At 60.3% G+C, this 57,283-nt stretch carries 52 protein-coding genes and 1 pseudogene (1 of these 53 cut by a window edge); 20 read left to right on the top strand and 33 right to left on the bottom strand.

Annotated elements, in window-relative coordinates; all coding sequences use genetic code 11:
- Window positions 1-375: the 5' portion of an orotidine-5'-phosphate decarboxylase gene (pyrF, locus tag EJD88_RS06765; RefSeq protein ID WP_099586720.1), read on the bottom strand. Its footprint begins 324 nt before the window's first position; 375 of the gene's 699 nt are visible here — the first part of the coding sequence; it begins with the start codon at window positions 373-375; the stop codon falls past the left edge of the window.
- 259 nt (window positions 376-634) lie between these two features.
- On the opposite strand from pyrF, the gene EJD88_RS06760 reads away from it, so the two are divergent.
- Both EJD88_RS06760 and EJD88_RS06755 read left to right on the top strand, forming a co-directional pair.
- Window positions 635-1,399, top strand: coding sequence for a response regulator (locus tag EJD88_RS06760; protein ID WP_112196932.1), 765 nt, complete (start codon window positions 635-637; stop codon window positions 1,397-1,399).
- Window positions 1,399-2,436, top strand: a complete 1,038-nt coding sequence (locus EJD88_RS06755) for a HAMP domain-containing sensor histidine kinase (RefSeq protein ID WP_112194346.1) — start codon at window positions 1,399-1,401, stop codon at window positions 2,434-2,436. Before EJD88_RS06760 ends, EJD88_RS06755 begins: the two co-directional genes overlap by 1 nt.
- Here the strand turns inward: EJD88_RS06755 and EJD88_RS06750 are convergent.
- The 8 genes from EJD88_RS06750 to EJD88_RS06715 all read right to left on the bottom strand — a co-directional run bounded on the left by EJD88_RS06750 (window position 2,433) and on the right by EJD88_RS06715 (window position 8,636).
- Window positions 2,433-3,494 carry an AI-2E family transporter gene (locus EJD88_RS06750; RefSeq protein ID WP_099586722.1) on the bottom strand — a complete coding sequence of 354 codons (1,062 nt, stop codon included), beginning with the start codon at window positions 3,492-3,494 and terminating at the stop codon, window positions 2,433-2,435. The genes EJD88_RS06755 and EJD88_RS06750 overlap by 4 nt on opposite strands.
- Before the next feature lie 73 nt (window positions 3,495-3,567).
- Window positions 3,568-4,386, bottom strand: coding sequence for a DUF4892 domain-containing protein (locus EJD88_RS06745; RefSeq protein WP_158877352.1), 819 nt, complete (start codon window positions 4,384-4,386; stop codon window positions 3,568-3,570).
- Between the two features lie 102 nt (window positions 4,387-4,488).
- Complete coding sequence (locus EJD88_RS06740; protein ID WP_099586724.1) at window positions 4,489-5,343, bottom strand: alpha/beta hydrolase; 855 nt, start codon at window positions 5,341-5,343, stop codon at window positions 4,489-4,491.
- Complete coding sequence (locus EJD88_RS06735; RefSeq protein WP_099586725.1) at window positions 5,340-6,143, bottom strand: alpha/beta fold hydrolase; 804 nt, start codon at window positions 6,141-6,143, stop codon at window positions 5,340-5,342. Before EJD88_RS06735 ends, EJD88_RS06740 begins: the two co-directional genes overlap by 4 nt.
- 96 nt (window positions 6,144-6,239) lie before the next feature.
- On the bottom strand, window positions 6,240-6,683 hold the full coding sequence (locus tag EJD88_RS06730; RefSeq protein ID WP_158877350.1) for a hotdog fold thioesterase: 444 nt from the start codon (window positions 6,681-6,683) through the stop codon (window positions 6,240-6,242).
- A gap of 123 nt (window positions 6,684-6,806) precedes the next feature.
- Window positions 6,807-7,256 carry a phosphohistidine phosphatase SixA gene (sixA, locus tag EJD88_RS06725; RefSeq protein WP_158877348.1) on the bottom strand — a complete coding sequence of 150 codons (450 nt, stop codon included), beginning with the start codon at window positions 7,254-7,256 and terminating at the stop codon, window positions 6,807-6,809.
- On the bottom strand, window positions 7,253-7,600 hold the full coding sequence (locus EJD88_RS06720; protein ID WP_029292722.1) for a DUF4389 domain-containing protein: 348 nt from the start codon (window positions 7,598-7,600) through the stop codon (window positions 7,253-7,255). Before EJD88_RS06720 ends, sixA begins: the two co-directional genes overlap by 4 nt.
- A gap of 10 nt (window positions 7,601-7,610) precedes the next feature.
- The gene (locus EJD88_RS06715; protein WP_158877346.1) at window positions 7,611-8,636 is read right to left on the bottom strand and encodes an NAD(P)H-dependent glycerol-3-phosphate dehydrogenase; all 1,026 of its coding nucleotides are present in this window, start codon (window positions 8,634-8,636) and stop codon (window positions 7,611-7,613) included.
- Window positions 8,637-8,831: 195 nt separating this feature from the next.
- On the opposite strand from EJD88_RS06715, the gene EJD88_RS06710 reads away from it, so the two are divergent.
- The 5 genes from EJD88_RS06710 (at window position 8,832) to fabB (ending at window position 15,778) form a co-directional block, all read left to right on the top strand.
- Entirely contained in the window at window positions 8,832-10,952 is a 2,121-nt protein-coding gene (locus tag EJD88_RS06710; protein WP_112194338.1) for a TonB-dependent siderophore receptor, read from the top strand.
- Window position 10,953: 1 nt separating this feature from the next.
- Entirely contained in the window at window positions 10,954-11,883 is a 930-nt protein-coding gene (locus tag EJD88_RS06705) for an ABC transporter substrate-binding protein (RefSeq protein WP_158877344.1), read from the top strand.
- A complete protein-coding gene (locus tag EJD88_RS06700; protein WP_158877342.1) occupies window positions 11,880-13,781 on the top strand; it encodes an ATP-binding protein in 1,902 nt (633 codons plus the stop codon). Before EJD88_RS06705 ends, EJD88_RS06700 begins: the two co-directional genes overlap by 4 nt.
- Window positions 13,782-14,030: 249 nt before the next feature.
- A complete protein-coding gene (gene fabA, locus EJD88_RS06695; RefSeq protein WP_010211704.1) occupies window positions 14,031-14,546 on the top strand; it encodes a 3-hydroxyacyl-[acyl-carrier-protein] dehydratase FabA in 516 nt (171 codons plus the stop codon).
- Window positions 14,547-14,557: 11 nt separating this feature from the next.
- A complete protein-coding gene (gene fabB / locus EJD88_RS06690) occupies window positions 14,558-15,778 on the top strand; it encodes a beta-ketoacyl-ACP synthase I (RefSeq protein WP_158877340.1) in 1,221 nt (406 codons plus the stop codon).
- 174 nt (window positions 15,779-15,952) lie between these two features.
- On the opposite strand, the gene EJD88_RS27490 is transcribed toward fabB, so the two are convergent.
- The 3 genes and pseudogenes from EJD88_RS27490 to EJD88_RS06680 all read right to left on the bottom strand — a co-directional run bounded on the left by EJD88_RS27490 (window position 15,953) and on the right by EJD88_RS06680 (window position 18,698).
- On the bottom strand, window positions 15,953-16,816 hold the full coding sequence (locus tag EJD88_RS27490) for a methyl-accepting chemotaxis protein (RefSeq protein WP_371926547.1): 864 nt from the start codon (window positions 16,814-16,816) through the stop codon (window positions 15,953-15,955).
- Window positions 16,808-17,578, bottom strand: a pseudogene (locus tag EJD88_RS27485) (MCP four helix bundle domain-containing protein); the annotation flags it as partial. The pseudogene EJD88_RS27485 and the gene EJD88_RS27490, both read right to left, overlap by 9 nt.
- A 97-nt stretch (window positions 17,579-17,675) precedes the next feature.
- Window positions 17,676-18,698: an amidohydrolase family protein gene (locus EJD88_RS06680; protein WP_158877336.1), complete on the bottom strand. Its 1,023-nt coding sequence runs from the start codon at window positions 18,696-18,698 to the stop codon at window positions 17,676-17,678.
- Window positions 18,699-18,837: 139 nt separating this feature from the next.
- On the opposite strand from EJD88_RS06680, the gene EJD88_RS06675 reads away from it, so the two are divergent.
- Window positions 18,838-19,254, top strand: a complete 417-nt coding sequence (locus EJD88_RS06675; protein ID WP_099586734.1) for an OsmC family protein — start codon at window positions 18,838-18,840, stop codon at window positions 19,252-19,254.
- Window positions 19,255-19,318: 64 nt separating this feature from the next.
- Window positions 19,319-20,185, top strand: coding sequence for a pirin family protein (locus tag EJD88_RS06670; RefSeq protein ID WP_112194327.1), 867 nt, complete (start codon window positions 19,319-19,321; stop codon window positions 20,183-20,185).
- Window positions 20,186-20,282: 97 nt separating this feature from the next.
- Here EJD88_RS06670 and EJD88_RS06665 read toward each other — a convergent pair whose 3' ends face one another.
- From EJD88_RS06665 to EJD88_RS06650, 4 genes are all read right to left on the bottom strand, one after another.
- A complete protein-coding gene (locus EJD88_RS06665; RefSeq protein WP_099586736.1) occupies window positions 20,283-21,011 on the bottom strand; it encodes a dienelactone hydrolase family protein in 729 nt (242 codons plus the stop codon).
- A 66-nt stretch (window positions 21,012-21,077) separates the two neighbouring features.
- A complete protein-coding gene (gene htpG, locus EJD88_RS06660; RefSeq protein ID WP_099586833.1) occupies window positions 21,078-22,982 on the bottom strand; it encodes a molecular chaperone HtpG in 1,905 nt (634 codons plus the stop codon).
- Between the two features lie 89 nt (window positions 22,983-23,071).
- On the bottom strand, window positions 23,072-23,524 hold the full coding sequence (locus EJD88_RS06655; RefSeq protein WP_112194324.1) for a PaaI family thioesterase: 453 nt from the start codon (window positions 23,522-23,524) through the stop codon (window positions 23,072-23,074).
- Window positions 23,521-23,997, bottom strand: coding sequence for a PaaI family thioesterase (locus tag EJD88_RS06650; protein WP_158877334.1), 477 nt, complete (start codon window positions 23,995-23,997; stop codon window positions 23,521-23,523). Before EJD88_RS06650 ends, EJD88_RS06655 begins: the two co-directional genes overlap by 4 nt.
- Window positions 23,998-24,155: 158 nt before the next feature.
- Here EJD88_RS06650 and EJD88_RS06645 point away from each other — a divergent pair, with 158 nt between their 5' ends.
- Window positions 24,156-24,407 carry a hypothetical protein gene (locus EJD88_RS06645; RefSeq protein WP_010211724.1) on the top strand — a complete coding sequence of 84 codons (252 nt, stop codon included), beginning with the start codon at window positions 24,156-24,158 and terminating at the stop codon, window positions 24,405-24,407.
- 103 nt (window positions 24,408-24,510) lie between these two features.
- On the opposite strand, the gene EJD88_RS06640 is transcribed toward EJD88_RS06645, so the two are convergent.
- The 11 genes from EJD88_RS06640 to sdhC form a co-directional block, all read right to left on the bottom strand.
- Window positions 24,511-25,248, bottom strand: coding sequence for a DUF599 domain-containing protein (locus tag EJD88_RS06640; protein WP_099586739.1), 738 nt, complete (start codon window positions 25,246-25,248; stop codon window positions 24,511-24,513).
- A 171-nt stretch (window positions 25,249-25,419) separates the two neighbouring features.
- Window positions 25,420-26,733 (bottom strand): branched-chain amino acid transport system II carrier protein, encoded by a 1,314-nt coding sequence (gene brnQ / locus EJD88_RS06635; RefSeq protein ID WP_158877332.1) that lies wholly within the window; start codon window positions 26,731-26,733, stop codon window positions 25,420-25,422.
- Window positions 26,734-27,151: 418 nt separating this feature from the next.
- Window positions 27,152-28,033 carry a succinate--CoA ligase subunit alpha gene (gene sucD / locus EJD88_RS06630; protein ID WP_010166265.1) on the bottom strand — a complete coding sequence of 294 codons (882 nt, stop codon included), beginning with the start codon at window positions 28,031-28,033 and terminating at the stop codon, window positions 27,152-27,154.
- Window positions 28,033-29,199, bottom strand: coding sequence for an ADP-forming succinate--CoA ligase subunit beta (sucC, locus tag EJD88_RS06625; protein ID WP_003210567.1), 1,167 nt, complete (start codon window positions 29,197-29,199; stop codon window positions 28,033-28,035). Before sucC ends, sucD begins: the two co-directional genes overlap by 1 nt.
- Before the next feature lie 204 nt (window positions 29,200-29,403).
- Complete coding sequence (gene lpdA / locus EJD88_RS06620) at window positions 29,404-30,840, bottom strand: dihydrolipoyl dehydrogenase (RefSeq protein ID WP_099586741.1); 1,437 nt, start codon at window positions 30,838-30,840, stop codon at window positions 29,404-29,406.
- Window positions 30,841-30,939: 99 nt separating this feature from the next.
- Window positions 30,940-32,157, bottom strand: a complete 1,218-nt coding sequence (gene odhB / locus EJD88_RS06615) for a 2-oxoglutarate dehydrogenase complex dihydrolipoyllysine-residue succinyltransferase (RefSeq protein WP_099586742.1) — start codon at window positions 32,155-32,157, stop codon at window positions 30,940-30,942.
- A 44-nt stretch (window positions 32,158-32,201) separates the two neighbouring features.
- Complete coding sequence (locus tag EJD88_RS06610) at window positions 32,202-35,033, bottom strand: 2-oxoglutarate dehydrogenase E1 component (protein ID WP_099586743.1); 2,832 nt, start codon at window positions 35,031-35,033, stop codon at window positions 32,202-32,204.
- A gap of 261 nt (window positions 35,034-35,294) precedes the next feature.
- Entirely contained in the window at window positions 35,295-35,999 is a 705-nt protein-coding gene (locus EJD88_RS06605) for a succinate dehydrogenase iron-sulfur subunit (protein ID WP_003172807.1), read from the bottom strand.
- Between the two features lie 11 nt (window positions 36,000-36,010).
- Complete coding sequence (gene sdhA / locus EJD88_RS06600; RefSeq protein ID WP_099586744.1) at window positions 36,011-37,783, bottom strand: succinate dehydrogenase flavoprotein subunit; 1,773 nt, start codon at window positions 37,781-37,783, stop codon at window positions 36,011-36,013.
- A gap of 3 nt (window positions 37,784-37,786) precedes the next feature.
- Window positions 37,787-38,155, bottom strand: coding sequence for a succinate dehydrogenase, hydrophobic membrane anchor protein (gene sdhD, locus EJD88_RS06595; protein ID WP_003233245.1), 369 nt, complete (start codon window positions 38,153-38,155; stop codon window positions 37,787-37,789).
- Window positions 38,149-38,523, bottom strand: coding sequence for a succinate dehydrogenase, cytochrome b556 subunit (gene sdhC / locus EJD88_RS06590; protein ID WP_016979564.1), 375 nt, complete (start codon window positions 38,521-38,523; stop codon window positions 38,149-38,151). Before sdhC ends, sdhD begins: the two co-directional genes overlap by 7 nt.
- Window positions 38,524-38,887: 364 nt before the next feature.
- On the opposite strand from sdhC, the gene gltA reads away from it, so the two are divergent.
- The gene (gene gltA, locus EJD88_RS06585; RefSeq protein WP_099586745.1) at window positions 38,888-40,177 is read left to right on the top strand and encodes a citrate synthase; all 1,290 of its coding nucleotides are present in this window, start codon (window positions 38,888-38,890) and stop codon (window positions 40,175-40,177) included.
- A gap of 240 nt (window positions 40,178-40,417) precedes the next feature.
- Here the strand turns inward: gltA and EJD88_RS06580 are convergent, their stop codons facing one another.
- The 3 genes from EJD88_RS06580 to EJD88_RS06570 all read right to left on the bottom strand — a co-directional run bounded on the left by EJD88_RS06580 (window position 40,418) and on the right by EJD88_RS06570 (window position 43,430).
- A complete protein-coding gene (locus EJD88_RS06580; protein WP_099586746.1) occupies window positions 40,418-42,076 on the bottom strand; it encodes a cation acetate symporter in 1,659 nt (552 codons plus the stop codon).
- Window positions 42,073-42,384 (bottom strand): DUF485 domain-containing protein, encoded by a 312-nt coding sequence (locus EJD88_RS06575; RefSeq protein WP_016972153.1) that lies wholly within the window; start codon window positions 42,382-42,384, stop codon window positions 42,073-42,075. Before EJD88_RS06575 ends, EJD88_RS06580 begins: the two co-directional genes overlap by 4 nt.
- Before the next feature lie 194 nt (window positions 42,385-42,578).
- Window positions 42,579-43,430, bottom strand: coding sequence for a glycine betaine ABC transporter substrate-binding protein (locus EJD88_RS06570; RefSeq protein WP_099586747.1), 852 nt, complete (start codon window positions 43,428-43,430; stop codon window positions 42,579-42,581).
- A 332-nt stretch (window positions 43,431-43,762) separates the two neighbouring features.
- Between EJD88_RS06570 and EJD88_RS06565 the strand changes: the two genes are divergently transcribed.
- On the top strand, window positions 43,763-45,316 hold the full coding sequence (locus tag EJD88_RS06565) for a glycosyl hydrolase family 17 protein (RefSeq protein ID WP_158877330.1): 1,554 nt from the start codon (window positions 43,763-43,765) through the stop codon (window positions 45,314-45,316).
- An 80-nt stretch (window positions 45,317-45,396) separates the two neighbouring features.
- Here the strand turns inward: EJD88_RS06565 and EJD88_RS06560 are convergent, their stop codons facing one another.
- Window positions 45,397-45,765, bottom strand: a complete 369-nt coding sequence (locus EJD88_RS06560) for a hypothetical protein (RefSeq protein ID WP_112194315.1) — start codon at window positions 45,763-45,765, stop codon at window positions 45,397-45,399.
- Window positions 45,766-46,001: 236 nt separating this feature from the next.
- Here EJD88_RS06560 and EJD88_RS06555 point away from each other — a divergent pair, with 236 nt between their 5' ends.
- Window positions 46,002-47,300 (top strand): serine/threonine protein kinase, encoded by a 1,299-nt coding sequence (locus EJD88_RS06555; protein WP_099586750.1) that lies wholly within the window; start codon window positions 46,002-46,004, stop codon window positions 47,298-47,300.
- Window positions 47,293-48,081, top strand: a complete 789-nt coding sequence (locus EJD88_RS06550) for a VacJ family lipoprotein (protein ID WP_099586751.1) — start codon at window positions 47,293-47,295, stop codon at window positions 48,079-48,081. The genes EJD88_RS06555 and EJD88_RS06550 overlap by 8 nt, the downstream gene beginning before the upstream one ends.
- Window positions 48,082-48,135: 54 nt before the next feature.
- On the opposite strand, the gene EJD88_RS06545 is transcribed toward EJD88_RS06550, so the two are convergent.
- On the bottom strand, window positions 48,136-49,050 hold the full coding sequence (locus EJD88_RS06545; RefSeq protein ID WP_158877328.1) for a DUF808 domain-containing protein: 915 nt from the start codon (window positions 49,048-49,050) through the stop codon (window positions 48,136-48,138).
- A gap of 133 nt (window positions 49,051-49,183) precedes the next feature.
- On the opposite strand from EJD88_RS06545, the gene EJD88_RS06540 reads away from it, so the two are divergent.
- The gene (locus EJD88_RS06540) at window positions 49,184-49,789 is read left to right on the top strand and encodes a TetR/AcrR family transcriptional regulator (protein ID WP_099586753.1); all 606 of its coding nucleotides are present in this window, start codon (window positions 49,184-49,186) and stop codon (window positions 49,787-49,789) included.
- Between the two features lie 97 nt (window positions 49,790-49,886).
- Here EJD88_RS06540 and EJD88_RS06535 read toward each other — a convergent pair whose 3' ends face one another.
- A complete protein-coding gene (locus EJD88_RS06535; RefSeq protein ID WP_112194311.1) occupies window positions 49,887-50,327 on the bottom strand; it encodes a heme-binding protein in 441 nt (146 codons plus the stop codon).
- A 266-nt stretch (window positions 50,328-50,593) separates the two neighbouring features.
- Here EJD88_RS06535 and gcl point away from each other — a divergent pair, with 266 nt between their 5' ends.
- The 5 genes from gcl to pyk all read left to right on the top strand — a co-directional run bounded on the left by gcl (window position 50,594) and on the right by pyk (window position 57,009).
- Complete coding sequence (gene gcl / locus EJD88_RS06530; protein WP_032889133.1) at window positions 50,594-52,369, top strand: glyoxylate carboligase; 1,776 nt, start codon at window positions 50,594-50,596, stop codon at window positions 52,367-52,369.
- Between the two features lie 10 nt (window positions 52,370-52,379).
- Window positions 52,380-53,162: a hydroxypyruvate isomerase gene (gene hyi, locus EJD88_RS06525; protein WP_158877326.1), complete on the top strand. Its 783-nt coding sequence runs from the start codon at window positions 52,380-52,382 to the stop codon at window positions 53,160-53,162.
- 142 nt (window positions 53,163-53,304) lie between these two features.
- On the top strand, window positions 53,305-54,195 hold the full coding sequence (locus EJD88_RS06520) for a 2-hydroxy-3-oxopropionate reductase (protein WP_099586757.1): 891 nt from the start codon (window positions 53,305-53,307) through the stop codon (window positions 54,193-54,195).
- Window positions 54,196-54,323: 128 nt separating this feature from the next.
- Window positions 54,324-55,604: a glycerate kinase gene (locus EJD88_RS06515; RefSeq protein ID WP_158877324.1), complete on the top strand. Its 1,281-nt coding sequence runs from the start codon at window positions 54,324-54,326 to the stop codon at window positions 55,602-55,604.
- Window positions 55,594-57,009: a pyruvate kinase gene (gene pyk, locus EJD88_RS06510; RefSeq protein ID WP_099586759.1), complete on the top strand. Its 1,416-nt coding sequence runs from the start codon at window positions 55,594-55,596 to the stop codon at window positions 57,007-57,009. Before EJD88_RS06515 ends, pyk begins: the two co-directional genes overlap by 11 nt.
- The last annotated feature ends 274 nt before the right edge of the window (window positions 57,010-57,283 follow it).

Genomic DNA, 57,283 nt, shown 5'->3' with positions numbered 1-57,283 from the left:
CTCCATGCTGGTCAGCACGGTCACGCCGATCAGCAGCGGTTTAGGGCCGCTGCGCTGTTCCAGCACTTCGCGGCAGGCCGTCATCATGCGCAGGCCGCCGGAACAGTGCACGTTCACCATCCACACGCCCATTTCGGCGGCGGCCTTGACCGCCATGGCGGTGGTATTCGGAATATCGTGGAATTTCAGGTCGAGGAACACTTCGAAGCCTTTGTCACGCAGGGTGCCGACGATTTCTGCGGCGCAACTGGTGAACAGTTCCTTGCCGACCTTGACCCGGCAAAGCGCGGGGTCCAACTGGTCAGCCAGCTTCAGTGCGGCGTCACGGGTGGGGTAATCCAGGGCGACGATGATAGGAGTCTGGCAGACGGACATTGGAATGGGCTCTCAGGCAAGTCGAAATCGGCGCGGATTGTAGCGCAAGCAGCGGCGTTGCGGGATCCGATGATCGGTAAATACTGACCAACCGCCATTTCACGGGCCTTTCGGGCAAATGTTTCAAAGCTGATACATTCACGACATGCCCCCAACACGCCTCGCCGCTAGCCTCGCCCGCACTACCCTCCGACCAGCACTTCCAGCCATGGGGCTGGGCGCCTATGCTGACCGCAACAACCAGGCAGATGATCGCATTATGCATACCCCTTTTGTCCCAGTGAACGACGAGCAAAAAGGCGCGGTGGCCGCCGATGACAAGCGCTGGAACACCCGTGCGCTGATCGTCGACGACGATGTGCCGATTCGCGAACTGCTGATCGACTACCTGGCACGCTTCAATATTCTCGCCACTGGCGTCACCGACGGCGCCGCAATGCGCCAGGCGATGCAAGCCGAAACCTTTGACGTGGTGGTGCTCGACCTGATGCTGCCGGGCGAAGACGGCCTGTCGCTGTGCCGCTGGCTGCGCTCGGATTCGGATATTCCGATCCTGATGCTCACCGCCCGCTGCGAGCCCACCGACCGCATCATCGGCCTGGAGCTGGGCGCCGACGACTACATGTCCAAGCCGTTCGAACCACGCGAACTGGTGGCACGTATCCAGACCATCCTGCGCCGCGTACGCGATGACCGCACCGAGCAGCGCGCCAATATCCGCTTCGACAACTGGCGCCTCAACAGCGTGCTGCGCCAACTGGTGGCGGACGATGGCCTCGTAGTGCCGCTGTCCAACGCCGAGTTCCGTCTGTTATGGGTGTTTATCGAGCGCCCGCGCCGGGTGTTGAGCCGCGAGCAGTTGCTGGATGCAGCCCGTGGTCGGTCCATTGAAGCGTTTGATCGCAGCATCGACTTGCTGGTCTCGCGCCTGCGCCAGAAACTGGGGGATGATCCCAAGGCGCCGCAGTTGATCAAGACCGTGCGCGGCGAAGGCTACCTGTTTGACGCGCGGGATATCGGCTGATGCGTACCCCCTTCAATACGCTGTTCGGTCGACTGTTCGGCGTGTTGCTGGTGGCGATTGTGCTGGCACATGTACTGGCGATTTCTTGGTTCCGTTATTACGGCCCTCCCCCGCCGCCGCCTCAGGAAACGTTTGTCGAGGAACCGGACGGTACTTTGATGCCGGTGCATAAGGAACATCGTCGCCCGTGGTTTGGCGGCCCGGTAGTCCCACTGACGTTCCAGTTCATCTGCCTGATCATCGCCGCCTGGTATGGCGCCAAGCTGCTGAGCCGACCGATCCAGCGCCTGAGCGAAGCCGCCGAACGCCTGAGCCTGGACCTCGACAGCCCACCGCTGGATGAGTCCGGGCCGCAGGAAGCGCGCAAAGCGGCATCGACTTTCAACCTGATGCAACGCCGTATCCGCGAACAAGTCAGCCAACGTGCACGCATGCTCGGCGCCGTCTCCCACGACCTGCGCACACCGCTGTCACGCCTCAAGCTACGCCTTGAGCAGATCGACGACACCAGGCTGCAGGGCCAGATGCGCCAGGACCTGGACGACATGATCGGCATGCTTGATGCCACCCTGAGCTACCTGCACGAGCAGCGCACCAGCGAAACCCGACATTGGCTGGATGTGCAGGCGCTGGTGGAGTCACTGAGTGAAAACGCCCAGGACCAGGGCTGCGACGTGCAGTTCGCCGGCACTTGCGTGCCGTTACAGGTGCAACCGATGGCCCTGCGCTCGTGCTTGAACAACTTGATCGACAACGCCTTGCGCTATGCCGGCACGGCGCGGGTTGAACTGGAGGATAGCCGTGAAGCCCTGATCATCCGCGTGATCGACCACGGCCCGGGAATCGCGGCCGATCAGCGCGAAGCCGTATTCGAGCCCTTCTTCCGCCTGGAAGGCTCACGCAACCGCAATTCCGGTGGCGTCGGCCTGGGCATGACGATTTCCAAGGACGCCGCTGAGCGCCTCGGCGGTCGCCTGAGCCTGGAGGAAACCCCAGGCGGCGGTTTGACCGCCGTGATGTGGCTGCCCCGGGCTTAGAGAGGTTTGTCTTCGCGTCGCCCTTGAGCCTGGGTTGCGCTCCAATCCATCAACAGGCTGTACGCCACGGCCAACAGGGTCGGGCCGATAAACAGACCGATAAAACCAAACGCGATCAAGCCGCCGAACACCCCGAGCAACACAATCACCAGCGGCAGATTGCCGCCACGGCTGATCAGGTACGGCTTGAGCACGTTGTCCACGCCACTGATGATGAACGTCCCCCACACACCCAGAAACACCGCGTAGGTGTAATCGCCCTTCCAGGCCAGCCACGCCGTGGCCGGGATCCACACCAACGGCGGCCCCATGGGAATCAGGCTGAGCAGGAAGGTCACGATGCCGAGCACCAGCGCGCCAGGCACTCCGGCAATCCAGAAGCCGATCAGCGCCAGCACGGCCTGGGCAGCGGCGGTGCCGATCACGCCGTTGACGACCCGTTGCACGGTCCCCGCGACCAATTCTATGTAATAACCGGCACGCTCACCGATCAAGCGTTCGAGCAGCCGATGGACGAACATCGCCAACCGTGGCCCGTCGCGATAGAAAAAGAACACGAACACCAGGCTCAGGGTCAGCTCAAGGATACCGCCGCCGATCTGCGCGCTGCGCGCCAACAGCCAGTTGCCCACCTGGCCCAGGTACGGCTTGATGCTGACCATCAGCGCGGCGCCCTGCTCGTCGATGCTGTTCCACATCCCGACCAGGCGCTCCCCCAAAAAGGGGATTGAGCCCAGCCAGGTTGGCGCCTCGGGCAGCCCGTCGACCTGGATATCCTTGATCAACGCCACCGCATCGCGTACATGGTCCGCCAGGTTGAACCCCAGCCACACCAGCGGCACCGCCACCAACAGCATCCAGCCCAGGGTCAGGATGCCAGCGGCCAGGGATTCACGGCCACCCAGCCAGCGCGTCAGCAGCACCATCAACGGCCAACTGGCAAACGCCAGCACCGCGCCCCAGAACAGCGCCGACCAGAACGGCGCCATCACCCAGAAACTGGCACCAAACAGCACCAGCAGCAGGATTTGCACCAGCAGGCGATCGTTATTGAGCATGGGGTATCTCGGAAAAAAGGCTGTAGGAAGTAAGCTTAGGCGAACGGCTCGGGTCCGTTCGCCTTATAGGCGGTCAGCGTATCAGATGCAGGTGCAGGCCTTTGGTTTCACCGGTACCGGTTTCCAGGCGCGCAGCGCGCACGCCTTTGTCGACTAGGGCCTGGCGCCAGGCTTCGGCAGTGGGCCCGGACAGGCTGACGCGCAAGGTAGTGTCGAGGTTCAAGCCACGGGAGATCAGCGTCAGCCAGGTGTCACCGGGCTCGGCGCCCAGCGCTGGAAGGTCCAGTTCGCCGGTGCTCTTCAACTCGCGCAACAGGGTGGCCGAGGTGGGCAACAGGTCGCCCAGCGGCGCGCTGGCGTCCAGTTGCTCTACGTGCAGATAGGCACGGCGGTTGCCTCGGGTGATGCCGTACAGCGCCACCAGGGAATTGTCCTGCGGGGCCGCCAGACGCAGCAGCAGGTATTCCTGCTGGCCATCGGCGCCGACCAGCTTGGCGTTGCCGAAGATCTCGTTGGCCCACAGGCTGCTTTCACCACAGTCGCGGGCCTTGCACCAGAACAACAGTTGCGCGCCCTTGGCCTGCAAGGCTTCGCGGGTAGAGGTAAATGCAGCGTCGGAGCTGTGTTCGGCGGGCAGTTCGTAGGTAATCGCCGTGGCTTGGCCTCGGGCGATGGCCTGGCCTTCATAGCGCAGTTGGCCGCTGATCTTGCGGATCGCGCCCATGGGGTAGATGCGTTCTTTTTCTTCAGCGGGGCGGTAATCGACGATTTGTGCGTCGACCTGCCGGGCCACGGCGGGCAGGTCCTGGCTGCCCGGTACGTCGGCGGCGAACACCAGTGGGCTGAGCAGGCTCAGCCCGAGGATACGGATACAGCCGTTACGCACGCTCATAAGCTCAACGAGCCCTGGCCATTGGAGGTCACAGCGGTGTTGAAAACATTCATGGTTGACTCCCTTTCAATCCGCCCAGCCTCGGCAGTTGACCGCCCCAAGTCAAGGCGCGGAGAAGAACCGATTGAAACAGTCTGCAACAAGGACCGCACCCGGCTCATCATTCAAGTGCAAATGATGGCCGCCTGGCAGTGTGGTTACCGTAAAGGGTAGCTGGGAAAGCAATTCAGGATGTTTCGCCAACATGCCGTCAGCGGCGACCACCAACTGCGTAGGGCATCCCACACGCCGCACGAAGGCCATCGCCTGCTCATCGGTCAGACGAATCGGTGAGGCCAGTGTCAGGCGACTGTCCGAACGCCAGGTGTAACCACCCGGCACCGGCATCAAACCGCGCTGGGCCAGCAGCTCGGCCGCTTCACGGCTGACGGCCACCAAGCCTTTCATGCGCGCTTCGACCGCTCGGTCCAAGGTGCTGTAGACCGGCTTACGCTTGTCCTGCAGGTTCAATTGCGCCTGCAAGGCCATGCCCAGGCGCTCGGCAGCGTTCTCGCCACTGGCGGTGGGTGGGATCACGCCGTCGATCAATCCCAGGTGAGTCACCCGCTCCGGCATGGCGCCGGCCAGCACCAGAGAAACGATGGCACCGAGGGAGTGGCCAAGTAATGCAAAACGTTTCCAGCCCAGTTGCTCAGCGACTTGCAGTACATCGTGGACGTAATCCCACAACGCATAACCGGCACCCGTAGGACGGTGCGCCGAATGCCCATGGCCGGCCATGTCCAGCGCCACGATACGCAAGCCCGTGAGCTTGGGCGCCAGGCGCGCAAAACTGTTGGCGTTGTCCAGCCAGCCATGCAGGGCAATCACCGGCAAACCGTCTTCGGGACCAAACAGGTGGGCCGCCAATTCGATATGGGGCAGGCTCAGGCGCACTTCTTCGACCGGCGCGCTCATGCGCAACTGCGCTCACGGGCTTCCCAGCGGGCAAACAGGGTCTTGATCAAGGTCGCAGTGTCCTGGGGGCGTTCGAGGGGGAACATGTGGCCGCCGGGCATGGTGAGCATTTCGCCCATGGGCAGACGGTCGACCCCGCTGGCATGGTGACGCATCACCACCCGGCTCTGGCGACCGCGCACCACCGCCAGCGGCACCTTCAACTGGCGCACCTGACCGGGGCTGGTGTGGGGCACGCCACGGTAGATGCTGATTTCGGTGGCCGGGTCGAAGCGCAGGCGCAGTCGGTCGCCCGCTTGATACAGACCATGTTGCAGGTAAGCGTCGAAGCACTCCGGGTCGAAGCCACGGAACAGGGTCTTACCGGCAAAATAGCTGCGCGCTGCGTCGAGGTCAGTGAACTCTTCACGACGGCCCAGGGTGCGGCCGGCCGGGGTCAGGCGGTCGATAAAACCGAAGCGCTTGGCGGCGCGAATCACCCAGCGGTCCGCACGCGTCAATACCGGAGAGTCGAGCATCACCACACCGCGATACAGCTGCGGGCAACGCATGGCCGCGTGCAAATGCAACACGCCGCCCAGGGAGTGGCCCACACCCCACACCGGTTCCGGCTGCTGTTCCAGGTGGTGGATCAACTCGTCGACCAGGTTCTGCCAGTTATCATCCACCGGAAACCTGGGGTCGTGACCGTGCTGTGGCAGGTGAGCCACTGTGTATTCCGGGGCCAGGGCGGCAAACAGCTTGCCGTAGGTGGCCGAAGGAAAGCCATTGGCGTGGGCAAAAAACACGTGCTGCGACATACCGGCCCCTCTATAAAAACAGAGATTGATTGTCACCATGCCCGGGCAGCACAGCAATGACTGTAACTGCCAGGAATGGTGACACTCACGCCACGCCTATCGCGGCGGCGGGTTCTCGCCCAGCGGCACCACGGCCATGGTCAAGCGGGAAACGCAGTTGACCTTGCCATCTTCGGTGGTCAGACGGATGTCCCACACCTGCGTGGTGCGCCCGATATGGATCGCCTTGGCCACCGCCGTCACTCGCCCGCTGCGCACACCGCGCAGGTGATTGGCGTTGATCTCCAGGCCTACGCAATAGAACTTGCTCCCGTCGATGCACAGGTAAGCCGCCATGGAGCCAACGCTTTCTGCCAGCACCACCGAAGCGCCGCCGTGCAGCAGCCCGTAAGGCTGATGGGTACGGTGATCGACCACCATGCTGGCGGTCAGGGATTCGTCGTCGAAGCTTTCAAAGCGGATATCCAGCAGTTCACCGATGGTGTTTTTCTGGCTGGCGTTGAGTTGTTCTATATTCGGTGGGTTGCGCCACAGGCTCATGCGATTGTCCTTGTTGGTTTTATTACGACCCTAATCCTGCCACACAACCGCATCGGAACGCTCGTTTCAAAATCGACGCCGCACAGCCGTTTACACCCCGCAGGGATAAAGCAGCGATATAGCCTACGGGTTCTTCACACTCACCAGGCTCATCAGCCCCGCTAGCGGGAAGTCGCCCTCCAGTTCCGCCAGGCTGGCGGTGTGCATCGGTTCTGGCTGGCGTGGGTGGCCGTGCTGCAAGAAGCTGATCAAGCTGCCGACCAAGGGTTGATGACTGACCAGCAGCACGTTGTCATCCGTGTCGAGCTTTTCCAGCACCTGCAGTGGATTGCCCTCCGGCGTCAGCCACGGCACCGTGCGGATTTCTGGTTCAAACCCCAACGCCTCGCGTACCAGTTGCGCGGTTTGCTGCGCCCGCACGTAGGGGCTGGCGATAATGGCGCTGAGCGGCTGGCCAATCAGATGCTCAGCACTGCGAAACACTTCGCCACGGCCATGTTCAGTGAGGTTGCGTTCGGCATCCGTACGCGCATGCCCTTGGGCCTCGCCGTGGCGCAGAATCCACAACTTCACAGTTTTGGCTCTTCATCGCGCACTGGGTGCGGCGCCGGGGGCACGCTATGGGCGGCTTCGCCCTCGGGCGCGCGCGGGGTTGGCCAGTCGGCGAAGGGCCAAGGCTTCTGCTCGCTATGGAAGCTGCCGAAGCGGCCGATCTGGGCGAGGAACTGGCTGAGACTGTCGCCAAAATTCATCAGGCCCAGGTTCGGTGCGCCGTAGATCAAGCGATAGATCAATTGCACCACGACCAGCGCGCCGAGAATAAACTGCGCGACTTGCCACACCAGGGCAAACACCAGCATCCACAGGATGCGCAGGACAATGGATTCGTACTTGGGAGCTGCTTTCGGATCGTTCATGACGCGTTCCTCAGTTGAAACCACTGGTGGAAATAAAGTCGACATCGGTTTTCGGCTCGGCGCGCATCAGCAACTCGATGACCTGGTTCAAGGTGCGCCCTTCGAACAGGATCGCGTGCAGCCCCGCGACCAGCGGCATGTATACGCCCACCTCCTGGGCCTTCGCCTTGAGCACCTTGAGGGTGTTGACGCCTTCGGCCACTTCGCCCAGGCGCGTCACCGCGTCTTCCAGGCTCAAGCCTTGGCCCAGGGCGAAACCTACTTGGTAGTTGCGGCTTTTCGGCGAAGAACACGTGACGATCAGGTCGCCCACGCCTGCGAGGCCGAGGAAGGTCATCGGGTTGGCGCCCTGATTCACCGCAAAGCGCGTCATCTCGGCCAAGGCGCGGGTGATCAGCATGCTCTTGGTGTTTTCGCCCATGCCCAGGGCCACCGCCATGCCGGCGATGATCGCGTAGACGTTCTTGAGCGCACCGCCCAATTCGACGCCGAAACGATCGCTACTGGCATACACACGAAAAGTACGACCATGCAGCACCGCCTGGACGCGCTCGCACAGGGCTTCGTCTTCGCTGGCGACCACAGTCGCGGTCAGCGCGTGCTCGGCGACTTCCCGCGCCAGGTTCGGCCCGGACAACACGCCGATGCGTGCCTGAGGGGCAATTTCTTCAAGGATTTCGCTCATCAACTTGAAGGTCTGCGCCTCGATGCCCTTGGTCAGGCTGACCAGCATCTTGCCCGCCAGACGTTCGGCATGGGGCGCCAACACAGAGCGCAAGGCGCTGGAGGGCAGCGCGACAAAACACAGGTCGCAGTCCGTCAGGGTGGCCAGCAGATCGGTGACCGGCTCGACCGCCGGATGAATCTTGATGCCTTTGAGGTAACGAGGGTTCTCCCGATGCACGCGAATGGCCTCGGCCTGCTCGGGATCGCGCATCCACTGGCGCACCGCGTGACCGTTCTCGGCCAGCAGGTTTGCCACGGCGGTACCAAAACTTCCGCCTCCCAGGACCGCAATAGGGTGCTGTTCAGTCATATGCAATCCGTTAATCCATACCAGTGGCGATGGCGGCATTATACGGGGCGACCTGCTTGCGACCAGCCCCCGAATCAAATCGTGCGCCTGTCGGAAAATGCCATGGACGAGTGACGTAATTGCAAGTGTGGCGAATGGCAAATGGCCCCGCCTCAGTTAACATGGTCGGCTATCCGTCATTATCAAGGCCGTGTCGTGTCTTTGGGCCCTCCTTCCCACTCATCTCTATTGCTGCTGCTGTTGTGCAGTACCTCGGTACTGGCTGACGATCTGTTCCTTGACAGCCAGCCGCTGCCGCAGGTCTTGACCGCCACGCGCCTCAAGCAATCGGCCGCCGCCGTGCCCGGCAGCATGACCGTGATCGACAGCGAACTGATCAAAGCCAGCGGCGCACGGGACATCAGCGAACTGCTGCGCCTGGTGCCGGGAATGATGGTCGGCTACACCACCGGCAACCAGGCGGCGGTGAACTACCACGGCACCAGCGCCAACGATGCGCGACGCATGCAGGTCTTGATCGACGGGCGCTCGGTGTACCGCGCCGGCCTGGCCACGGTGGACTGGAGTGACATTCCGGTGGCCATGGAGGATATCGAGCGCATCGAAGTGTTCCGCGGCCCCAATACCGTCAGCTACGGCGCCAATGCGCTGATGGCGGTGGTGAATATTCTTACGCGTTCACCGGCCAACAGCCACGGATCAAGAGTCAAGGTGATTCGCGGCGAACGCGGGATCAACGATTTCTATGCCAGCCAGGGCGTAGGCTGGGAAACCGGTGATTTGCGCCTGTCGCTGTCCGGACAACAGGACGATGGCTTCGACAGCGATGCTGCCGGTGCCGACCGCCGTGACAGCCGCCGACTCAATCGCTTCAGCCTGGCAGTGAGTCAGACGCTGAACGCCCAGCAAAGCATCGACTGGCAACTGGACGCCAAGGAAGGCACCAATCAGCGTCCGTATACCTACACACCAGTTTTCGCCGGGATTACCGAAGGCGGTAATAACTCCGACGTCACGGCCAAGGACTACGCCGGCTCCCTTCGCTGGAACATCGACTTCAACCCCGAACACAGCCTGTACGTCCAAGGTTCGGCGCAGCAGTGGGACCGCCAGCAAATCTGGAAGGCTTGCGACGCCAAGGTTTCGTTCAGCCCCGAGCTGACCCAGTTGTGGCAACTCAACCCCAACTACGCCGAATTGCTGGCCCGGCACATGGAAACCTACAGCCAAGGTTCCGCGCCGCCAGGCAGTGCCGCCGAGCAAGCCTTGGCCAATCAGGTGTTGGATCAATGGCGCAACGGCGCCAACCAGAGCGTGTGCGGTGACATCAACCAAAGCACACGCGAAAGCCGTTACGACCTGGAAATCCAAGACACCCTCAGCCTGTCCGACAGCCTGCGCCTGGTCAGCGGCATGAACTACCGCTACGACCGCGCCGACTCCGACACCTACTTCAACGGCACCCTGGACGACACCACTTGGCGCCTGTTCGGCCAGTTGGAATGGCGCGCCAGCGAGCATTGGTTGCTGCAAGGCGGCGCCATGTTCGAAGACACGCGCCTGAGCGGCCACTCACTGACGCCACGGGTGGCGGTCAACTATCTGATCAACCCGCGCCACGGCCTGCGCGCGGTGTATTCCGAAGCGATCCGTTCGCCGGACATGTTCGAGAACAACGTCAACTGGAGCTACCGCGTCACCAACCTCAGCTCCCCGGCCTACGGGCAAAGCACCGGGCAGTACTTCGTGAAGACCCGTGGCCCGGGCAATCTCGACAAAGAACTGATGCGCTCGCGAGAACTGGGTTACAACGGGTTCTTTGCCGACATCGGGCTGACCATGGACGTGAAACTGTTCTATGACGAAATCACCGACATGATCAGCTCGCCCCTGCGCAACAACCAGTACATCGCCAGCAACGCCAACAGCTCGCGGTTTACCGGCGCCGAGTCGCAGTTCGACTGGCGGGTAAGCAACGCCGACCGTTTGCGGCTGACCTATGCTTACGTCGACGCCACCGCCAGCAACCCACGCGACAAAGCCCAGACGGCGCGCAACAGTGGCTCCGCCGGCTGGTTGCGCGAATGGGGCCGGGGCTGGTCGAGCGCGCTGTTCTACTATGGCGACGACGCACTCAATCAATATCGCTTCGAACGGGTCGACCTGCGGGTGGCCAAGCGCATTGCCCTGGGCAAAGCCAACGTGGAGCTGGCCGGCATGCTGCAACAACGTCTCGACAACCAGCCCACCACCTGGGCCGACAACACTTACGATCATCGCCACGTCCTCTACTTCAGCGCGGAGTTAGAGTTCTGACATGGGCGACTCGTCACGGATGACCTGCCTCTTTATCTATAAGGGCTGCCGACGCGCCGTGCTGCTGGCCTGCCTGTGGCTGGCCGCACCGGCGTGGAGCGCCGAGATCCTGCTGACCGCCGACGAAGACGGTGCAGGGGTACAAACCTTTACCCAGGCCCTGGCCCGGCAACGCCCCGAAGACCACGTCACCTTCATGCCCCTCAAGGACTTGCCCTCGCCCAGCCACTTGCCTGCCAGCACGCGCTTGATCCTGCTGGACCTGCCCGGCCTGGACTGGCGCCTGCAGGATCCCGAGGGCCCGCCGACCCTGGTGCTGCGCATCAGCCGGCTACAAGCCCATCAGCGTCCGCAGGCATCCCGGCATGCGCGGATCAGCCTGTTGTGGAGTGATCCGCCGCTGGAGCGCCAACTGCGCCTGATCACCAGCATCCTGCCTCAGGCGCAGCGCATCGGCGTGCTCTACAGCACCGAGAGTGAGTTCCTGCTGCCCGAGCTGCGCCGCTATGCAGAGGCCCTGGAGCTGAAGATCGAGCCCCAGCTCTGGGACAACATCAACGACAGCCGCCCGCTGCAGGCCCTGTTCAGGAACAGTGACGTGCTGCTCGGCCTCGACGATCCGCTGCTGTACAACCCAAAGACCGCCAAGAACCTGCTGCTGAGCAGCTATGCCCAGCAATTGCCGCTGGTGGGCCCGAACGCTGGTTTTGTGCGTGCCGGTAGCCTGGCCAGCACCTACAGCGACCAGGCCGACTGGCTGGCGGTACTCGACCGCCTGCTGGACCAGCCACCCGCCAGTTGGCCGCACGTGCTCTACCCCGAACACTTCAAAGTCGTGGGCAACCCGCAAGTCGCACGTTCACTGGGCATTGAACAGGTAGACGAAGCCAGCGTCGCCGCCCGATTGGCCGAAGGAGAAAAACGCCCATGACCTTGCGCCGTCGTTGGGACATCAACACCCGCACCCAGCTCATCACCCTCGGTCCGGCGCTGTTGCTGACGTTGCTGCTGATCAGCTTCTTCACCTTCGTGCGTATCCAGGACCTGCGCCAGGAACTCGACCACACGGGCCAGTTGATCGCCAACCAATTGGCCCCGGCCACCGAATACGGCGTGATCTCGGGCAACAACGATGTACTTGAGAGCCTGCTGCGCGCGACGCTGGCCACGCCCCATGTACGCTTCCTGGAAATTCAGGACAGCGGCGAAAACATTCTGGTGTATGTCGAGCAGGCTTCGGAAAAACACGACCGCTCGCTGTCGGTGAAAGTGTTCCAGGCGCCGATTCGCCTGCAACACATCCAGCTGGGCAACGACTTTTTCCAGGACAACCTCAGCGAATCCAAGGCGCCACGCGCGGATTACCTGGGACGGGTAATTGTCGGCATGTCCAATGACGCCTTCAGCCAGCGCCAACAGGAGATTCTGTTCAAGGCCGGGATCCTGGCGCTGTTCGCCTTGCTGTTTACCTTCCTGCTCGCCCGACGCCTGGCCGCCAGCCTGTCGCAACCGATCAGTGCCATGGGCCATGCGGTCAAGGCGATCCAGCAAGGCGACTACAAGACGCCGCTGCCGATTGTCGATGATTCGGAGCTGGGCGACCTTTCGCGACACATCAACAACTTGGCCGAAGGCCTCAACCAGGCCAGTCGTGAACAACAACAGGCCATGGCCCAGTTGATCCAGACCCGGGAAGAAGCCGAGCGCGCCAACAATGCGAAGTCGGACTTCCTGGCCATGATGAGCCACGAACTGCGCACGCCGATGAACGGCGTACTGGGCATGCTGCAACTGCTGGAAACCACCGAGATGACCGAGGAGCAGACCGAATACGCGGCGCTGGCCTCCGAGTCCACCGAGCACTTGCTCAAGGTGATCAACGATATCCTCGACTTCTCGCGCATTGAACGCGAGGCGCTGGAGCTGGAACATATTTCGTTCAACCTGGCCGACCTGATCAACAGTTGCGCCCAGGCGTTTCAGCACAATGCTCAGCAGCGTGGGTTGGTACTCAGGCTGGCGCTCCCGCCAGGCATGGATGAACTCAGGGTGCAAGGCGATCCGACGCGGATCCGCCAGATTCTGGTGAACCTGATCGGCAATGCCTTGAAGTTCACCGAGCACGGCAGCATCAACGTTGAGCCCCACTGGCAAACGCTCGACCATGAACTGGTGTGGTTCACCTGCACGGTGCGTGACAGCGGCATCGGAATTTCCACCGAGCGCCTGGAATTGATGTTCGATGCGTTCCAGCAGGCCGACAGTTCCATTTCAAGACGTTACGGCGGCACCGGCCTGGGGCTGCCCATCGCCCGCACCCTGGCCGAACGCATGGGCGGCACCCTGCGCGCCCAGAGCGAAGAAGGCCGTGGTTCGGTGTTTACCCTGGAAATTCCACTGGCGCTCGACCAACACAGCCTGCCCGCGGTGGCTGTGGATGCCGGTGGCAAACACAGCGCCGGCGATGGCCGTCATGTGCTGCTGGTGGAAGACAACCCCGTCAACCGCACCGTGGTGGAAGCCATGCTGCGCAGCCTGGGGTTTGAAGTGAGCCTCGCCACTGATGGTGCCGAAGCGATCCGCAGTGCCGAAAGCCTGATTTTCACGGCGATCCTGATGGATTGCCGACTGCCGCTGATCGATGGCTACGAAGCCACCAGGCAGATTCGCCACTTGCCGGGCTGTGCCGACTTGCCGATCATCGCCCTCACTGCTAACGCGCTGCAGGGCGACCGCGAAGCCTGCCTGGCGGCGGGCATGAACGATTACCTGGCGAAGCCGTTCAAACGCACGGATTTGCAGCAAATCCTGCAGCGTTGGGTGCAGTAGCGCTGCGCCATCAACCAAGTCCGACTGGCGTGAAAGACGAAAGTGCGGCAGTCTTAGGCACCCGAACGGGCACCTTAAACGGGCCCGGTTTAAAATTTCAGTGAACAAGTGTACATTCAGTGCCTAACGCTGTGACTTTCACTACAACGCAATAGTCTATGTGTAGGCTGCCGACATGAGGCATGAACGCTTCATTCGGTTCGGGAAGATTTGCCCTACCCTGCCGCATGGGATTATTGAGGAGCTCGCATGACCAAACAAAACGCCTTTACTCGGGAAGACCTGCTGCGCTGCAGTCGCGGTGAGCTGTTCGGCCCAGGTAACGCGCAACTGCCCGCCCCGAACATGCTGATGGTGGATCGCATCACCCATATCAGCGAAGAGGGTGGCAAGTACGGCAAAGGTGAATTGGTCGCCGAGCTGGATATCACCCCGGACCTGTGGTTCTTCGCCTGCCATTTCGAAGGTGACCCTGTAATGCCAGGTTGCCTGGGCCTTGATGCCATGTGGCAACTGGTCGGTTTCTTCCTCGGCTGGCAAGGCTTGCCGGGCCGCGGCCGTGCCCTGGGTTCGGGCGAAGTGAAATTCTTTGGCCAGGTCCTGCCGACCGCCAAGAAAGTCACCTACAACATTCAGATCAAGCGCGTCCTCAAGGGCAAGCTGAACCTGGCCATCGCCGATGGTTCGGTGAGCGTCGACGGTCGCGAGATCTATACTGCCGAAGGCCTTCGGGTCGGCGTATTCACTTCCACTGACAACTTTTAAGGGTTATCCGCATGCGCCGCGTCGTTATCACTGGTCTGGGCATCGTTTCTTGCCTGGGCAATGACAAAGAGACCGTCACCGCTAACCTGCGTGCAAGTCGCCCTGGCATCCGCTTCAACCCGGAATATGCCGAAATGGGTCTGCGTAGCCAGGTTTCCGGCTCCATCGACCTGCCCCTCGAAGAGCTGATCGATCGCAAGATCTATCGCTTCGTCGGCCACGCTGCCGCCTACGCCTACCTGGCCATGAAAGACGCCATTGCCGACTCCGGCCTGAGCGAAGACCAGGTATCGAACGTACGCACCGGCCTGATCGCCGGTTCGGGCGGCGCATCCACCCTGAACCAGATGGAAGCGCTGGACATCCTGCGCGAAAAAGGCGTGAAGCGCGTTGGCCCGTACCGTGTAACGCGGACCATGGGCAGCACCGTTTCGGCCTGCCTCGCCACGCCGTTCGCCATCAAGGGCGTCAACTACTCGATCTCCTCGGCCTGCGCCACCAGTGCTCACTGCATCGGTACTGCGGTAGAGCAGATCCAGCTGGGCAAGCAGGACATCGTGTTCGCCGGCGGCGGTGAAGAAGAGCATTGGAGCCAGTCGTTCCTGTTCGACGCCATGGGCGCACTGTCCACCCAATACAACGAAACCCCGGAAAAAGCCTCCCGCGCCTACGACGCCAAGCGTGACGGTTTCGTCATCGCCGGCGGCGGCGGCATGGTGGTGGTCGAGGAGCTGGAACACGCTCTGGCCCGTGGCGCCAAGATCTACGCGGAAATCGTCGGCTACGGCGCGACATCCGACGGCTACGACATGGTTGCGCCAAGCGGCGAAGGTGCCATCCGTTGCATGCAGATGGCCATGTCCACCGTTGATACCCCAATCGACTACCTGAACACCCACGGCACCTCGACTCCGGTCGGCGACGCCAAGGAAATGGAAGGCGTGCGCGCGGTATTCGGCGACAAGGCCCCGGCCATCAGCTCCACCAAGAGCCTGTCGGGTCACTCCCTGGGCGCCGCCGGCGTTCACGAAGCGATCTACTGCCTGCTGATGATGGAAGGCAACTTCATGGCTGGCTCGGCCAACATCGACGAGATCGACCCGGTCGTCGCCGATATGCCGATCCTGACCAAGACCGTTGAAAACGCCCAGATCGACACCGTGATGAGCAACAGCTTCGGCTTCGGTGGCACTAACGCCACCCTGGTGCTGAAACGCTGGCAGGGCAAGTAAGACCTGTAGCTTGATCCACTGAAAAAGCCCCGACTGGTTCGGGGCTTTTTTATGGGCAACTGAATGAGACCGAGTCGCCTGCATCGGGGGCAAGCCCCCTCCCACACTCGTGCGCATTCTTTGGGCAATATTGGAGAGGGCTTGCTCCCCGTAGGGCCTCCTCGGCCCCCAGCCCTACACCGAAAACCGCGCCACCATCGAATTCAAATCCACCGCCAACCGCGACAACTCCTGGCTCGCCGCACTCGTCTGGTTAGCCCCGGCAGACGTCTGATGCGCCAGATCACGGATATTCATCAAGTTACGATCCACTTCACGCGCCACCGCCGCCTGCTGTTCCGACGCACTGGCGATCACCAGGTTGCGCTCATTGATCAGCGTGAACGCCGAGGCAATCGCCTCCAACGCTGTCCCCGCCGACTTGGCGATGTCCAGGGTGGAACGCGCCCGGGTATTGCTCTGCTGCATTGAGCTGACGGCCTGCTCCGTGCCCTGCTGAATCCCACTGATCATCTGCTCGATTTCCTGGGTCGACTGCTGAGTACGATGAGCCAGCGCCCGCACCTCATCGGCGACTACGGCAAAACCGCGCCCCGCATCACCTGCCCGCGCGGCCTCAATGGCGGCATTCAGCGCCAGTAGATTGGTCTGCTCGGCAATCGAGCGAATCACGTCCAGCACCTTGCTGATGCCATACACCTTCTGCGCCAAGTCTTCGACCTGGGTCACGTTGTCGGTCACATCGATAGCCAGCGCCTCGATTGACACGACGGTTTGCTGCACCTGCTCACGCCCTTGCTGGGCGATACGGTCCGACTCGCGGGACGCCTGGGACGTAGCCACCGCATTGCTTGCCACCTCCTCCACCGCCGCCGTCATCTGGTTGACCGCCGTGGCGGCCTGTTCGATTTCCTGGCTTTGCTGGTGCAAACCACGGGTGGCGTCCTCGGTGACGCAACTGAGCTCCTCGGAAGCCGACGCAAGCTGGTTCGATGACTCGGAGATACGCCGAATGGTGTCACGCAACGTGTCTTGCATGCCCTTGAGCGCCCGCTGTAAGCGCGCGGGCTCGTCCTTGCCACTCACGATGATCTCCCCAGTCAGATCGCCGCTGGCGACGCTCTGGGCAACCTGGAGCGACTGCGCCAGCGGCAGCACGATACTGCGGGTCAGCCAGACCGCCAGGCCAATGGTAACCAGCGTGGCCAGGGCAACCATGGCGATGACCCAGGTTCGCGACTGGCTGAACACGTTCTGCGCCTGCTTCGCAGCCTCGTTGGCACTGGCCTTGTTCAGACTGCCCAGGGCGCGCAGGGTCAGCGCCATTTGATCGGCAAACTGGTTCATCTCGCCGTTGACCACCTGAATCGCGTCTTCCAGCCGATTGGCCTTGGACAGCATCACGACCTGTTCCTGGCGCTGTAGGTAGTGCTGTTGCTCGCCCTTGAAGCGGTCAAACAACACACGCTCCTCAGGCAGCACGATCAACGCTTCATACAGCTGTTCGGCGCTATTCAGGGCGGCTTTGGTCTCGGTGATTTTCTGCTCGTTCTGTGCCACGGCCTGGGGATCGCGACTGACCAGCAAGCGCAAGGTCAGCGCACGAATGCGCAGCACGTCCTGGCTTATCTCCCCCACCGCCATCACGCTCGGCAACCAGTTGTTCTCCACCTGATCCGACTGCTGGCGCATATTGCCCATCTGCAGCAGCGCAAAGCCGCCCAGCGCAAATACCATCAATGCCAGCACGCCAAACCCCAAACTGGCGCGGGGGGCGATATTCAAACTTCTGATACTCATGCCTTGGTTCCTTCCAAATGCGCTGCATCCATTTGCAGCTGGCTGCTTTGAAAGGTATCGGCGCCTCAGGGCGTTTGCGTAAGACCAAAACGCGATATCAACGGGCAGCGCCATCGCGAGTGGTTTTGGGCAGGATCGCCAGGAAATTATCCTTCGCCACCTTGTGGGCTACATCCTCAGGAAGCGCGTCGAGGAAGGGATCAAAGCGGCGCATTTCCTTACCCAACTTGTTGAAACGCCCTACCACGTCCGAGCCCAGCATGAAGCGCTCCGGGAAGCGCTCCACCAGCTTCACCCACTCGGGCCTGGGCTTGCCCGCGTCGTCCAGCAAGTACGGCGTGAGCATGCTCCACGACAGGTCGATGTACAGGTTGGGGTAGGCCTCCAGCATGCGGCTCAATGTGGGCAGCAAGAAGTCCATCTGGACCTGATGCCGGTGAATCTCCTTGCTGGTGCCGGCATGGGCCCAGATAAAGCGGGTGTGCGGATGATTACGCAGCGGCTCTTCAACCTCAGCCAGGTACAACGGGTTGCGCTCGCGCTTGGAGGTGATGTTCGAGTGCAGCAGCACCGGCAGGTCATTTTCGGCGGCCAGATGGTAGATGCGCGTCATCGCTTCGTTATTGGCGCGCGGAGTGTCGCCGGAGGTCAGCGCGGTGAGGTCATCGTGACGGGTGAACACCTCACCAATGCCCTGCCACAGCCCTGGATCAAGATCGAGCATGCGTTGGATATGGGCAGCCGAGTTCTTGTCGTTGGGGTTGAAACCGCTCAGAAACGGATGAAAATGCGGGCGCTGTTCAGGGGTAAGCTTGTTTACAGCCGCAGCGACGATCACGTCAGTGGCGCTGTACCAATAGGCATCGGCGTCGTCACCGGCGTAGTAGCGCGGACGCTTGGGCTCGTCTTCGTGCCATTTCTTCGCCACGGGGATGCCGGAAATCATCACATGTTCGATGCGATTCTCGGCCATCGTCTTGAGCAATTTATCCATGCCCGCCGTTTCCTGGAAAAAATCCACGTAATGCAGGTGTGCATCGCTGTAGGCATAGTCGCGCGCCTGCACGGCAAGGCTAGTGGCGGCGAACAACAGGGCGAGACTCAGGCGGTTCCAGGGCACGGTAAAACCTCGATAAGGGCCAATACGGGTAGACCTTGCGCCCTGTGCCGGGGTTCATCGCGCAAAAACGCGGAACACTGAAGTGCCAGCATGCTCTATAACTGCATGACCTTCATCCTGCCACCCTGTGAGGTTTGCCATGCCTGTTACCGTGAACACACTGAACGCTGAAAACTTCCGCCACAGCGTCAACATCAACAACCACGAGTTGTTTACCGACCTGCCCAAGAGCCTGGGTGGCGACGACTCGGCGCCCTCCCCCCACGACTACTTCGATGCGGCGCTCGCATCGTGCAAGGCCTTGACCGTCAGGCTCTACGCCCAGAAAAAAGACATCCCGCTGACCGGCGTGACCGTGGAAGTCACCCACGATGCTGCCGAAGAGCAAAAGGGCAAATACAAACTCAACGTCAAGTTGACCCTCAAAGGTGTACTCACCGACGCGCAGCGCGATGAGCTGCATCGCGTGGCAGACAAATGCCCGGTGCACAAGCTGATGACCACTGCTGAAATCAGCATCGAGACCCAGTTGTCCGAAGGCGCCTTCAGCCAATAGCGGCAACCTCGCGTCGGGCGGGTTATGCTCAGCAGCATCTAACCCGCTCAGACTGGGACGCACCATGACCACCCTCACCGTGATCCGCCCTCGCCCCGAGGATGTCGAAGGCCAGCCAATCCTGCGTCCATTGCCCTCGCGAGAATGCCGCAGCGTCGGCCCATTTGTGTTCTTCGACCACATGTTGCACACCCGCTACGCAGCAGGCAGCGGCATGAATATCCGCCAACATCCGCATATCGGCCTGTCCACGCTCACCTACCTGTTCGAGGGCGCGCTGCAGCATAAAGACAGCCTGGGTTCCGATCAGGTGGTAGAAGCCGGCGATGTCAGCTGGATGACCGCCGGTAGCGCGATTGCCCACGTGGAGCGCACACCTCAGGCGCTCAAAGCCAGTGGTTTCAGCCTGCATGGACTGCAAGTGTGGCTGGCGTCGCCCAAGGATCATGAGACCGGGCCCGGCCATTACAGCCACCATGCAGCGGCGAGCCTGCCGGTGAGTGACAATCTGGGCGTGCAGATTCGCCTGATCGCCGGCACTGGGTTTTGCCTGAAATCACCGGTGCCGGTGCTGTCGCCCACGTTGTATGCCGAGGTGCAGATGCAGACGGCCACTACCCTGCTGATCCCGGACGAGCATGAGGAGCGGGCGGTGTATGTGCTGGATGGCGAGGCACAATTGGACGGTGAGGCGCTGGACGTGCATAGCTTGGTGGTATTGCCGATCGGGCAGGAGATGACGCTCTTTGCCGAGTCCGATTGCCACCTGATGGTATTCGGCGGTGCACCGTTGGATGGGCCACGGCGGATCAATTGGAATTTTGTGGCGAGTGATCCTTTGAGGATTGAACAGGCGCGGCAGCGTTGGGCGGCTGGGCATTGGCCGACGGTACCGGGTGAAACTGAAAGAATCGAGTTGCCGGTGAGATAGCTATCGGGGGCAAGCCCCCTCCCACCTTGAATGTGTTCACAGTTCAAAATGTGGAAGGGGGCTTGCCCCCGATGAGGCCGGAACAGGCCCTACAGCCTTAGCCCTTGAACACTTCATCCAACAAGTTGTGCATCGACTGGAACGCCCGCTTGGCGGTCTTCGCGTCGTACATCATCTTGCCCGGCACATTGGCGTGCGGGTCGGTGAAGGAATGCACCGCGCCGCCATAGCTCAGCAATTGCCAATCCACGCCAGCGGCATTCATTTCATCTTCAAACGCTGGCAACTGCTCTTTTGGCACCAACGGGTCGGATGCGCCGTGCAGCACCAGCACCGAGCCCTTGATGTTCTTCGCATCCGCAGGGTTTGGCGTGTCGAGGGTACCGTGAAACGACACAGCAGCCTTCAACGGCGCGCCGGTACGGGCCAGCTCCAGGGAACAGCAACCGCCAAAGCAGAAACCAAAGGTTGCCAGCTTCGAGGTATCCACCGCCGCTTCCGCCTGGCCTTGCAGTTGCGCAAAGGCCGCCTGCATACGCTTGTTCAGCAACGGACGATCATTCTTCAACGGCATCATCGCCGCGCCGGCTTCGTCACCATTCGAGGGGCGCACACTTTGCCCGTACAGATCAGCGATCAGCACCACGTAGCCTTTACCGGCAACGGCCTTGGCGATCTCTTCGGCATCCGCACTCACACCCATCCAGTTCGGCGCCATCAACAAGCCCGGCAACGGGCCCTTGTGGCTGGCATCGAATGCCAGGCGGCTCTCATAAGACTGGCCATCAATCTGATAGACCACGGAACGCACAGTGACTTGGCTCATCATTTACTCCAGTTGAGGTGCAGTAGAACGAAAAAACCCGCCGAAGCGGGTTTTTCTACATCGGGGTCAAACCGACAGTTCAACCAACAGCTTGTTCAGGCGGCGCACATACGCGGCCGGATCCTTGAGGCTGTCGCCAGCGGCCAGGGCCGCCTGGTCGAAGAGGATGTGCGACAGGTCGCCAAACCGCTCTTCGCTCTGCTCGCCGTCGAGTTTCTCGATCAGCGGGTGAGCCGGGTTGAACTCGAAGATCGGCTTGGAATCCGGAACCTTCTGACCGCTGGCTTCAAGGATCTGGCGCATCTGCATGCCCAGGTCCTGCTCGCCAATGGCCAAAATCGCCGGGGAGTCGGTCAGGCGGTGAGAAACCCGCACTTCGCTGACCGCATCGCCCAGGGCCGTCTTGATCCGCTCAACCAGGCCTTCTTTGGCCTTGGCGACTTCTTCGGCTTCCTTCTTCTCTTCTTCGGAGTCCAGGTTACCCAGGTCCAGGTCACCACGGGCCACGTCGACGAAGGTCTTGCCGTCGAATTCGTTGAGGTAGCTCATCAGCCACTCATCGATACGGTCGGTCAGCAGCAGCACTTCGATGCCTTTCTTGCGGAAGACTTCCAGGTGCGGGCTGTTCTTGACCTGGGCGTAGGTTTCGCCGGTCAGGTAGTAGATCTTGTCCTGCCCTTCCTTGGCACGTGCCAGGTATTCAGCCAGGGACACTACCTGCTCGCCGTCTTCGCCCTGAGTCGAGGCAAAACGCAGCAGGCCGGCGATTTTTTCCTTGTTGGCAAAATCTTCCGCCGGGCCTTCTTTCATGACCTGGCCGAAGTTTTTCCAGAAGCCTTTGTATTGCTCAGGCTCGTTCTTCGCCAGCTTTTCCAGCATGTCGAGGACGCGCTTGGTCAATGCCGACTTCATCGAGTCGATGATCGGGTCTTTCTGCAGGATTTCCCGAGACACGTTCAGCGACAGGTCATTGGAGTCGACCACGCCCTTGATGAAGCGCAGGTACAGCGGCAGGAACGATTCCGCCTGATCCATCACGAAAACGCGCTGCACGTAGAGTTTCAGGCCTTTCGGCGCTTCACGCTGGTACAGGTCGAACGGAGCACGGGCCGGCACGTAGAGCAGCGAGCTGTATTCCAGCTTGCCTTCGACCTTGTTGTGGCTCCAGCTCAGTGGGTTTTCGTAGTCGTGGGCGATGTGCTTGTAGAACTCCTGGTATTCCTCGTCCTTCACTTCAGTGCGAGGACGGGTCCACAGGGCGCTGGCACGGTTGACCACTTCCCATTCCTGGGCAGGCGCCTCTTCGCCTTCAGCCGCCGCTTGTTCCTTCGGCAACTCGATCGGCAAAGCGATGTGGTCGGAGTACTTCTTGATGATGTTGCGCAGGCGGTAGCCGTCGGCGAACTCATCTTCAGCGGATTTGAGGTGCAGCACGATGCGGGTGCCACGGTCGGCCTTATCGATGGTGGCGATTTCGAATTCGCCCTCACCCTTGGAGGACCAGTGCACGCCTTGGCTGGCGTCGAGGCCGGCACGGCGGCTGAACACTTCAACCTTGTCGGCAACGATGAAGGCCGAGTAGAAGCCCACGCCGAATTGGCCGATCAGGTGCGAATCTTTCTTCTGGTCGCCCGACAGATTCTTCATGAAATCAGCGGTGCCGGATTTGGCGATGGTCCCCAGATGGGTGATCGCATCGTCACGGCTCATGCCGATACCGTTGTCTTCGAGGGTGACGGTCTTGGCGTCTTTGTCGAAGCTCACACGGATCTTCAGTTCCGCGCCACCTTCCAGCAACTCAGGCTTGGACAGGGCTTCGAAACGTAATTTGTCGACAGCGTCAGAGGCGTTCGAGATCAATTCGCGAAGGAAAATTTCCTTGTTGGAATACAGCGAATGGATCATGAGGTGCAGCAGTTGCTTCACCTCGGTCTGGAAGCCCAGGGTTTCCTTTTGAGTTTCCACACTCATGGTCATCAAACTCCAATTGGATGGCAGTGGCCGCGCCCTTGAGGGTTGGCGGCGGGTTGTCATCAAAGTTGGGGGCTAAGGCCAGGATTTCAAGGGCGACCGGTTTCCTCGATTTTGAAATGCGCGCGGGCGGTGGCGATGGGTTCTGCCGGGGTGCTCTGCCACGCGGTGATAGCCACATTCGCCACCCGTCGGCCCTGGCGCCAAACCTGGCAGGTGGCGTAAGTGTCGCGGAACTGGCCGGCCCGCAGGTAATCCAGGGAAAAATCGATGATTTTCGGCAAGCCCGGCGCACCGGTAAACACCAGCAAGTGCAACGCCGCCGCCAGCTCCATAAAGCCTGCAATCACCCCGCCGTGCAGCGCCGGCAATATGGGGTTACCAATGTTGTCTTTGTTGGCGGGCAGGCGAAACAGCAACTCATCACCCAGGCGCGTGCATTCAATGCCGATCAGCCTGGCGTAGGGGATCAGCTCCAGCAGCGCTTCATAATTGCCAAGCTCATGGGCCTGTTCCAGGCGCGTCTTGAATCGATGCGTCATGCCTGCTCTCCCTTGATTGCACGGCTCAGGCCTTGGCCACCCTTGAGGCGCTTGCCCATGCGCATGAAGGTGCCTACCACATGGGCGATGGGCTGCTGCGGGTCATCCTGGTAGGCGACGCCACGGGTGAAAATCACATCGGTGGTCACCCGGTAGCATTGGGCGAAGCCATAGACCGGTTTGTGAGGCTCGGCGGTGTGCATGTAATCGATGCGCAGGTCGAGGGTCGGGCACACCTCAAACTCAGGTAATACGCACAAGGTCGCCATGCCACAGGCGGTATCCATCAGGGAGGTCAGCGCACCGCCATGGATCACGCCGGTACGAGGGTCGCCGACGATAGAGGGGCCATAGGGCAAGAGCAATGTCATACCCTCCGGGTTGGCGGCGTGCACGGTAATCCCCAGCACCTGACAATGGCGCAGGGCCGAGACAAAGCGCGTCGCACGCTCTAACAATGGGTTTTCGGTCATTCGGTCTAGACTCTTATTAGCGTTGATCCGCGGAGTAGGCAGTGCGGGTGAAAGTTCCTTGGGGAGCGCTGTTTATATATCTGCGCAATTAAAGGAACTAATGCTGAACCCTCAGGCTCGAAAGGCCAGTAGATATCTTCAATAAGGAGAAACACCCCATGCGCAAGACTTTAGCTATTTCCATGATGCTCGCCGCTGCCCTCGGTCTCGCTGCCTGCGACAAAAAATCCGAAGACAAAGCCCAAGACGCCGCTGCACATTCTGAGCAAGCTCAGAAAGACATGGCGAAGGCTCAGGATAAAGTGAACGACGCTGCGAAAGAAAACGCCGATGCTGCCAAAGCTCAGGCTGAATCGAACGAAGCCGCCGCGAAAGAAGCAGCACCTGCTACTCCAGCCACCGGTTCTTAAGACCGCGGTTTGAAATAGCTTCGCTGTAAAAAGAAGCCCGCTTAAATAGCGGGCTTTTCTTTGCCTGCTGTTTTTATTGGCAGCGTTAATACGCTGAAGTTGACTAAGCCTGCTCTTTGACCGCCTCTGGCACTGGCGTATCAGTCTGCGTATACACCATCACTTGCAGCACGTCGGAATGAAACTCCCGGCGGTACAGCACGACCACTACCCCTGCACTCATCAACATGAATAACCATGGGCTGACAAACCACGCCAGCATGGTCATGCCGAAGTAGTAAGCACGCAGGCCAAAGTTGAACTGGTTGGCGGCCATGGAAATCACTCGCGCCGCCCTCGAAGCAAATGCTTTGCGCTCCTGCTCGGACACCTGGCGCTCACCGATCATTGGCGCCGACCCCACCAGCACTGCCGCGAAGTTGTACTGGCGCATGCACCAACTGAATGTGAAGAAGGCGTAGACGAACACCAGCGCCAGGCACAACAGCTTGATCTCCGACATCCCCTGGGATGCCTGCTGCACCATGGGAATGTCCGCCAACAACGAAACCGCCCGCTCGGACGCGCCGAGCACGGTGAGAATACCGGCAAGGATAATCAACGTGCTGGAGGCAAAGAACGAGGCGTTGCGCTCCAGGTTGCCAATTACGCTGGCGTCGGCGATGCGGTTGTCGCGCAGCAGCATGCGGCGCATCCAGTCTTCGCGATACAGGTGCAGCACACTGGCCAGGCACGCTGTGTCCCGGGCCTTCCAGGTCGCATAACGGGTATAGCCGCCCCAACACAGGATGAACCAGAGGGCGGCAAGCAGGTGGACTTGATTGGTTTCGACGAACGACATGCGGGTCCTATTACACGAGGTGGTGTGACGAACGCGGTCAACATGTGGGAGCGGGCTTGCTCGCTCCCACACCTACCGTGTTTCACACTTTAGAAGCTTGTCGTCTACTAAGCATAAAAAATGCCCCATATCGATTGATACGGAGCATTTCTGCGCAGCCTTGAAAATGTGTTACGCGATCGCTTCGCTACGCTTGCCGAGCATACGGTCAATGACTACCGCAACCACCAGCACCATCACCGACGGCACCAGCCACGCCAGGCCTTGTTCGCTCAATGGCAGGTTGGCCAACGACGACGGCATCCAGCCAGCCAGGCCAGCGCCCTTGAGGGCGTCAATGCAGCCGAAGATAAACGACACCAGCATCACCGGGCCAACGATGCGGCCCTGCTCCTGCCAGAAGTCTTTGCAGAAGCTCAACGCCACCAGCACGATGCAAGGCGGGTAGATCGCGGTGAGCACCGGGATCGAGAAGGCAATCAGCTTGGTAAGGCCCAGGTTGGACACAAACAGCGAGAACAGCGCCAGGATCACTACCAGTGTCTTGTAGGACAACGGCAGGATTTTGCTGAAGTACTCTGCACACGCGCAGGTCAGGCCAACAGCCGTAACCAGGCATGCCAGGGAGATCAACACCGCCAGGAAACCACTGCCCAGGGAGCCGAAAGTGTGTTGCACGTAGGCGTGCAGTACGGCAGCACCATTCGCCGCACCAGCGGCCACTTCGTGACTGCTCGCACCCAGGCGGAACAGGCTGACGTACACCAGCGCCAGGCCCACACCGGCAATCAGGCCCGCGATGATCGCGTAGCGGGTGATCAGCTTTGGCGACTCCACACCACGGGAGCGGATGGCGTTGACGATCACGATGCCAAATACCAGCGCGCCCAGTGTGTCCATGGTCAGGTAACCATTGATAAAACCTTGGGAGAACGGTGCAGCGACATATTCCGGGGTAGCGACGCCCACTTCACCGGCCGGCACGGCAAACGCGGCAATGCCGAGGATGGCGAGCGCGATGATCTTCAGCGGTGCGAGGAAGCGACCCACGGTGTCCAGCAGGCGCCCTGGGTACAGGGACACAAAGAACACCACCAGGAAATACACCGAGCTATAGAGGAACAGCGCCAGCGGGCTTTCGCCAGTCAGCGGCGCCAGGCCTACTTCGAAGGACACGGTCGCGGTACGCGGGGTAGCGAACAGCGGCCCTACCGCCAGATACGCCGCCGCCGCGAGCAGGCCACCGGCGATCTTGCCGATCGGGCTGCTCAACGCATCCATACCGCCGCCGACCTTGGCCAGGGCGATAACGGTGACCACCGGCAAACCCACTGCGGTGACCAGGAAGCCCAATGCTGCCATCCAGACATGAGGCCCGGACTGCAAACCGACGATAGGCGGGAAGATGATGTTACCGGCGCCCACGAACAGGGCAAAGGTCATGAAGCCCAACGCCAGGATATCCTGGCTTTTCAACACTTTCATTTCGGGAAATACCACACTACTGAATCGGAATTTAGAGAGGGATTCCCTGTGGATGAGGGAAATACTGCCAGCCCTGATGGGGGCCGACCGGTCTGGCGCGGGGCTTCCTTTTGGGAGGCGCACGCATAAAGAGGCGGCTAGGGTACAGAAATTGGCTGACGAACGCACTGTTGCGGGGCGAACTGTCCGATAAGCGACATCTCTATGTCGCGTTTTCATACTTAATCTGGCAATGCAGATAAATGTGGGAGGGGGCTTGCCCCCGATGGCGAAGTGTCAGTCACTGTATTTGTTAACTGACCCACTGCAATCGGGGGCAAGCCCCCTCCCACATTTTGATCTTTATTAAACCTCAGAAAGCACAAAGGCCACCCGAAGGTGGCCTTTGTGTTGGTGAAGCGTCAGCTAAGCGCGAGGCTTACTTGACAGCCCAACCGGTCAGCTCGGACAAAGCCTTGCCGATGTCTGCCAGCGAACGCACGGTTTTAACGCCTGCGTCTTCCAGGGCAGCAAACTTCTCGTCTGCAGTGCCTTTGCCGCCAGAGATGATTGCGCCAGCATGGCCCATGCGCTTGCCTGCAGGGGCAGTCACACCAGCGATGTAGGAAACAACCGGCTTGGTCACGTGTGCCTTGATGTAGGCAGCCGCTTCTTCTTCAGCCGAACCGCCGATCTCACCGATCATCACGATCGCTTCGGTCTTCGGGTCTTCCTGGAACAGCTTCAGGATGTCGATGAAGTTCGAACCTGGGATCGGGTCACCACCGATGCCGACGCAAGTCGACTGGCCGAAACCGGCGTCAGTCGTCTGCTTCACAGCTTCGTAGGTCAGGGTGCCGGAACGGGAAACGATACCGACTTTGCCTGGCAAGTGAATGTGACCAGGCATGATGCCGATCTTGCATTCGCCTGGGGTGATCACGCCTGGGCAGTTAGGGCCGATCAGGGTAACACCCAGCTCGTCGCACTTAACTTTAGCGTCCAGCATGTCCAGGGTAGGAATGCCTTCGGTGATGCAGACGATCAGCTTGATGCCGCCGAATGCTGCTTCCAGGATCGAGTCCTTGCAGAAAGGAGCTGGAACGTAGATCACGCTGGCGGTGGCGCCAGTGGCAGCTACAGCGTCTTTCACGGTGTTGAACACTGGCAGACCCAGGTGCTCGGTGCCACCTTTGCCCGGAGTTACGCCACCAACCATCTTGGTGCCGTATTCGATGGCTTGCTGGGTGTGGAAACTACCTTGCGAACCGGTAATACCCTGGCAGATAACTTTGGTGTCTTTATTGATCAGGACGCTCATTATTTGCCCTCCGCAGCTTTGACAACTTGTTGAGCAGCGTCGGTCAGGCTGGTAGCCGCGATGATGTTCAAACCGCTTTCTGCCAGTACTTTAGCGCCCAGTTCAGCGTTGTTACCTTCAAGGCGAACAACAACCGGGATTTTCACGCCGACTTCTTTCACTGCACCGATGATGCCTTCGGCAATCATGTCGCAACGAACGATGCCGCCGAAGATGTTGACCAGTACTGCAGCGACGTTGGAGTCGGACAGGATGATCTTGAACGCTTCGGTAACGCGTTCTTTGGTAGCACCGCCGCCTACGTCGAGGAAGTTGGCTGGTTTGCCGCCATGCAGGTTGACGATGTCCATGGTACCCATGGCCAGGCCAGCACCGTTGACCATGCAACCGATGTTACCTTCCAGGGCTACGTAGTTCAGTTCGAACTTGGCAGCGTGCGCTTCGCGCGGATCGTCTTGCGACGGATCGTGGAAAGTCTTCAGCTTAGGCTGACGATACATGGCGTTGGCGTCGATGTTGATCTTGGCGTCGAGGCAGTGCAGATCGCCATCAGCCTTGATCACCAGCGGGTTCACTTCCAGCAGGGCCAGATCGTGATCCTGGAACAGTTTGGCCAGACCTACGAAGATCTTGGCGAACTGGGCAACTTGCTTGCCTTCCAGACCCAGCTGGAAAGCCAGCTCACGACCCTGGAATGGCTGAGCGCCAACCAGTGGATCGATAGTGGCTTTCAGAATTTTTTCTGGGGTTTCTTCGGCGATCTTCTCAATGTCCACGCCACCTTCGGTGGAAGCCATGAACACGATGCGACGGCTCGAACGGTCAACGACAGCGCCCAGGTACAGCTCTTTAGCGATATCAGTGCACGATTCAACCAGGATCTTGGTGACTGGCTGGCCATTGGCATCAGTCTGGTAAGTCACCAGACGCTTGCCCAGCCACTGCTGTGCGAAGGCCTTGGCGTCTTCTTTGCTGCGAACCAGCTTAACGCCGCCCGCTTTACCGCGACCACCTGCGTGGACCTGGGCTTTGACAACCCACTCGGTACCACCGATTTTGTCGCAGGCTTCTGCTGCTGCTTCCGGGGTGTCTACTGCGTAGCCCTTGGAAACTGGCAGGCCGTATTCAGCGAACAGCTGCTTACCCTGATACTCGTGAAGATTCATGCTTTTTACCGTCTTCGTTAGGTACTGCGCATTCGGCGCTGCGCTCATTATGAGTGCCGCGCCACCTGTGACTGCTGCTTGCGCAACTTGCTGGGCTTATGGCCCGTAAAGCTGCGCAAGGCTGCGTCCAGCGGATATTCCGCGGTGAGTCTTGCGCGCAAGGCTCACGACGGGCAACTCCGCCGTGGTTTCTTATTATCTCGCTTAGCGCTTCTTGCGGTTGGCGATGTGGATGGCGCCGCCATTCACCGCCAACGCTGCTTCGTGCAACGCTTCGGACAGGGTCGGATGGGAGAAGACCATCATGCCCAGGTCCTCGGCACTGGTGCCGAATTCCATACCGATCGCGCCTTGCTGAACCAGTTCTGCAGCGCTCGGGCCAATCACGTGGACGCCCAATACGCGGTCAGTCTTGGCATCAGCGATGACTTTGACAAAACCACCGGTGTCGTTGGCTGCCATGGCACGGCCAGACGCAGCAAACGGGAAGGTGCCGACGTTAACTTCAACGCCTTCAGCTTTCAACTGCTGTTCGTTCTTGCCGACCCATGCAATTTCCGGGTGGGTGTAGATAACCGATGGGATCAGGTCGTAGTTCATCTGGGTTTTGTGGCCCTTGATGCGCTCGACAACCATGATGCCTTCTTCGGACGCCTTGTGCGCCAGCATCATGCCGCGAACCACGTCGCCGATGGCGTAGACGCCAGGAACGGTAGTCGCGCAGTGATCGTCAACGTGGATGAAACCGCGCTCGTCCATGTTCACGCCGCTGTCGGAAGCCAGCAGGTCGGTGGTCACCGGACGGCGACCCACGGCTACGATCAGCTTGTCGAACGTGATGGTCTGCTCGCCGTCTTTGTCGGTGTAGGTCACAACGACTTCTTCGCCGTTGACCTTGGAACCGGTAACGCGGGCGCCCAGCTTGATGTCCAGACCTTGTTTGGTCAGGGTTTTCAGCGCTTCCTTGGACACTGCGGTGTCGGCAGCCAGCAGGAACGTGTCCAGGGCTTCCAGCACAGTGACTTCGGAACCCAGACGGGACCAGACCGAACCCAGTTCCAGGCCGATTACGCCAGCGCCGATCACGCCCAGACGCTTAGGAACCGCTTGGAATTCCAGGGCGCCGGTCGAATCAACGATCACGTTCTGGTCAACTGGAGCCGGTGGAATGTCGATTGGGCGCGAACCTGGAGCCAGGATCACGTTCTCGGCTTCGATGACTTCTACGGAACCGTCAGGCTTGGTGATTTCAACTTTCTTGCCGGCCAGCAGTTTGCCGTGGCCTTGCAGGGAAGTGACGCCGTTGGCCTTGAACAAGGTCGCAACGCCGGAAGTCAGGCCTTTAACGATGTTGGCTTTACGGCCGACCATTGCTGGCACGTCCATGGTCACGCCAGCATGGTTGATACCGTGGATCGCGAAGCCGTCTTGGGCTTCGTGGAATTTCCAGGAGCTGTCCAACAGCGCCTTGGAAGGAATGCAACCAACGTTCAGGCAGGTACCGCCCAGTGCCAGTTTGCCTTCCTTGTCGGTGTATTTTTCGATGCAAGCAGTCGAGAGGCCCAGTTGTGCGGCCTTGATGGCGGCAACATAGCCGCCAGGACCTGCACCAATCACTACAACGTCAAATTTCTGCGACATGAAAATAGTTCCTCTATTTAGCAGCAAGCTTTCAAGCCACACGCCCCAGGTCAAGCCGCCCTATTCTGGCGGCCAGCCCGGAGCCTGCAGCTGCTTCTATCAGATATCCAGCAGCAGACGAGCCGGGTCTTCCAGCAGGTTCTTGATGGTCACCAGGAAAGTCACGGCTTCTTTACCATCGATCAGGCGGTGATCGTAAGACAGTGCCAGGTACATCATTGGGCGGATCACGACTTGGCCGTTGATGGCCATCGGACGCTGGATGATGTTGTGCATGCCCAGGATCGCGGCTTGCGGCGGGTTGACGATCGGGGTCGACATCATCGAACCGAAGGTACCACCGTTGGTGATGGTGAAGGTACCACCGGTCATCTCGTCGATGGTCAGCTTGCCGTCACGGGCTTTCTTGCCGAAGCCGGCGATGCCGCCTTCGATTTCAGCCAGGCTCATCAGCTCGGCGTTACGCAGAACCGGTACCACCAGGCCACGGTCGCTGGACACGGCAACGCCGACGTCTGCATAGCCATGGTAAACGATGTCGCCGCCGTCGATGGAAGCGTTGACTGCCGGGAAGCGCTTCAGCGCTTCAGTGGCCGCTTTCACGAAGAACGACATGAAGCCCAGGCGCACGCCGTTATGAGACTTCTCGAACAGATCCTTGTACTTCGAACGCAGGGCCATGACTTCGGTCATGTCGACTTCGTTGAAAGTGGTCAGCATCGCCATGTTCGACTGTGCTTCAACCAGGCGCTTGGCCACGGTTGCACGTACGCGGGTCATCGGCACGCGCTTCTCGGTGCGGTCGCCAGCAGCGAACACAGGAGCGGCGGCAGCTGGAGCAGCAGCCTTGGCAGGCGCGGCAGCCGGAGCGTTTTTCTTGGCTTCAACAGCAGCAACCACGTCTTCCTTGGTCACGCGGCCGTCTTTGCCGGTGCCTTTGATGGAAGCCAGGTTGATGCCATTTTCTTCAGCCAGCTGACGTGCAGCCGGTGCAGCGATTGGATCTTCGCCACCCGCAGCCGGAGCAGCCGCTGGAGCCGAAGCAGCAGCCGGTGCAGCGGCGGCAGGAGCAGCAGCGCTGCCCGCTTCGATCGAGCCCAGTACCTGGTTGGACAGGACGGTGGCGCCCTCTTCGGCAACGATTGCGCCCAGTACGCCGTCAGCCTCGGCCAACACTTCCAGAACGACTTTGTCGGTCTCGATGTCGACGATCAGGTCATCACGCTTTACAGCGTCGCCTGGTTTCTTGTGCCAAGTGGCAACGGTGCCATCGGCAACCGATTCCGGGAATGACGGGGCTTTGATTTCGATAGCCATTATCTGTGGGTCCTTAAAATTCGGTTTCAGTCAGCGCGAAGGCGTTAAACAGTGAAAGCATCTTGCAGCAGTTTTTCCTGCTGCTCGGCGTGCATCGACGCATAACCACAAGCAGGTGCAGCAGACGCATCACGACCGGCGTACTCCAGGCCCAGGGCCTTGTTGTGGTTGCCGATGCTGCGACGCAGGTGATGCTGGCTGCTGTACCACGCGCCCTGGTTCATCGGTTCTTCCTGACACCACACCACATTGGTGAGGTTGGTGTAAGGCGCGATGATCTCCATGAGGTCATCTTCCGGGAACGGGTAAAGCTGCTCGATACGCACGATGGCGATGTCTTCGCGGCCTTCGGCACGACGTTTTTCCAGCAGGTCGTAGTAGACCTTGCCGCTGCACAGGATCAGGCGAGTGACCTTGGCCGCATCCAGCGTGTCGATTTCTGGAATCACGGTCTGGAACGAACCTTCGGCCAGATCTTCCAGGGTCGAGATGGCCAATTTGTGACGCAGCAGCGATTTCGGAGTCAGCACTACCAGCGGCTTGCGCAGCGGGCGGATCACCTGACGACGCAGCAAGTGGTAGATCTGGGCCGGGGTAGTCGGCACGCACACCTGGATGTTGTGCTCGGCGCACAGCTGCAGGTAACGCTCCAGACGGGCCGAGGAGTGCTCCGGACCCTGACCTTCATAACCGTGTGGCAACAGCATGGTCAGACCGCACAGACGGCCCCACTTGTGCTCGCCGCTGGTGATGAACTGGTCGATAACCACTTGGGCACCGTTGGCGAAGTCGCCGAACTGGGCTTCCCAGATCACCAGCGCCTGCGGCGTGGTGGTCGAGTAACCGTATTCGAACGCCAGTACGGCTTCTTCGGACAGGAACGAATCGTACAGGTCGAAACGCGGCTGGCCTTCGTACAGGTTCTGCAACGGGATGTAGGTGCCCGCGTCTTTCTGGTTGTGCAGCACAGCATGACGGTGCGAGAACGTACCGCGGCCGATGTCCTGGCCGGTCATGCGGATCGGGTGACCTTCGAACGCCAGGGTCGCGTACGCCATGGTTTCGGCATAACCCCAGTTGATCGGCAGGCCGCCGGCTTGCATCTTCTGACGGTCTTCGTAGATCTTCGCAACCTGGCGCTGCACCACGAAGCCATCCGGGATTTCCAGCAGCTTGGCGGACAGTTCCTGCAGGGTCTTCAGATCGAACGAGGTGTCGTGACGCGCCGTCCAGGTGTGACCCAGGTACGGACGCCAGTCAACGAACAGCTCTTTGTTCGGTTCCTTGACCAGGCTTTTTACTACATGCAGACCATTGTCCAGCGCGTTGCGGTATTCATCGATCTTCGCCTGAACACGCGCATCGTCAACAATACCGGCCTTGGTCAGGCTTTCGGCATACAGCTCACGGGTGGTGCGCTGCTTGGTGATCTGCTGGTACATCAACGGCTGGGTGCCGCTTGGTTCGTCAGCTTCGTTGTGACCACGGCGGCGGTAGCACACCAGGTCGATCACCACGTCACGCTTGAACTGCATGCGGTAGTCGACAGCCAGTTGGGTCACGAACAGCACGGCTTCCGGATCATCACCATTCACATGGAGGATCGGCGCCTGGATCATCTTGGCAACGTCGGTGGCGTACTCGGTGGAGCGCGCATCCAGCGGGTTGCTGATGGTGAAGCCAACCTGGTTGTTGATGACGATGTGAACCGTACCGCCAGTCTTGAAGCCGCGAGTCTGCGACATCTGGAACGTTTCCAGGACCACGCCTTGACCGGCGAATGCCGCGTCGCCGTGGATGGAAATCGGCAGGACCTTTTCACCAGTGGTGTCGTTACGACGATCCTGGCGCGCACGGACCGAACCCTCGACCACTGGAGAAACGATTTCCAGGTGGGATGGGTTGAAGGCCATGGCCAGGTGAACTTCACCGCCGGTGGTCATGACGTTGGAGGAGAAGCCCTGGTGATATTTAACGTCACCGGAACCCAGCTCGACCTTCTTCTTGCCTTCGAACTCGTCGAACAGCTCACGCGGGTTCTTGCCGAAGGTGTTGACCAACACGTTCAAGCGACCACGGTGGGCCATGCCGATCACGATTTCCTTGGTGCCGTAGGAACCGGAACGCTGGATCAGCTCGTCGAGCATCGGGATCAGGCTTTCGCCGCCTTCCAGGCCGAAACGCTTGGTACCCGGGTATTTGGTACCCAGGTATTTTTCCAGGCCTTCCGCTGCGGTCACGCGCTCAAGCAGGTGGCTGCGTACGTCGGCGGACAGCACCGGACGGCCACGCACGCCTTCCAGGCGATGCTGGAACCAGTGGCGTTGCTCGGAATCGGTGATGTGCGTGAACTCAGCGCCAATGGTGCGGCAATATGTCTGCTGCAACGCTTCGTGAATTTCGCGTAGGCTCGCTTCCTCTTTGCCGATGAACAGGTCGCCGGCACGGAAGGTCGTATCAAGATCGGCATTGGTCAAGCCGTAATGATTGATCGACAGGTCAGCAGGTGCAGGACGCTGCCAGAGCCCCAGCGGGTCAAGCTGGGCCGCCTGGTGGCCACGCATCCGGTAGGCCTGGATCAGTCGCAGTACTTCAACTTGCTTCTTCTCGTGCTCACTGCTCACGCTGCCGGCGGAAACCGGTTGGGCGCGGCGCTGGTTCTTTGCCAGCAGCACAAATTGATCGCGAATCGTTGCGTGCGATACATCGGTGGCAGCGTTGCCGTCTGAAGACAACGTCTGAAATTTGGTGCGCCATTCTTCTGGCACAGCGTTAGGGTCGTGCAGGTAGAGCTCATAAAGCTCTTCCACATAGGCAGCGTTACCACCTGAAAGATAGCCGCTGTTCCACATGCGCTGCATCACGCTTTCTTGCATGCTTGGTCACCCTCGATTTGGGGACACCACCGGCGAAAACACCGAGTTTGCTTGCAAAAGGCCAAGTGCAGCGACCAAAACAAGCCACTTAGGATCACGCTGATAGTTCGGGTACCAACCCGAATGCCCCTGCTTGTCTCATTTCTTCAAAATAAGAGCCGCGGCTTTGTAAGTCGCTGCTCAAGTTAAAACTACGGCGCCGGTTGAAGCCTGCGCCGCAGCATTTACGGGCACAACGGTCCTGCTTTGTTACAACGTCGGTTACACGCCGCTTTGCAGCAGCATGTTACGGATGTGACCAATGGCCTTAGTCGGGTTCAGGCCTTTGGGACATACGTTGACGCAGTTCATGATCCCGCGGCAGCGGAATACGCTGAACGGGTCATCCAGCGAAGCCAGACGCTCGGACGTCTTGGTATCACGGCTGTCTGCCAGGAAGCGGTACGCTTGCAGCAGGGCAGCTGGACCCAGGAACTTGTCCGGGTTCCACCAGAAGGACGGGCACGAGGTCGAGCAGCAGGCGCACAGGATGCACTCGTACAGACCGTCGAGCTTTTCACGCTCTTCAGGGGACTGCAGACGCTCGATGGCCGGAGCCGGCGTGTCGTTCTGCAGGAACGGCTTAACTTTTTCGTATTGCTTGTAGAAGATGCTCATATCGACGACCAGGTCACGGATAACCGGCAAACCTGGCAGAGGACGAACGATCAGCTTGTTGCCTTTCACCACGGCGGACAGCGGCGTGATGCACGCCAGGCCGTTTTTGCCGTTGATGTTCATGCCGTCGGAGCCGCAAACGCCCTCACGGCAAGAGCGACGGTAGGAGAAACCTTCGTCCTGCTCTTTGATCAGTGCCAATACATCCAGCACCATCAGGTCTTTACCTCCGGTATCGACCTGGAACTCCTGCATGAACGGCGCAGCGTCCTGATCAGGGTTGTAGCGATAAACACTGACTTTCAACATGGCAGCCACCCTTAGTAAGTCCGAATCTTCGGTTCAAACGTCGGAACCGTCTTCGGCGAGAAGTTCACGGCACGCTTGGTTACGCGCTTGTCACCCGGGAAGTACAGGGTGTGGCACAACCAGTTTTCGTCATCGCGGTCTTCAAAGTCTTCACGAGCGTGGGCGCCACGGGATTCTTTACGAACCTCGGCGGCGATCGCCGTCGCTTCAGCCACTTCCAGCAGGTTTTGCAGCTCAAGGGCTTCGATACGAGCGGTGTTGAACGCCTGGCTCTTATCGTTGATCTTGACGTTGGCGATGCGCGTACGCAGGTCAGCCAGCTGGGCAATACCCTTCTGCATGTATTCGCCGGTACGGAACACACCGAAGTAGTTCTGCATGCAGCTTTGCAGCTCGCGACGCAGGGTTGCCACGTCTTCGCCATCAGTGCGCTCGTTCAGGGCGTTCAGGCGGGCCAGGGCAGTTTCGATGTTGGCGTCGGTGGCGTCATCGTATTCGATGCCGTCAGTCAGCGCTTTTTCCAGGTGCAGGCCGGCCGCACGGCCGAATACCACCAGGTCGAGCAGCGAGTTGCCGCCCAGACGGTTGGCACCGTGTACCGATACGCAGGCGACTTCGCCTACTGCGAACAGGCCATGGATGATCTCATCCACACCTTCAGCGTTCTGGGTGATCGCCTGGCCATGAATGTTGGTCGGCACGCCGCCCATCATATAGTGGCAAGTTGGAACAACCGGAACCGGAGCCAGTACCGGGTCAACGTGAGCAAAGGTCTTGGACAGCTCACAGATACCTGGCAGGCGGCTGTGCAGCACTTCCTCGCCCAGGTGATCGAGCTTGAGCATCACGTGGTCGCCGTTCGGGCCACAGCCGTTACCGGCGATGATCTCTTTAACCATGGAACGGGCTACAACGTCACGACCTGCAAGGTCCTTGGCGTTCGGAGCATAACGCTCCATGAAACGCTCGCCGTGCTTGTTGATCAGGTAACCACCTTCACCACGGCAACCTTCAGTCACCAGTACACCAGCGCCGGCGATGCCGGTCGGGTGGAACTGCCACATTTCGATGTCTTGCACCGGCACGCCAGCACGCAGTGCCATGCCGACGCCGTCACCGGTGTTGATCAGGGCATTGGTGGTCGACGCGTAGATACGGCCTGCACCGCCAGTCGCCAGAACAGTCGCCTTGGCGCGGATGTAGGTGGTTTCACCGGTTTCGATGCAGATGGCGATCACGCCGACGAACTCGCCCTTGCCGTTCTTCACCAGATCGACGGCGTAGTACTCGTTCAGGAACGTGGTACCGGCTTTCAGGTTGCCCTGATAAAGGGTGTGCAGCAGCGCGTGACCGGTACGGTCAGAAGCCGCGCAAGTACGGGCAGCCTGGCCGCCTTTACCGTAATCCTTCGACTGGCCGCCGAATGGACGCTGGTAGATACGACCTTGCTCGGTACGGGAGAACGGCAGACCCATGTGGTCCAGCTCGAACACCGCCGCAGGGCCTTCCTGACACATGTATTCGATAGCGTCCTGGTCACCGATGTAGTCGGAACCCTTGACGGTATCGTACATGTGCCAGCGCCAGTCATCGTTCGGGTCCGCAGACGCGATAGCGCAGGTGATGCCACCCTGAGCCGATACGGTGTGGGAACGGGTCGGGAACACCTTGGTGATCACGGCAGTCTTGTGACCACCCTGGGCCAGCTGCAGCGCTGCGCGCATGCCAGCACCGCCGCCGCCAATAATGATGGCGTCGAAGGAAATAGTTGGAATGTTAGCCATGAATCAGATACCCCAAAGAATCTGCACACCCCAGACGAAGTAAGCGAACATCGCAATGCCGCAGACTGCCTGGAAGAGAAAACGGACTGCAGTCGCGGACTTGCCCAGCGCCATAGGCGTCAGGTAGTCAGTCGCGATGGTCCACATGCCGACCCAGGCGTGAGCGCCCAGGGCTACAAGGGCCAGCAGACTGAAGATTCGCATCGCATTGTGGGCAAACAGGCCGTGCCATTGCTCATAGCCGATGCCCGGGTTTGCGACGAGGTATCCGATCAGGAAAATGAAATAAGCCGCGAGAACGACCGCAGACACACGTTGTGCCATCCAGTCATAGAGGCCCGAACGCGAAAGGTTCGTAACGCTGGTTACCATATCCAAACTCCTGCCAGAACGATCAGCACCACGGAAATGGCGATGATGATTTTCGAGCCCAGGCGGCCGCCTTCCAGCGTCTCACCGATACCCGCATCCATGATCAAGTGGCGCACACCGGCTACCAGGTGATACAGCAGAGCGGACAGGAGGCCCCATGCTACGAACTTGGCCAGCGGGCTGGTCAAGCATGCCTTCACCTCGGCGTAACCTTCCTCGGAACCCAGGGATTTGCTCAATGCATAAAGCATGATGCCCAAGCCCAGGAACAGGATGATGCCGGAAACACGGTGCAGGAACGACGTAACGCCGGTGATGGGGAGTTTGATGGTCCTTAGGTCTAGGTTTACAGGTCGTTGGCTATTCACGGCTTTTTTTCACACTGAAGAGCCCCTAACAATCAGGGCAAAGTTGTTGGGGAGTGCACTGGTCAGGTAAGCACCACCCAGGGAGTGCGACCCCCAATGAAAGCAAGCCCAAAAGCCCTTGGCGGTCGGTGGCCGAGTATAGACAGTTAGGTTACTAATGACAACGCGCGCACCTCACCCTAATAGCGGATTGCGCTGGCGGGATAAAAGGCGTAAATGGCAGCCAATTTCGAGGAAAAAGTACGGTTAAAGCCTTCTGGGGCAAGACTTTAGGCAAATTGACATCTGAATTTATCTCACTATAGTGGTGCGGGCCCTGCGTGGGGGGTCTGTCTGATGATTTGAAGCATAAATAGGAGGCCACATGGCTGACAAAAAAGCGCAGTTGATCATCGAGGGCGCAGCCCCCGTCGAGCTGCCCATTTTAACCGGCACCGTTGGTCCCGATGTTATCGACGTACGGGGCCTGACGGCCACGGGCCGTTTCACTTTCGACCCAGGCTTCATGTCGACCGCCTCTTGCGAGTCGAAGATCACCTATATCGACGGCGATAATGGCATCCTGCTGCATCGGGGCTACCCGATCGAGCAACTGGCTGAAAAGTCGGACTACCTGGAAACCTGCTACCTGCTGCTAAATGGCGAACTGCCAACAGCCGAGCAAAAAGCCCAGTTCGTCAGCACCGTGAAGAACCACACCATGGTTCACGAGCAGTTGAAGACCTTCTTCAACGGCTTCCGTCGCGACGCCCACCCGATGGCCGTCATGTGCGGCGTGGTTGGCGCCCTGTCGGCCTTCTATCACGACTCCCTCGACATCAATAACCCGCAGCATCGCGAAATCTCCGCGATCCGCCTGGTTGCGAAGATGCCGACGCTGGCCGCAATGGTTTACAAGTACTCCATGGGTCAACCCATGATGTACCCGCGCAACGACCTGACGTACGCGGAAAACTTCCTGCACATGATGTTCAACACGCCGTGCGAGATCAAACCGATCAGCCCGGTGCTGGCCGCTGCGATGGACAAGATCTTCATCCTCCACGCCGACCACGAACAGAACGCCTCGACGTCCACCGTACGCCTGGCAGGCTCTTCGGGTGCCAACCCGTTCGCCTGTATCGCCGCCGGTATCGCCGCACTGTGGGGGCCTGCCCACGGCGGTGCGAACGAAGCCGTATTGACCATGCTCGATGAAATCGGCGATGTCTCGAACATCGACAAATTCATCGCCAAGGCCAAGGACAAGAACGATCCGTTCAAGCTGATGGGCTTCGGTCACCGGGTCTACAAGAACCGCGACCCGCGCGCCACCGTGATGAAGAAGACCTGCGACGAAGTGTTGAAGGAACTGGGCATCAAAAACGATCCGCAACTCGAACTGGCCATGCGCCTGGAAGAGATCGCCCTGACCGACCCGTACTTCATCGAACGCTCGCTGTACCCGAACGTCGACTTCTACTCGGGGATCATCCTCAAGGCGATCGGCATTCCTACCAGCATGTTCACCGTGATCTTCGCCCTGGCGCGGACCGTGGGCTGGATCTCCCACTGGAAAGAAATGCTCTCCAGCCCGTACAAGATTGGCCGCCCGCGCCAGCTGTACACCGGCTACGAGTCGCGTGATATTTCCAAGTTGGAAGATCGCAAGTAAGCAATCCGCTTAGCTGTACTGAAAACGGCCTCCCTTAGTGGAGGCCGTTTTTGTTTGTGTTGCCTGGTCTACCGCTATCGGGGGCAAGCCCCCTCCCACATTGAGCTGCATTCCAAAAGATGGGCTCGGTTAACTGTGGGAGGGGCTTGCCCCCGATGGCATTGGCACAAACACCAAAAAACCCAAGGCAAAAAAAATACCCCGGCCTTTCGACCGGGGTATTTCTTATCCAGCTACATCTTAGTGATTAACCGCCCCGCTCGCCCCCAGGCCAGTCTGCGAACGCACAAACTGCGGGAAGTACAGCGCACGCTCTTTCTCTGCCGCCGCCGACTTGTCGGTGATGGAGAAGAACCAGATACCCACGAACGCGATGATCATTGAGAACAGCGCCGGGTATTCGTACGGGAAGATGGCTTTTTCATGGTGCAGGATCGAGACCCAAATGGTCGGGCCAAGGATCATCAGGCCAACGGCGCTGATCAAGCCCAGCCAGCCGCCGATCATGGCGCCACGGGTGGTGAGGTTTTTCCAGTACATGGAAAGCAGCAGTACCGGGAAGTTACAGCTCGCGGCAATGGAGAACGCCAGGCCAACCATGAACGCGATGTTCTGGCTTTCGAACAGGATACCCAGGCCGATTGCCAATACACCCAAGGCCACGGTAGTGATCTTCGACACGCGAATCTCATCCTTGTCGTTGGTTTTGCCTTTCTTGATCACGCTGGCGTACAGGTCGTGGGACACCGCCGAAGCGCCGGCCAGGGTCAAACCTGCAACCACGGCCAGGATGGTGGCGAAGGCCACGGCCGAGATGAAGCCCAGGAAGATACTGCCACCCACCGCGTTGGCCAGATGCACCGCTGCCATGTTGTTACCGCCCAGCAAGGCGCCAGCTGCATCCTTGAACGCCGGATTGGTGCTGACCAGCAGGATCGCGCCAAAGCCGATGATAAAGGTCAGGATATAGAAGTAGCCGATAAAGCCAGTGGCATACAGCACGCTCTTACGCGCTTCCTTGGCGTCGCTTACGGTGAAGAAGCGCATCAGGATGTGCGGCAGGCCGGCGGTACCAAACATCAAGGCCAGGCCCAGGGAGAATGCGGAGATCGGATCTTTCACCAGACCGCCGGGACTCATGATCGCCTCACCTTTAGGGTGAACCTTGATCGCCTCGGAGAACAGCATGTTGAAGTCGAAGTTGACGTGCTTCATCACCATCAGCGCCATGAACGAAGCACCCGACAGCAACAGCACCGCCTTGATGATCTGCACCCAGGTGGTCGCCAGCATGCCGCCGAAGAGCACATACATGCACATCAGGATGCCCACCAGGATCACTGCAACGTGGTAATCCAGGCCGAACAGCAGTTGGATCAATTTGCCCGCGCCCACCATCTGCGCGATCAAGTAGAACGCCACTACCACCAGCGACCCGCACGCCGACAGGGTGCGGATCTGGGTTTGCCCCAAACGGTACGACGCCACGTCGGCAAACGTGTATTTGCCCAGGTTACGCAGGCGCTCGGCGATCAGGAACAGAATGATCGGCCAGCCCACCAGAAAGCCGATCGAGTAGATCAGGCCATCGTAGCCAGAGGTGTACACCAGCGCGGAAATACCCAGGAACGACGCCGCCGACATATAGTCGCCAGCAATCGCCAGGCCGTTCTGGAAACCCGTGATCTTGCCGCCAGCCGCATAGTAGTCGGCTGCGGACTTGTTACGCTTGGAAGCCCAGTAAGTGATGCACAAGGTGGCACCGACGAACGCGACGAACATCACGATGGCCGAGACGTTCAACGGTTGCTTTTGCACTGCACCGGTCAATGCGTCCGCCGCCCAAACGGCCGGAGCAAACAGTGAAGCGCCGAATATTGCCAATAGACGCCGAATCATTGCGCAGCCTCCTTGAGAATCGCATTGTTCAGGTCGTCAAACTCGCCGTTGGCCCGGCGCACATAGATGCCGGTCAGGATGAAGGCGGACACAATCAGCCCGACGCCCAGGGGAATGCCCCAGGTAATCGACGAACCGGGGCTGAGCTTGGCCCCCAGCACTTGTGGCCCGTAGGCGATCAACAGGATGAAAGCGGAGTAAAGCCCTAGCATGATTGCCGAGAGAATCCAGGCGAATCGTTCCCTTTTTCTCACCAGCTCCTTGAAACGCGGGCTGTTTTGAATCGAGAGGTAAATGCTGTCGTTCATTGTTTTTATCCTCGCAGCACAGCTTTTTTATTATTGGAACATAGCTACTGTATGCGGCTGCGGAACAGGTTCCAGACGACCTTAGTAGTAGATCGAGTGTAGCGAGGGTTTGTGAGAACACAGGAAGATTTGCGGGGGACAAATATTAATGTGGGAGGGGGCGTGCCCCCTCCCACAAAGGTGCATCGGGGAATTTACTTAGCGAGCCATTCGGCTACACGTTCAGGGTGCTTGGCGACCCAATCCTTGGCCGCTGCGTCAGGCTTGGCGCCTTCCTGGATAGCGAGCATGACTTCGCCGATTTCATCCTTGGAGGCCCACTGGAATTTCTTCAGGAAGGCCGCGACTTCCGGCGCTTTCTTCTCCAGGCCCTTGCTGCCGATGCTGTTGACGGTTTCAGCAGCACCGTAGATCCCTTTTGGATCGTCCAGGAAGCGCAGTTTCCACTTGGCGAACATCCAGTGTGGCACCCAACCGGTAACCGCAATGGATTCCTGCTTGTCTTCGGCACGGGTCAGTTCGGCGATCATGGCTGCGCCCGAACTGGCCTGCAGCTTGTAGTCCAGGCCGTAGGCCTTGATCGCTTCGTCGGTCTTGAGCATCACGCCTGAACCGGCGTCGATACCGACGATTTTGTTCTTGAAGGTGGTGTCGGTCTTGAGGTCCTCGATGGACTTTGCCTTGACGTACTCCGGCACGATCAGACCGATCTTCGCATCCTTGAAGTTGGGGCCGTAGTCGACCACCTTGTCCTTGTTCTTGGTCCAGTACTCACCGTGGGTCACGGGCAGCCAGGCGGACAGCATGGCGTCGAGTTTGCCGGTGGCCACGCCTTGCCACATGATCCCAGTGGCGACCGCTTGCAGTTTCACGTCATAACCGAGCTTTTGCTTGATCACTTCTGCCGCCACATGAGTGGTGGCAACGCTGTCCGACCAACCATCCACGTAGCCGATGCTCAGGGTTTTGCTGTCGGCGCTGGCCAGTGTGGAGCTCATCGCAACTACCAGAGTGGCAGCTGCGCCCAAGAGTCGTCGCATCTTCATCGTACTTCCCCGAAAGTGCTGCGCCCGACGGATGCCGAGCGACGTCAACCTGTTGTTATGTGGTGCACCGCGCCGCCTTCACGCGCATCGATCCGGTGGCTGCGACATCAGTGGAATGCTGACACCCTGATCATCAACCTGCCGACGCCGTCGACCTGCTCTGTCAGCGACCTTATGCAAGCAAGAAACGACATCACATCGCCAGCAGGACGTTTCCTGGAACATGGCGTCAATATTCCGCCCGAACTTTGCATGTCAAAATCATGCAGCCCCACTGGGAAGGGACAAATCCGGGTAAGATGCGCGCCTTTGCTCCCCCAGATAAGCCGACCATGCCCGCGACTGCCCGCTTCCCTGCCCTGTCCTATTGCTTCGCCCTGATCCTCGGCCTGCTGGCCCTGGTCGGCTATTGGTATGGCCTCGGCCGTCCAGTGGTGCTGCCGGATGTCGCCAGTGCCAGCCATAAACTGCAATGCGCGTCCTACACGCCGTTCGATAAAGACCAATCCCCCTTCGACCAGCCGTTCAAGCTGCGCCCCGAGCGCATGGACGCCGACCTGGCCCTGCTGGCCACCCGCTTCGAATGCATCCGCACCTACTCGATGACCGGCCTGGAAGCCCTGCCCGACATGGCGCGCAAACATGGCTTGAAGGTGATGGCCGGCGCGTGGGTCAGCAGTGATCCGGTGGCCACCGAAAAAGAGATCGATGAGCTGATCGCGGCGGCCAACGCCAACCCGGACGTCGTGACCTCGGTGATCGTCGGCAACGAAGCCCTGCTGCGCAAGGAAGTCACCGCCGCGCAACTGGTGAAGCTGATCCAGACCGTCAAAAGCCAGATCAAACAACCCGTCACCTACGCCGACGTCTGGGAGTTCTGGCTGCAACACCCGGAAATCGCCCCGGCGGTGGACTTCCTGACCATTCACCTGCTGCCCTACTGGGAAGATGATCCGTCGAGCATCGACCAGGCCCTCAAGCACGTGGGCGATGTGCGCCAGACCTTCGGCAACAAGTTCGCGCCCAAGGACGTGCTGATCGGCGAAACCGGCTGGCCCAGCGAAGGCCGCCAGCGTGAAACGGCCGTGCCGAGCCGGGTCAATGAAGCCAAGTTCATGCGTGGCTTTGTGGCCATGGCTGAAGCCAATGGCTGGCGCTATAACCTGATCGAAGCGTTCGACCAGCCGTGGAAGCGCGCCAGCGAAGGTGCGGTAGGCGGCTACTGGGGCCTGTTCGATGCTGATCGCCAGGAAAAGGGCATTCTCGCCGGGCCTGTGACCAATGTGCCGTACTGGCCGCTGTGGTTGGGGGTGGGTGGCCTCATCCTGCTGGGGACGCTGGCGCTCGGCGGCCGGGTTAGCAGGACACGTGCCGCGATCCTGCTGCCGTTGCTCGGCGCAGTGGCAGCCTGTTCCATCGGCTCCTGGGCCGAGCTGACCCGTGTGACTGCACGCTTTACTGATGAGTGGGTGTGGGCCGGTTTACTCGTGGCGCTGAACCTGCTGGTGCTGGCTCACGCGGCCCTGGCCTTGAGTGCCCGTGAAGGCTGGCGCGAACGGGCGTTCATCTGGTTGGAACAACGTGCAGGCTGGCTGGTGGCAATCGCTGGGTTCGCGGGTGCGGTGATGATGCTCGCACTGGTGTTTGACCCACGCTACCGCAGCTTCCCGAGTGCGGCACTGCTGCTGCCGGCCCTGGTGTACATGGTTCGCCCGGTGACCGGGCCGCGTCGGGAAATCGCGCTGCTGACCTTCATTATCGGCGCCGGTATCGCGCCGCAGCTGTACCGAGAAGGCCTGTTGAACCAGCAGGCATGGGGTTGGGCGCTGGTCAGCGGGTTGATGGTGGTGGCTTTGTGGCGGTGCTTGCGGGTGCGCAGGGCCTAAGACCGCTATCGGGGGCAAGCCCCCTCCCACATGAGAACGCACTCCAAAGGTGGGAGGGAGTTTGCCCCCGATTGGCCCTATCAGGCGCCCCGAGGCTGCCTGACCAACCGCAACCCCGCAATCACCACCGCAAACACCGCAAATGTGGTGTTGTACAACGCCAGCGCCGGCAACCCGAACACCAGCCCCAACACCGCCAAACCCCAGCCTGCGCGGCCCGGCACGAAAAACGCCAGCACCGATGTGATCAGCGCCGCCCAGCCCAGCACCTTGAAGTGAATCATCAACCCCAGGTTCCCACGCAGCTGGCATTCCCAGCGGCTGGCCTCGTCAGCGCAAATCCCCACCCAGCGGCCATCTTCCATAAAACCGTAGCGCGCACCATAACTGGCGGCCAGCCATAATGGCAGGGCAATAAGCAGCAAAATCAGCGGCAAACGACGGGACATGGGGCACTCCGATAGGCAAAAACGGCGCCCAGCTTAATCCCCCCGCAGCCGTTATCAAGGGACATACACACAATTAGTGTTCACCAATGCGTGGCAAAGTGTATCGTCTGGCTACTATTACCCCGATTCCGACGTTTATTTCCGACTTTTCGTGCCGAAGGCTGGCACTTCGGAGATAGCACGGTGGTCATAGCCTGCGAACTTCATTCAGCACGTTTCCTCTTAGGGATTTAGTCATGCTCCGTTCCTTGCGCTGTGCCGCCCTGTTGGGCAGCCTTTTTTTGAGTGCGTCAGCACTGGCGGTCGACATTGACCAAGCCAGCTATGGCTACCCTTTGACCAACCCGTTCGAAGCGACCATCGCCACCACCCCGCCTGACCTTCGGCCGACATTGCCCAGCGATGACGAGATCAATCAGTCCGACTACACCCTGAACATGCGCCCCGAGCGCGAGTTCAGCCTGCCGGACAACTTCTGGGCGGTGAAGAAACTCACCTACCGCATCGCCAAGCAGGACCGCGCCGCGCCGCTGATCTTCCTGATCGCGGGCACCGGCGCGCGGTTCGATAGCAGCATCAACGAATACCTGAAAAAACTGTATTACCAGGCCGGCTACCACGTGGTGCAACTGTCGTCGCCCACCAGCTTTGACTTCATCAGTGCCGCCTCCCGCTTCGCCACCCCGGGGATCACCCAGGAAGACGCCGAAGACATGTACCGCGTGATGCAGGCCGTACGTGCACAGAACGCTTCGCTGCCGGTGACTGATTTCTACCTCTCCGGCTACAGCCTTGGTGCCCTGGATGCGGCATTTGTGGCCAAGCTGGACGAGACCCGCCGCAGCTTCAACTTCAAGAAAGTGTTGCTGCTCAACCCGCCAGTCAACCTCTACACCTCGATTACCAACCTCGACAAGCTGGTACAGACCGAGGTCAAGGGCATCAACAACACCACCACCTTCTATGAACTGGTGCTGAACAAGCTGACCCGCTACTTCCAGCAAAAGGGCTATATCGACCTCAACGACGCCCTGCTCTACGACTTCCAGCAATCCAAGCAGCACCTGACCAACGAACAGATGGCCATGCTGATCGGCACCTCGTTCCGCTTTTCGGCGGCCGACATTGCCTTTACCTCGGACCTGATCAACCGTCGCGGCCTGATCATCCCACCGAAGTACCCGATCACCGAAGGCACCAGCCTTACGCCGTTCCTCAAGCGTGCGCTGCAATGCGACTTCGACTGCTACCTCACCGAACAAGTGATCCCGATGTGGCGCGCCCGTTCCGACGGCGGCAGCCTGTTGCAACTGGTTGACCAGGTCAGCCTGTACGCCCTCAAGGATTACCTGCACGCCAGCCCGAAAATCGCCGTCATGCACAACGCCGACGACGTGATCCTCGGCCCCGGCGACCTGGGTTTCCTGCGTAAAACCTTCGGCGATCGCTTGACCGTCTACCCACTGGGCGGCCACTGCGGCAACCTCAATTACCGCGTCAACGCCGACGCCATGCTGGAGTTCTTCCGTGGCTAAATACTTTCTGCTGCTCGCCGCCCTGATGTGTGCGGGCGTAGCCAATGCCGACAACAGCAAGGCTAACGCGCCGATCGTGGTGGATTCCGACGGTTTCAAAGAGCCGTTGAGCAAACTCAAATTCAACCCGGGCCTGGACCAGCGCGAATTCGAACGCTCATCTGTCAACGCGCTCAACGTGTATGACCCGCTCGAATCGTGGAACCGGCGCGTGTACCACTTCAACTACCGCTTCGACCAATGGGTGTTCCTGCCCGTGGTCGACGGCTACAAGTACGTGACCCCGAGTTTCCTGCGCACCGGCGTAAGCAACTTCTTCAACAACCTGGGCGACGTGCCCAACCTGTTGAACAGCCTGCTGCAGCTCAAAGGCCACCGTTCCCTGGAAACCACCGGGCGCCTGCTGCTCAACACCACCGTCGGCATCGCGGGCCTGTGGGACCCGGCTACCGCCATGGGCCTGCCGCGCCAGAGCGAAGACTTCGGTCAGACCCTGGGCTTCTACGGTGTTCCTGGCGGGGCCTATCTGGTGCTGCCGGTCTTCGGCCCATCGAACCTGCGCGATACCGGCGGCTTGCTGGTGGACTACACCGCAGAATCCCAGATCAACTTCCTCAACGTTTCCGAAGTCAGCTCCAACCACCCGGAAGTCTGGGCCCTGCGCGCGGTGGACAAGCGCTACCAGACCAGCTTCCGTTATGGTCAGATGAACTCGCCGTTTGAGTATGAGAAGGTGCGCTATATCTACACGGAATCGCGCAAGTTGCAGATTGCCGAGTAAATAGCACCGACAAAAAAGGCCATTCGAATGAATGGCCTTTTTTATGTCTGCGATTTAAGCCCTGATTGCTTTCCAGGCCTTGCCGACCACACTGACCAGCGCCAACACCACCGCCCCCGCAATAATCCCCGCCACCGCATTGAGCAACGTCGGCATCAACCACGCCACGGCACCCGAGCCCTGGCTCACCGATTCTATCCAGTGATGCACCACCGGCACGCCGTGGGTGAGGATGCCGCCACCGACCATGAACATCGCGGCCGTGCCGATCACCGACAGGCTTTTCATCATGTACGGCGCTGCACTCAGGATCGCGCCGCCGATGCTGCGCGCCACCTGCCCGGGCTTCTGGGTGAGCCACAGGCCCAGGTCGTCCAGCTTGACGATACCGGCCACCAGCCCGTAAACGCCCACGGTCATGACAATGGCGATGCCCGACAGCACGATGACCTGCTGGGTCAACTGCGCGTCGGCGACGATGCCCAGGGTGATGGCGATGATTTCCGCGGAGAGGATGAAGTCGGTGCGGATCGCGCCTTTGATCTTGTCCTTCTCGAACGCCACCAGATCGGTCGCCGGGTCCGCGACGGCGTCGGCCAATTGCGCGTGTTGGGCCTGGTCTTCGGCTTTGCTGTGGAGGAATTTGTGGGCGAGTTTCTCGAAGCCTTCGAAACACAGGTAGGCGCCGCCGAGCATCAACAGCGGCGTCACCGCCCACGGCGCGAAGGCGCTGATCAGGAGTGCGGTGGGCACCAGGATCAGCTTATTGACGAACGAGCCCTTGGCCACCGCCCACACCACGGGAATTTCCCGCTCGGCACGCACGCCGGAGACCTGTTGGGCGTTGAGCGCCAGGTCGTCGCCCAGCACGCCGGAGGTCTTCTTCGCGGCCATTTTTGTCATCAAGGCAACGTCATCGAGTACCGCGGCGATGTCGTCGATCAACACCAACAAGCTGCTTCCTGCCATGAATCGGACTTCCTTAAAGGGGGATGGCGCGAGCATAACGCGGCGCAGGGCTTTACGGGCACATTGTTGAGGCACGCGGATGGCCGGTGCTACCATGCGCAACCGCCGGTATTGGCAAGGAAACTCCTGGTTTATGAGCAGCATTCGCGAGCGCAACAAAGAAAAAATCCTGCGGGCGGCGAGCGAGGAGTTTGCCGACAAGGGCTTCGCCGCGACCAAAACCAGCGATATTGCCGCCAAGGCCGGGCTGCCCAAGCCCAACGTCTATTACTACTTCAAGTCCAAGGACAACCTCTACCGCGAGGTGCTCGAAAGCATTATCGAGCCGATCCTGGCGGCTTCCACGCCGTTCAATCCGGACGGCGAGCCTTCGGTGGTGCTGAGCAACTACATCCGCTCGAAAATCCGCATCTCCCGCGACCTGCCGTTTGCCTCCAAGGTGTTCGCCAGCGAAATCATGCACGGCGCGCCGCACCTGAGCGCCGAGCAGGTCGAACAGCTCAATGCCCAGGCCAAGCATAATATCCAATGCATCCAGAGCTGGGTGGACCGGGGCTTGATCGCGGCCATCGACCCCAATCACTTGATGTTCAGCATTTGGGCGGCGACCCAGACGTACGCGGACTTTGACTGGCAGATCTCGGCGGTGACCGGCAAGGCCAAGCTGGATGAAGCGGATTATGAAGCGGCGGCGCAGACGATTATTCGGTTGGTGCTCAAGGGCTGTGAGCCGGACTGATACACCGAGGGGCCTGTGCCAATCGGGGGCAAGCCCCCTCCCACAATTTATGTAGGAGGGGCTTGCCCCCGATGAGGCCTTTTCAGTCAGCAAAAAATCAAGCTGACACCCCCGCATCCGCCAACAACCCCACCCCCTCAATCGCCGTAATCGCACACTGCTCGTCAATATCCGACGTATCCCCGCTGATCCCGATCGCCCCCAGCACCACACCGTCCTGATCCCGTATCAACACGCCACCCGGTGCCGGCACCACGCTGCCCTGCCCCAGGCTGTTCAACGCCGCGATAAACGCCGGTCGTTGCTGCGCATCCAGCGCCAGCAAGCGTGAGCCCTTGCCCAGGGCAATCGCGCCCCAGGCTTTGCCGATGGCGATTTGCGGGCGCAGCAGGCTGGCGCCGTCTTCGCGCTGCAGGGCGATCAAGTGACCACCGCTGTCGAGTACCGCGATGGTCAACGGTGCCGCAGCAATGGTGCGGCCTGCGGCAAGGGCCTGGCCGGCCAGTTGGGTGGCGAGTTTCAAGGTTAAAGCGCTCATGGTGCCGTCCTTCTTTTGTTATTGGGAAAGCGGTTTGGATCTGTTTGATCAGATGCACGATCAAACAAATAGAACACAATGACATTTGTTTTTGTATACAATATTTTCGCACAAAGTCTCCATACGTCGAAAAAGTCCGCTGAAAATGCCTTCCGACGAACGCCAAGGCCCAGGGAGAAAATCCATTGACCTCTGACGCTCGCCGTGAATACACTTTGACCGGACACCACTTGTATACAATTACAAAACGCAAGAGGCACCAAAACATGAGCAAAATGAGAGCAATCGAAGCCGCCGTCCTCGTCATGCGCCGTGAAGGCGTGGACACCGCCTTCGGCATCCCAGGCGCGGCGATCAACCCGCTGTACTCAGCCTTGCAGAAGGTGGGTGGCATCGATCACGTCCTTGCTCGCCACGTTGAAGGCGCCTCGCACATGGCCGAGGGTTACACCCGCACCAAGGCCGGCAATATCGGCGTGTGCATCGGCACTTCGGGCCCGGCGGGCACAGACATGGTCACCGGCCTTTACAGTGCTTCGGCCGACTCGATCCCGATCCTGTGCATCACAGGCCAAGCCCCGCGCGCACGGATGCACAAGGAAGACTTCCAAGCCGTGGACATCACCAGCATCGTCAAGCCGGTGACCAAGTGGGCAACCACCGTTCTGGAACCCGGCCAGGTGCCCTACGCGTTCCAGAAAGCCTTTTATGAAATGCGCTCCGGTCGCCCAGGCCCGGTATTGATCGACCTGCCGTTCGACGTGCAGATGGCCGAGATCGAATTCGACATCGACGCCTACCAGCCGCTGCCCCTGGCCAAGCCATTGGCGACACGCATCCAGGTCGAAAAAGCCCTGGCCCTGCTTGACGCCGCCGAACGCCCGCTGCTGGTCAGCGGCGGTGGTGTGATCAACGCCGATGCCAGCGAGCTGCTGGTGGAATTCGCTGAACTCACCGGTATCCCGGTGATCCCGACCCTGATGGGCTGGGGCACCATCGCCGACGATCACCCGTTGATGGTGGGCATGGTTGGCCTGCAAACCTCCCACCGTTATGGCAACGCGACGATGCTCAAGTCGGACGTGGTGCTGGGCATCGGCAACCGTTGGGCCAACCGCCACACGGGTTCGGTGGAGGTCTACACCGAAGGCCGCAAGTTCATCCACGTGGACATCGAGCCGACCCAGATCGGCCGCGTGTTCACGCCGGACCTGGGCATCGTTTCCGACGCTGGTGCGGCACTGACGATGTTTATCGAAGTGGCCCGCGAGTGGAAAGCCGCCGGCAAGCTCAAGGACCGCAGCGCCTGGCTGCATGACTGCCAGCAGCGCAAAGCCACCCTGCACCGCAAGACTCACTTCGACAACGTGCCGGTCAAGCCACAGCGCGTGTACGAAGAGATGAACCAGGTGTTCGGCAAAGACACTTGCTACGTCAGCACCATCGGCCTGTCGCAGATTGCCGGTGCGCAGTTCCTGCATGTGTACAAGCCACGCCACTGGATCAACTGCGGCCAGGCCGGCCCGCTGGGCTGGACCATTCCGGCTGCACTCGGCGTGGTGAAGGCCGATCCGAGCCGCAAGGTGGTGGCGTTGTCCGGCGACTATGACTTCCAGTTCATGATCGAAGAACTGGCCGTGGGCGCGCAGTTCAAGCTGCCGTACATCCACGTGGTGGTGAACAATTCCTACCTGGGTTTGATCCGTCAGGCACAGCGTGGGTTTGAAATGGACTACTGCGTGCAGTTGTCTTTCGACAACCTCAACGCCCCGGAACTGAATGGCTATGGCGTCGACCACGTGGCCGTCGCCGAAGGCCTGGGTTGCAAGGCCCTGCGCGTATTCGAGCCAGGCCAGATCCAGCCCGCGCTGCGCAAGGCCCAGGAGATGATCGAAGAATTCAAGGTGCCGGTGATCGTCGAGATCATTCTGGAGCGCGTGACCAATATTTCCATGGGCACCGAGATCAACGCCGTCAACGAATTCGAAGACCTGGCCCTGGTCGGCAACGATGCGCCGACTGCCATTTCCCTGCTCGATTAAGGAGAACCCTATGCCGCGTTTTGCCGCCAACCTGTCCATGCTGTTTACCGAACAGGACTTTCTTGCCCGTTTCAAAGCGGCCGCCGAAGCCGGTTTCGAAGGAGTGGAATACCTGTTCCCGTATGAATTCAGCTCGGCTGAGATCAAGGCACACCTGGACGCCAACGGCCTGACCCAGGTGCTGTTCAACCTGCCGGCCGGTGACTGGGCCAAGGGCGAACGCGGCCTGGCGTGCCACCCGGACCGGGTCGAGGAGTTCCGCGCAGGGGTCAAGCTGGCCATCGCCTACGCCCAGGTGCTGGGCAATACCCAGATCAACTGCCTGGCAGGGATTCGTCCGACCGGCGTGGATGATGAAACCCTGGAAAAGACCTTCGTCGCCAACCTCAAGTACGCCGCCGACAAGCTGCAGGCAGCGGGCATCAAGCTGGTGATGGAGATGATCAACACCCGCGACATCCCCGGCTTCTACCTGAACAACACGGCGCAGGCCCTGTCTATTCGCGAGCAGGTGGGCAGTGCCAACCTGTTCCTGCAATACGACATCTACCACATGCAAATCATGGAAGGCGACCTGGCCCGGACCATGACCACGCACCTGGATGCGATCAACCACATCCAACTGGCGGACAACCCTGGGCGCAATGAGCCGGGCACGGGCGAGATCAACTATCGCTTCCTGTTCGAGCATTTGGACCGCATCGGTTACCAGGGCTGGGTCGGCTGTGAGTACAAGCCGTTGACCACCACCGAAGCGGGTTTGGGTTGGCTCAAAACTCACAACGCGATCTAACAAACACCACCGAGTCAATGTGGGAGGGGGCTTGCCCCCGATAGCGGTGGGTCTGTCAGTCCTGTTTTATCTGACGCACCGTCATCGGGGGCAAGCCCCCTCCCACATAGGACCTGCTGTGTAATAACAAGAGGATTTCATCATGGCTAAAATCGGATTTATCGGCACCGGCATCATGGGCCACCCCATGGCCGCGAACCTGCAGAAAGCCGGTCACCAACTGTTTCTTTCCGAACACCACGGCAAGGCACCGGCTGAACTGATCAGCGCCGGCGCCGTGGCCTTGGCCAACCCGCAGCAAGTCGCCCAGGAAGCCGAGTTCATCATCGTCATGGTGCCCGACACCCCACAGGTAGAAGACGTGCTGTTCCGCGCCGACGGTGTAGCGGCTGGCCTCTCGCCGAACAAGGTGGTGATCGACATGAGTTCGATCTCGCCCACCGCCACCAAGGCATTCGCGGCGAAGATCAACGAGACCGGCGCGCAGTACCTCGACGCTCCGGTGTCCGGCGGTGAAGTCGGCGCCAAGGCCGGCACCCTGAGCATCATGGTCGGCGGCGAGTCGCAGACCTTCGAACGCGCCCTGCCGCTGTTCCAGAGCATGGGCAAGAACATCACGCTGGTCGGCGGCAATGGCGATGGCCAGACCGCCAAAGTGGCCAACCAGATCATCGTTGCGCTGAACATCCAGGCGGTGGCCGAAGCGCTGCTGTTCGCCTCGAAAAACGGCGCCGACCCGGCCAAGGTGCGTGAAGCGCTGATGGGCGGGTTTGCCTCCTCGAAGATCCTGGAAGTGCACGGCGAACGCATGATCAAGGGCACCTTCGATCCGGGTTTCCGCATCAACCTGCATCAGAAAGATCTGAACCTGGCCCTGGCCGGTGCCAAGGAGTTGGGGATCAACCTGCCGAACACCGCCGGCACCCAGCAGGTGTTCAGCACATGCACCGCGATTGGCGGCGGGAATTGGGACCACTCGGCGCTGATCAAGGGCCTGGAGCACATGGCGAATTTCTCGATTCGCGACAAGTAACTCCCCACAGATCTCACTCTGAAATGCAGTGAATGTGGGAGGGGGCCTGCCCCCACCCACATTTGTTCCCATTCCAAGTCTGAAATTGCTGCATCTCTAAAAACAAGAATCCCCCCGGGAGCCCGCTTATGTCGGTCGATCCGCAACACCTGCTTCGCGAGCTATTTGCCACAGCCATCGACGCCGCCCATCCCCGGCTAGTCCTTGAACCTTATCTGCCCGCCGACCGCAGCGGCCGTGTGATCGTGATCGGCGCCGGCAAAGCCGCGGCGGCCATGGCGCTGGTCGTCGAACACTGTTGGCAGGGCGAAGTCAGCGGCCTGGTGGTCACCCGCTACGGCCATGGCGCACCGTGCCAGAAAATCGAAGTGGTCGAAGCCGCTCACCCGGTGCCCGACGCCGCCGGCCTGGCCGTGGCCGAGCGCGTGCTGGCATTGATCAGCAACCTCGGCGAAGACGACCGTGTGATCTTCCTGCTTTCCGGCGGCGGCTCTGCCTTGCTGGCCCTGCCCGCCGAAGGCATCACCCTGGCCGACAAACAAACCATCAACAAGGCCCTGCTCAAGTCCGGCGCGACCATTGGCGAGATGAACTGCGTGCGCAAGCACCTCTCGGCGATCAAGGGCGGTCGGTTGGCCAAGGCCGCGTGGCCGGCGACGGTGTACACCTACGCCATCTCCGATGTGCCGGGCGATCAGGCCACGGTAATTGCCTCCGGCCCGACCGTCGGCGACCCGAGCACCTCGCAACAAGCCCTGGCGATCCTCAAGCGTTACGGGATCGACGCCCCAGCGTCCGTGCGCAGTTGGCTGCAAAACCCGGCCTCCGAAACCGTCAAGCCCGGCGACCCGATCCTCGCCCGCAGCCACTTCCAATTGATCGCCCGCCCCCAGCAATCCCTGGAAGCCGTGGCCGTGAAAGTACGCCAGGCCGGTTTCAGCCCGCTGATCCTCGGCGACCTGGAAGGCGAAGCGCGGGACGTGGCCAAAGTGCACGCGGGCATTGCCCGCCAGATCGTGCAGCACGGTCAGCCGTTGGCGGCGCCCTGCGTGATCCTGTCCGGCGGTGAAACCACCGTCACCGTGCGCGGCAATGGCCGTGGCGGGCGTAACGCGGAATTCCTGCTGAGCCTGACCGACAGCCTCAAAGGCCTGCCCGGCGTGTATGCCCTGGCGGGCGACACCGACGGCATAGACGGCTCGGAAGACAACGCCGGCGCAATCATGACGCCGTGCAGTTACCGCCGCGCCGAAGCCCTGGGCCTGAGTGCCAGTGATGAGTTGGATAACAACAACGGCTACGGCTATTTCGCGGCGCTCGACGACCTGATCGTCACCGAGCCGACGCGCACCAACGTCAACGACTTCCGCGCCATTCTGATTCTTGAGACTGCCAAACATGACGCCTGACAAAAAAGTCAAAATCCTCGCCACCCTGGGCCCGGCCACCGACGGGATCGATGACATCCGTGAGTTGGTGGAGGCCGGGGTGAATATCTTCCGCCTCAACTTCAGCCACGGTGAGCACGCCGATCACGCCCAGCGCTACCAGTGGATTCGCCAGGTGGAGCGCCAGCTCAACTACCCGTTGGGCATCCTGATGGACCTGCAAGGGCCGAAGCTGCGGGTCGGGCGGTTTGCCGAGGGCAAGGTGCAACTGGTGCGCGGCCAGGCACTGCGCCTGGACTTGGATGAGACGCCGGGCGACCAACGCCGGGTCAACCTGCCCCACCCGGAAATCATCGCAGCCCTGGAACCGGGCATGGACCTGCTGCTGGATGACGGCAAGCTGCGCCTGCGGGTGATCACCAAGCATGCCGATGCCATCGACACCACCGTGCTCAATGGCGGTGAGTTGTCCGATCGCAAAGGTGTGAACGTGCCCCAAGCGTTGCTGGAGCTGAGCCCACTGACCGCCAAGGACCGGCGTGACCTGAGCTTCGGCCTGGAACTGGGCGTGGACTGGGTGGCGCTGTCGTTCGTGCAACGCCCGGAAGATATCCGCGAAGCCCGTGAGCTGATCGGCGACAAGGCCTTTCTGATGGCCAAGATTGAGAAGCCCTCCGCCGTGCAGCGGCTGCGGGAAATCGCCGAGCTGAGCGACGCCATCATGGTGGCCCGGGGCGACCTGGGTGTGGAAGTGCCCGCCGAAAGCGTGCCGCAGATCCAGAAGGACATCATCAGCACCTGCCGCCAACTGGGTAAACCGGTGGTGGTGGCCACGCAGATGCTTGAATCCATGCGCTTCTCACCGGCGCCGACCCGTGCCGAAGTCACCGACGTGGCCAACGCCGTGGCCGAAGGCGCGGATGCGGTGATGCTGTCAGCCGAAACTGCATCGGGCGAGTACCCGCTGGAAGCCGTGCAGATGATGAGCAAGATCATCCGCCAAGTGGAAAACGGCCCGGATTACCAGGCGCAGTTGGACGTCAGCCGGCCCAAAGCCGATGCCACCGTGTCGGACGCCATCAGCTGCGCGATCCGTCGTATCAGCAGCATCCTGCCGGTGGCGGTGCTGGTGAACTACAGCGAATCCGGCAGCTCCAGCCTGCGCGCGGCGCGGGAACGGCCAGTTGCGCCGATCCTCAACCTCACGCCGAACCTGTCCACGGCGCGACGGCTGAGCGTGGCGTGGGGCGTGCACTCGGTGGTCAACGATCGGCTGCGCCAGGTGGATGAGGTGTGTTCTACGGCGCTGGAGATTGCCCAGGCTCAGGGCATGGCGCAGCGTGGGGATACCTTGGTGATAACGGCGGGGGTGCCGTTTGGGCAGCCGGGGTCGACCAACTCGCTGCGTATCGAGATGTTGATTTAGCGCTTATGAAGGCCCCATCGGGGGCAAGCCCCCTCCCACATTGGACTGCATTCACACCTGTCGCTATGTGAACCCAATAAAGGAGGGGCCTTGCCCTCTCCCACATTGGACTGCATTCACACCTGTCGCTATGTGAACCCAATAAAGTGTGGGAGGGGGCTTGAACTGGTCAAGTAATCTTGGACACCGATTACGGTTCACGCCGCCAACCTTTCCTTCATGACCGGCGACCGGTAGTCGTTGTAGCTGTGAGGCCTGCTGATGTTGTAGCGAG

Origin of the sequence: Pseudomonas sp. PB105 (assembly GCF_009764655.1) — a bacterium.
GTDB lineage: Bacteria > Pseudomonadota > Gammaproteobacteria > Pseudomonadales > Pseudomonadaceae > Aquipseudomonas > Aquipseudomonas cyclaminis.
The sequence above is the reverse complement of the archived record's forward strand: the minus strand, read 5'-3'. Positions and strand labels throughout refer to the sequence as shown.

Bases quoted from the DNA above. Each gene is read 5' to 3' on its own strand.
- sdhD (WP_003233245.1), bottom strand. From the start codon at position 38,155: ATGGTAACCAGCGTTACGAACCTTTCGCGTTCGGGCCTCTATGACTGG.
- EJD88_RS06715 (WP_158877346.1), bottom strand. From the start codon at position 8,636: ATGACTGAACAGCACCCTATTGCGGTCCTGGGAGGCGGAAGTTTTGGT.
- EJD88_RS06565 (WP_158877330.1), top strand. From the start codon at position 43,763: ATGCCCGCGACTGCCCGCTTCCCTGCCCTGTCCTATTGCTTCGCCCTG.
- EJD88_RS06745 (WP_158877352.1), bottom strand. From the start codon at position 4,386: ATGAGCGTGCGTAACGGCTGTATCCGTATCCTCGGGCTGAGCCTGCTC.
- EJD88_RS06730 (WP_158877350.1), bottom strand. From the start codon at position 6,683: ATGAGCCTGTGGCGCAACCCACCGAATATAGAACAACTCAACGCCAGC.
- hyi (WP_158877326.1), top strand. From the start codon at position 52,380: ATGCCGCGTTTTGCCGCCAACCTGTCCATGCTGTTTACCGAACAGGAC.
- EJD88_RS06675 (WP_099586734.1), top strand. From the start codon at position 18,838: ATGCCTGTTACCGTGAACACACTGAACGCTGAAAACTTCCGCCACAGC.
- brnQ (WP_158877332.1), bottom strand. From the start codon at position 26,733: ATGAAAGTGTTGAAAAGCCAGGATATCCTGGCGTTGGGCTTCATGACC.
- EJD88_RS06640 (WP_099586739.1), bottom strand. From the start codon at position 25,248: ATGTCGTTCGTCGAAACCAATCAAGTCCACCTGCTTGCCGCCCTCTGG.
- gcl (WP_032889133.1), top strand. From the start codon at position 50,594: ATGAGCAAAATGAGAGCAATCGAAGCCGCCGTCCTCGTCATGCGCCGT.
- EJD88_RS06560 (WP_112194315.1), bottom strand. From the start codon at position 45,765: ATGTCCCGTCGTTTGCCGCTGATTTTGCTGCTTATTGCCCTGCCATTA.
- EJD88_RS06750 (WP_099586722.1), bottom strand. From the start codon at position 3,494: ATGCTCAATAACGATCGCCTGCTGGTGCAAATCCTGCTGCTGGTGCTG.
- EJD88_RS06645 (WP_010211724.1), top strand. From the start codon at position 24,156: ATGCGCAAGACTTTAGCTATTTCCATGATGCTCGCCGCTGCCCTCGGT.
- EJD88_RS06575 (WP_016972153.1), bottom strand. From the start codon at position 42,384: ATGAACGACAGCATTTACCTCTCGATTCAAAACAGCCCGCGTTTCAAG.
- fabB (WP_158877340.1), top strand. From the start codon at position 14,558: ATGCGCCGCGTCGTTATCACTGGTCTGGGCATCGTTTCTTGCCTGGGC.
- EJD88_RS06605 (WP_003172807.1), bottom strand. From the start codon at position 35,999: ATGTTGAAAGTCAGTGTTTATCGCTACAACCCTGATCAGGACGCTGCG.
- sucD (WP_010166265.1), bottom strand. From the start codon at position 28,033: ATGAGCGTCCTGATCAATAAAGACACCAAAGTTATCTGCCAGGGTATT.
- EJD88_RS06655 (WP_112194324.1), bottom strand. From the start codon at position 23,524: ATGACGCATCGATTCAAGACGCGCCTGGAACAGGCCCATGAGCTTGGC.
- htpG (WP_099586833.1), bottom strand. From the start codon at position 22,982: ATGAGTGTGGAAACTCAAAAGGAAACCCTGGGCTTCCAGACCGAGGTG.
- EJD88_RS06570 (WP_099586747.1), bottom strand. From the start codon at position 43,430: ATGAAGATGCGACGACTCTTGGGCGCAGCTGCCACTCTGGTAGTTGCG.
- EJD88_RS06720 (WP_029292722.1), bottom strand. From the start codon at position 7,600: ATGAACGATCCGAAAGCAGCTCCCAAGTACGAATCCATTGTCCTGCGC.
- lpdA (WP_099586741.1), bottom strand. From the start codon at position 30,840: ATGTCGCAGAAATTTGACGTTGTAGTGATTGGTGCAGGTCCTGGCGGC.
- EJD88_RS06735 (WP_099586725.1), bottom strand. From the start codon at position 6,143: ATGTCGCAGCACGTGTTTTTTGCCCACGCCAATGGCTTTCCTTCGGCC.
- EJD88_RS06520 (WP_099586757.1), top strand. From the start codon at position 53,305: ATGGCTAAAATCGGATTTATCGGCACCGGCATCATGGGCCACCCCATG.
- EJD88_RS06740 (WP_099586724.1), bottom strand. From the start codon at position 5,343: ATGAGCGCGCCGGTCGAAGAAGTGCGCCTGAGCCTGCCCCATATCGAA.
- EJD88_RS06670 (WP_112194327.1), top strand. From the start codon at position 19,319: ATGACCACCCTCACCGTGATCCGCCCTCGCCCCGAGGATGTCGAAGGC.
- pyk (WP_099586759.1), top strand. From the start codon at position 55,594: ATGACGCCTGACAAAAAAGTCAAAATCCTCGCCACCCTGGGCCCGGCC.
- EJD88_RS06705 (WP_158877344.1), top strand. From the start codon at position 10,954: ATGGGCGACTCGTCACGGATGACCTGCCTCTTTATCTATAAGGGCTGC.
- EJD88_RS06755 (WP_112194346.1), top strand. From the start codon at position 1,399: ATGCGTACCCCCTTCAATACGCTGTTCGGTCGACTGTTCGGCGTGTTG.
- EJD88_RS06760 (WP_112196932.1), top strand. From the start codon at position 635: ATGCATACCCCTTTTGTCCCAGTGAACGACGAGCAAAAAGGCGCGGTG.
- EJD88_RS06515 (WP_158877324.1), top strand. From the start codon at position 54,324: ATGTCGGTCGATCCGCAACACCTGCTTCGCGAGCTATTTGCCACAGCC.
- EJD88_RS27490 (WP_371926547.1), bottom strand. From the start codon at position 16,816: ATGCAAGACACGTTGCGTGACACCATTCGGCGTATCTCCGAGTCATCG.
- EJD88_RS06580 (WP_099586746.1), bottom strand. From the start codon at position 42,076: ATGATTCGGCGTCTATTGGCAATATTCGGCGCTTCACTGTTTGCTCCG.
- EJD88_RS06540 (WP_099586753.1), top strand. From the start codon at position 49,184: ATGAGCAGCATTCGCGAGCGCAACAAAGAAAAAATCCTGCGGGCGGCG.
- odhB (WP_099586742.1), bottom strand. From the start codon at position 32,157: ATGGCTATCGAAATCAAAGCCCCGTCATTCCCGGAATCGGTTGCCGAT.
- EJD88_RS06650 (WP_158877334.1), bottom strand. From the start codon at position 23,997: ATGACCGAAAACCCATTGTTAGAGCGTGCGACGCGCTTTGTCTCGGCC.
- EJD88_RS06665 (WP_099586736.1), bottom strand. From the start codon at position 21,011: ATGAGCCAAGTCACTGTGCGTTCCGTGGTCTATCAGATTGATGGCCAG.
- EJD88_RS06700 (WP_158877342.1), top strand. From the start codon at position 11,880: ATGACCTTGCGCCGTCGTTGGGACATCAACACCCGCACCCAGCTCATC.
- sdhA (WP_099586744.1), bottom strand. From the start codon at position 37,783: ATGGCTAACATTCCAACTATTTCCTTCGACGCCATCATTATTGGCGGC.
- EJD88_RS06555 (WP_099586750.1), top strand. From the start codon at position 46,002: ATGCTCCGTTCCTTGCGCTGTGCCGCCCTGTTGGGCAGCCTTTTTTTG.
- fabA (WP_010211704.1), top strand. From the start codon at position 14,031: ATGACCAAACAAAACGCCTTTACTCGGGAAGACCTGCTGCGCTGCAGT.
- EJD88_RS06545 (WP_158877328.1), bottom strand. From the start codon at position 49,050: ATGGCAGGAAGCAGCTTGTTGGTGTTGATCGACGACATCGCCGCGGTA.
- sucC (WP_003210567.1), bottom strand. From the start codon at position 29,199: ATGAATCTTCACGAGTATCAGGGTAAGCAGCTGTTCGCTGAATACGGC.
- EJD88_RS06535 (WP_112194311.1), bottom strand. From the start codon at position 50,327: ATGAGCGCTTTAACCTTGAAACTCGCCACCCAACTGGCCGGCCAGGCC.
- EJD88_RS06610 (WP_099586743.1), bottom strand. From the start codon at position 35,033: ATGCAAGAAAGCGTGATGCAGCGCATGTGGAACAGCGGCTATCTTTCA.
- gltA (WP_099586745.1), top strand. From the start codon at position 38,888: ATGGCTGACAAAAAAGCGCAGTTGATCATCGAGGGCGCAGCCCCCGTC.